This window comes from Streptomyces durhamensis (assembly GCF_000725475.1).
Lineage (GTDB): Bacteria > Actinomycetota > Actinomycetes > Streptomycetales > Streptomycetaceae > Streptomyces > Streptomyces filipinensis.
Genome location: NZ_JNXR01000012.1, coordinates 1 through 56,585 on the forward strand (window position 1 = coordinate 1; position 56,585 = coordinate 56,585).

General features: G+C 72.9%; 53 protein-coding genes and 1 riboswitch (1 of these 54 running past the window's edge). Of the genes, 31 read left to right on the forward strand and 22 right to left on the reverse strand.

The window, feature by feature from the left end; genetic code table 11:
- Nucleotides 1–189 precede the first annotated feature (189 nt).
- Complete coding sequence (locus IO33_RS0117680) at nt 190–603, forward strand: VOC family protein (RefSeq protein WP_031165855.1); 414 nt, start codon at nt 190–192, stop codon at nt 601–603.
- Nucleotides 604–685: 82 nt separating this feature from the next.
- Here IO33_RS0117680 and IO33_RS0117685 read toward each other — a convergent pair whose 3' ends face one another.
- From IO33_RS0117685 to IO33_RS0117695, 3 genes are all read right to left on the reverse strand, one after another.
- Complete coding sequence (locus tag IO33_RS0117685; protein WP_209438872.1) at nt 686–2,158, reverse strand: hypothetical protein; 1,473 nt, start codon at nt 2,156–2,158, stop codon at nt 686–688.
- Nucleotides 2,159–2,398: 240 nt separating this feature from the next.
- On the reverse strand, nt 2,399–3,526 hold the full coding sequence (locus IO33_RS0117690; protein ID WP_031165860.1) for an alpha/beta hydrolase: 1,128 nt from the start codon (nt 3,524–3,526) through the stop codon (nt 2,399–2,401).
- Nucleotides 3,527–3,725: 199 nt separating this feature from the next.
- On the reverse strand, nt 3,726–4,388 hold the full coding sequence (locus tag IO33_RS0117695) for a class II aldolase/adducin family protein (RefSeq protein WP_051926834.1): 663 nt from the start codon (nt 4,386–4,388) through the stop codon (nt 3,726–3,728).
- 191 nt (nt 4,389–4,579) lie between these two features.
- Between IO33_RS0117695 and IO33_RS0117700 the strand changes: the two genes are divergently transcribed.
- The 10 genes from IO33_RS0117700 (at nt 4,580) to cobI (ending at nt 18,300) form a co-directional block, all read left to right on the forward strand.
- Nucleotides 4,580–5,335 (forward strand): lysozyme, encoded by a 756-nt coding sequence (locus IO33_RS0117700; protein WP_031165865.1) that lies wholly within the window; start codon nt 4,580–4,582, stop codon nt 5,333–5,335.
- 143 nt (nt 5,336–5,478) lie between these two features.
- Nucleotides 5,479–6,729, forward strand: coding sequence for an inorganic phosphate transporter (locus IO33_RS0117705; RefSeq protein ID WP_031165868.1), 1,251 nt, complete (start codon nt 5,479–5,481; stop codon nt 6,727–6,729).
- 32 nt (nt 6,730–6,761) lie between these two features.
- Nucleotides 6,762–6,989, forward strand: coding sequence for a hypothetical protein (locus IO33_RS0117710; protein ID WP_031165871.1), 228 nt, complete (start codon nt 6,762–6,764; stop codon nt 6,987–6,989).
- Between the two features lie 233 nt (nt 6,990–7,222).
- Nucleotides 7,223–7,366, forward strand: a riboswitch (cobalamin riboswitch).
- A gap of 101 nt (nt 7,367–7,467) precedes the next feature.
- A complete protein-coding gene (locus tag IO33_RS0117715) occupies nt 7,468–8,421 on the forward strand; it encodes a cobalamin biosynthesis protein (RefSeq protein WP_031165873.1) in 954 nt (317 codons plus the stop codon).
- On the forward strand, nt 8,418–9,950 hold the full coding sequence (locus tag IO33_RS0117720) for a cobyric acid synthase (protein WP_031165875.1): 1,533 nt from the start codon (nt 8,418–8,420) through the stop codon (nt 9,948–9,950). The genes IO33_RS0117715 and IO33_RS0117720 overlap by 4 nt, the downstream gene beginning before the upstream one ends.
- Nucleotides 9,947–13,600 (forward strand): cobaltochelatase subunit CobN, encoded by a 3,654-nt coding sequence (gene cobN, locus IO33_RS0117725; protein ID WP_031165877.1) that lies wholly within the window; start codon nt 9,947–9,949, stop codon nt 13,598–13,600. Before IO33_RS0117720 ends, cobN begins: the two co-directional genes overlap by 4 nt.
- A complete protein-coding gene (locus tag IO33_RS0117730; RefSeq protein ID WP_031165879.1) occupies nt 13,597–15,591 on the forward strand; it encodes a putative cobaltochelatase in 1,995 nt (664 codons plus the stop codon). The genes cobN and IO33_RS0117730 overlap by 4 nt, the downstream gene beginning before the upstream one ends.
- Entirely contained in the window at nt 15,591–16,199 is a 609-nt protein-coding gene (gene cobO / locus IO33_RS0117735; RefSeq protein WP_031165881.1) for a cob(I)yrinic acid a,c-diamide adenosyltransferase, read from the forward strand. Before IO33_RS0117730 ends, cobO begins: the two co-directional genes overlap by 1 nt.
- Nucleotides 16,193–17,554: a cobyrinic acid a,c-diamide synthase CobB gene (locus IO33_RS0117740; protein ID WP_031165883.1), complete on the forward strand. Its 1,362-nt coding sequence runs from the start codon at nt 16,193–16,195 to the stop codon at nt 17,552–17,554. The genes cobO and IO33_RS0117740 overlap by 7 nt, the downstream gene beginning before the upstream one ends.
- A complete protein-coding gene (gene cobI / locus IO33_RS0117745) occupies nt 17,551–18,300 on the forward strand; it encodes a precorrin-2 C(20)-methyltransferase (protein ID WP_031165886.1) in 750 nt (249 codons plus the stop codon). Before IO33_RS0117740 ends, cobI begins: the two co-directional genes overlap by 4 nt.
- A 23-nt stretch (nt 18,301–18,323) precedes the next feature.
- Here the strand turns inward: cobI and IO33_RS0117750 are convergent, their stop codons facing one another.
- A complete protein-coding gene (locus tag IO33_RS0117750) occupies nt 18,324–19,058 on the reverse strand; it encodes a ZIP family metal transporter (RefSeq protein ID WP_031165888.1) in 735 nt (244 codons plus the stop codon).
- A 219-nt stretch (nt 19,059–19,277) separates the two neighbouring features.
- Here IO33_RS0117750 and cobM point away from each other — a divergent pair, with 219 nt between their 5' ends.
- The 6 genes from cobM to cobC are packed head-to-tail and all read left to right on the forward strand — an operon-like array spanning nt 19,278 to nt 25,667.
- The gene (gene cobM, locus IO33_RS0117755; RefSeq protein ID WP_031165891.1) at nt 19,278–20,096 is read left to right on the forward strand and encodes a precorrin-4 C(11)-methyltransferase; all 819 of its coding nucleotides are present in this window, start codon (nt 19,278–19,280) and stop codon (nt 20,094–20,096) included.
- Complete coding sequence (locus tag IO33_RS0117760; RefSeq protein WP_031165894.1) at nt 20,093–21,418, forward strand: bifunctional cobalt-precorrin-7 (C(5))-methyltransferase/cobalt-precorrin-6B (C(15))-methyltransferase; 1,326 nt, start codon at nt 20,093–20,095, stop codon at nt 21,416–21,418. The genes cobM and IO33_RS0117760 overlap by 4 nt, the downstream gene beginning before the upstream one ends.
- Complete coding sequence (gene cobJ / locus IO33_RS0117765) at nt 21,415–23,106, forward strand: precorrin-3B C(17)-methyltransferase (protein WP_031165896.1); 1,692 nt, start codon at nt 21,415–21,417, stop codon at nt 23,104–23,106. Before IO33_RS0117760 ends, cobJ begins: the two co-directional genes overlap by 4 nt.
- Before the next feature lie 5 nt (nt 23,107–23,111).
- Nucleotides 23,112–23,699 carry a precorrin-8X methylmutase gene (locus IO33_RS0117770; RefSeq protein WP_031165899.1) on the forward strand — a complete coding sequence of 196 codons (588 nt, stop codon included), beginning with the start codon at nt 23,112–23,114 and terminating at the stop codon, nt 23,697–23,699.
- Entirely contained in the window at nt 23,696–24,613 is a 918-nt protein-coding gene (locus IO33_RS0117775; RefSeq protein WP_031165901.1) for a sirohydrochlorin chelatase, read from the forward strand. The genes IO33_RS0117770 and IO33_RS0117775 overlap by 4 nt, the downstream gene beginning before the upstream one ends.
- On the forward strand, nt 24,603–25,667 hold the full coding sequence (cobC, locus tag IO33_RS0117780; RefSeq protein WP_031165903.1) for an Rv2231c family histidinol phosphate aminotransferase CobC: 1,065 nt from the start codon (nt 24,603–24,605) through the stop codon (nt 25,665–25,667). The genes IO33_RS0117775 and cobC overlap by 11 nt, the downstream gene beginning before the upstream one ends.
- 238 nt (nt 25,668–25,905) lie before the next feature.
- On the opposite strand, the gene IO33_RS0117785 is transcribed toward cobC, so the two are convergent.
- From IO33_RS0117785 to IO33_RS0117805, 5 genes are all read right to left on the reverse strand, one after another.
- Entirely contained in the window at nt 25,906–26,850 is a 945-nt protein-coding gene (locus IO33_RS0117785; RefSeq protein WP_031165905.1) for an SCO1860 family LAETG-anchored protein, read from the reverse strand.
- A gap of 143 nt (nt 26,851–26,993) precedes the next feature.
- Complete coding sequence (locus IO33_RS0117790; RefSeq protein WP_031165907.1) at nt 26,994–28,085, reverse strand: amidohydrolase family protein; 1,092 nt, start codon at nt 28,083–28,085, stop codon at nt 26,994–26,996.
- Nucleotides 28,086–28,102: 17 nt separating this feature from the next.
- Nucleotides 28,103–28,897, reverse strand: a complete 795-nt coding sequence (locus IO33_RS0117795) for an amino acid ABC transporter ATP-binding protein (protein WP_031165909.1) — start codon at nt 28,895–28,897, stop codon at nt 28,103–28,105.
- On the reverse strand, nt 28,894–29,727 hold the full coding sequence (locus IO33_RS0117800; RefSeq protein ID WP_031165911.1) for an amino acid ABC transporter permease: 834 nt from the start codon (nt 29,725–29,727) through the stop codon (nt 28,894–28,896). Before IO33_RS0117800 ends, IO33_RS0117795 begins: the two co-directional genes overlap by 4 nt.
- A 4-nt stretch (nt 29,728–29,731) precedes the next feature.
- On the reverse strand, nt 29,732–30,589 hold the full coding sequence (locus IO33_RS0117805) for a transporter substrate-binding domain-containing protein (protein WP_031165913.1): 858 nt from the start codon (nt 30,587–30,589) through the stop codon (nt 29,732–29,734).
- A 139-nt stretch (nt 30,590–30,728) separates the two neighbouring features.
- On the opposite strand from IO33_RS0117805, the gene IO33_RS0117810 reads away from it, so the two are divergent.
- From IO33_RS0117810 to thpD, 6 genes are all read left to right on the forward strand, one after another.
- On the forward strand, nt 30,729–31,778 hold the full coding sequence (locus tag IO33_RS0117810) for a pyridoxal-phosphate-dependent aminotransferase family protein (protein ID WP_037685623.1): 1,050 nt from the start codon (nt 30,729–30,731) through the stop codon (nt 31,776–31,778).
- Between the two features lie 162 nt (nt 31,779–31,940).
- On the forward strand, nt 31,941–32,498 hold the full coding sequence (locus tag IO33_RS0117815; protein WP_031165917.1) for a DinB family protein: 558 nt from the start codon (nt 31,941–31,943) through the stop codon (nt 32,496–32,498).
- A gap of 255 nt (nt 32,499–32,753) precedes the next feature.
- Nucleotides 32,754–33,272, forward strand: a complete 519-nt coding sequence (gene ectA, locus IO33_RS0117820; RefSeq protein WP_031165920.1) for a diaminobutyrate acetyltransferase — start codon at nt 32,754–32,756, stop codon at nt 33,270–33,272.
- A gap of 13 nt (nt 33,273–33,285) precedes the next feature.
- Nucleotides 33,286–34,557 carry a diaminobutyrate--2-oxoglutarate transaminase gene (gene ectB / locus IO33_RS0117825; RefSeq protein ID WP_031165922.1) on the forward strand — a complete coding sequence of 424 codons (1,272 nt, stop codon included), beginning with the start codon at nt 33,286–33,288 and terminating at the stop codon, nt 34,555–34,557.
- Nucleotides 34,558–34,590: 33 nt separating this feature from the next.
- Nucleotides 34,591–34,995 carry an ectoine synthase gene (locus tag IO33_RS0117830; RefSeq protein WP_031165925.1) on the forward strand — a complete coding sequence of 135 codons (405 nt, stop codon included), beginning with the start codon at nt 34,591–34,593 and terminating at the stop codon, nt 34,993–34,995.
- A 6-nt stretch (nt 34,996–35,001) separates the two neighbouring features.
- Nucleotides 35,002–35,895 carry an ectoine hydroxylase gene (thpD, locus tag IO33_RS0117835; protein WP_031165926.1) on the forward strand — a complete coding sequence of 298 codons (894 nt, stop codon included), beginning with the start codon at nt 35,002–35,004 and terminating at the stop codon, nt 35,893–35,895.
- Nucleotides 35,896–35,968: 73 nt separating this feature from the next.
- On the opposite strand, the gene IO33_RS0117840 is transcribed toward thpD, so the two are convergent.
- The 4 genes from IO33_RS0117840 to IO33_RS0117855 form a co-directional block, all read right to left on the reverse strand.
- Nucleotides 35,969–37,030 (reverse strand): aminotransferase class V-fold PLP-dependent enzyme, encoded by a 1,062-nt coding sequence (locus IO33_RS0117840; RefSeq protein ID WP_031165927.1) that lies wholly within the window; start codon nt 37,028–37,030, stop codon nt 35,969–35,971.
- Nucleotides 37,031–37,125: 95 nt separating this feature from the next.
- On the reverse strand, nt 37,126–37,854 hold the full coding sequence (locus tag IO33_RS0117845) for a DsbA family oxidoreductase (RefSeq protein WP_031165928.1): 729 nt from the start codon (nt 37,852–37,854) through the stop codon (nt 37,126–37,128).
- A 74-nt stretch (nt 37,855–37,928) separates the two neighbouring features.
- The gene (locus IO33_RS0117850; protein WP_031165931.1) at nt 37,929–38,435 is read right to left on the reverse strand and encodes a GNAT family N-acetyltransferase; all 507 of its coding nucleotides are present in this window, start codon (nt 38,433–38,435) and stop codon (nt 37,929–37,931) included.
- Nucleotides 38,432–39,436, reverse strand: a complete 1,005-nt coding sequence (locus tag IO33_RS0117855) for a GlxA family transcriptional regulator (RefSeq protein ID WP_078963741.1) — start codon at nt 39,434–39,436, stop codon at nt 38,432–38,434. The genes IO33_RS0117850 and IO33_RS0117855 overlap by 4 nt, the downstream gene beginning before the upstream one ends.
- Before the next feature lie 70 nt (nt 39,437–39,506).
- On the opposite strand from IO33_RS0117855, the gene IO33_RS0117860 reads away from it, so the two are divergent.
- Nucleotides 39,507–40,892 (forward strand): MFS transporter, encoded by a 1,386-nt coding sequence (locus IO33_RS0117860; RefSeq protein WP_031165937.1) that lies wholly within the window; start codon nt 39,507–39,509, stop codon nt 40,890–40,892.
- On the opposite strand, the gene IO33_RS0117865 is transcribed toward IO33_RS0117860, so the two are convergent.
- The gene (locus tag IO33_RS0117865) at nt 40,852–41,460 is read right to left on the reverse strand and encodes a DUF1349 domain-containing protein (RefSeq protein ID WP_031165939.1); all 609 of its coding nucleotides are present in this window, start codon (nt 41,458–41,460) and stop codon (nt 40,852–40,854) included. The genes IO33_RS0117860 and IO33_RS0117865 overlap by 41 nt on opposite strands.
- 25 nt (nt 41,461–41,485) lie before the next feature.
- Nucleotides 41,486–43,015, reverse strand: a complete 1,530-nt coding sequence (locus tag IO33_RS0117870; RefSeq protein ID WP_031165942.1) for an aldehyde dehydrogenase (NADP(+)) — start codon at nt 43,013–43,015, stop codon at nt 41,486–41,488.
- A 142-nt stretch (nt 43,016–43,157) separates the two neighbouring features.
- On the opposite strand from IO33_RS0117870, the gene IO33_RS0117875 reads away from it, so the two are divergent.
- The 6 genes from IO33_RS0117875 to IO33_RS0117900 all read left to right on the forward strand — a co-directional run bounded on the left by IO33_RS0117875 (nt 43,158) and on the right by IO33_RS0117900 (nt 48,922).
- Nucleotides 43,158–43,928, forward strand: a complete 771-nt coding sequence (locus tag IO33_RS0117875; RefSeq protein WP_031165944.1) for an IclR family transcriptional regulator — start codon at nt 43,158–43,160, stop codon at nt 43,926–43,928.
- Between the two features lie 50 nt (nt 43,929–43,978).
- The gene (locus IO33_RS0117880) at nt 43,979–44,449 is read left to right on the forward strand and encodes a GNAT family N-acetyltransferase (protein ID WP_031165946.1); all 471 of its coding nucleotides are present in this window, start codon (nt 43,979–43,981) and stop codon (nt 44,447–44,449) included.
- 77 nt (nt 44,450–44,526) lie between these two features.
- Nucleotides 44,527–45,471 carry a hypothetical protein gene (locus tag IO33_RS0117885; protein WP_031165949.1) on the forward strand — a complete coding sequence of 315 codons (945 nt, stop codon included), beginning with the start codon at nt 44,527–44,529 and terminating at the stop codon, nt 45,469–45,471.
- The gene (locus IO33_RS0117890) at nt 45,468–46,757 is read left to right on the forward strand and encodes a sensor histidine kinase (RefSeq protein ID WP_051926836.1); all 1,290 of its coding nucleotides are present in this window, start codon (nt 45,468–45,470) and stop codon (nt 46,755–46,757) included. Before IO33_RS0117885 ends, IO33_RS0117890 begins: the two co-directional genes overlap by 4 nt.
- Nucleotides 46,754–47,413: a response regulator transcription factor gene (locus tag IO33_RS0117895; protein ID WP_031165953.1), complete on the forward strand. Its 660-nt coding sequence runs from the start codon at nt 46,754–46,756 to the stop codon at nt 47,411–47,413. The genes IO33_RS0117890 and IO33_RS0117895 overlap by 4 nt, the downstream gene beginning before the upstream one ends.
- 54 nt (nt 47,414–47,467) lie before the next feature.
- On the forward strand, nt 47,468–48,922 hold the full coding sequence (locus IO33_RS0117900) for a peptidoglycan D,D-transpeptidase FtsI family protein (RefSeq protein ID WP_031165955.1): 1,455 nt from the start codon (nt 47,468–47,470) through the stop codon (nt 48,920–48,922).
- Nucleotides 48,923–48,929: 7 nt separating this feature from the next.
- Here IO33_RS0117900 and IO33_RS0117905 read toward each other — a convergent pair whose 3' ends face one another.
- Together IO33_RS0117905 and IO33_RS0117910 are read right to left on the reverse strand one after the other, a co-directional pair.
- Nucleotides 48,930–50,327, reverse strand: coding sequence for an NCS2 family permease (locus IO33_RS0117905; RefSeq protein WP_031165958.1), 1,398 nt, complete (start codon nt 50,325–50,327; stop codon nt 48,930–48,932).
- A gap of 306 nt (nt 50,328–50,633) precedes the next feature.
- Nucleotides 50,634–51,431 carry an HAD family acid phosphatase gene (locus IO33_RS0117910; RefSeq protein WP_031165960.1) on the reverse strand — a complete coding sequence of 266 codons (798 nt, stop codon included), beginning with the start codon at nt 51,429–51,431 and terminating at the stop codon, nt 50,634–50,636.
- 156 nt (nt 51,432–51,587) lie between these two features.
- On the opposite strand from IO33_RS0117910, the gene IO33_RS0117915 reads away from it, so the two are divergent.
- Entirely contained in the window at nt 51,588–52,070 is a 483-nt protein-coding gene (locus tag IO33_RS0117915; protein ID WP_031165962.1) for a hypothetical protein, read from the forward strand.
- A 79-nt stretch (nt 52,071–52,149) separates the two neighbouring features.
- Here the strand turns inward: IO33_RS0117915 and araD are convergent, their stop codons facing one another.
- The 5 genes from araD to IO33_RS0117945 form a co-directional block, all read right to left on the reverse strand.
- Complete coding sequence (araD, locus tag IO33_RS0117925; protein WP_031165964.1) at nt 52,150–53,871, reverse strand: L-arabinonate dehydratase; 1,722 nt, start codon at nt 53,869–53,871, stop codon at nt 52,150–52,152.
- A complete protein-coding gene (locus IO33_RS0117930; protein ID WP_031165967.1) occupies nt 53,859–54,770 on the reverse strand; it encodes a dihydrodipicolinate synthase family protein in 912 nt (303 codons plus the stop codon). The genes araD and IO33_RS0117930 overlap by 13 nt, the downstream gene beginning before the upstream one ends.
- Nucleotides 54,767–55,423 (reverse strand): GntR family transcriptional regulator, encoded by a 657-nt coding sequence (locus IO33_RS0117935; RefSeq protein ID WP_031165970.1) that lies wholly within the window; start codon nt 55,421–55,423, stop codon nt 54,767–54,769. The genes IO33_RS0117930 and IO33_RS0117935 overlap by 4 nt, the downstream gene beginning before the upstream one ends.
- A 132-nt stretch (nt 55,424–55,555) precedes the next feature.
- Complete coding sequence (locus IO33_RS0117940) at nt 55,556–56,317, reverse strand: MBL fold metallo-hydrolase (RefSeq protein ID WP_031165973.1); 762 nt, start codon at nt 56,315–56,317, stop codon at nt 55,556–55,558.
- Nucleotides 56,318–56,416: 99 nt separating this feature from the next.
- Nucleotides 56,417–56,585 carry the 3' portion of a hypothetical protein gene (locus tag IO33_RS0117945; protein WP_031165975.1) on the reverse strand. Its footprint extends 101 nt past the window's final position, so 169 of the gene's 270 nt are visible here — the last part of the coding sequence; its start codon lies off the right edge, out of view; its stop codon occupies nt 56,417–56,419.

Consider the following 56,585-nt stretch of genomic DNA (forward strand, 5'->3'; position numbering starts at 1 on the left):
GGGCGGGAAGTCGCCCGTTCGAGTGGCGGTCCGGCGGGGCCGCGGGCCCGGTGGTTCGGCGCCGCGGACAGGAACCCCGGGAGACCCGCGCAGGTGGGGCAGCGCGTCACGTTCCGCTGAGGCGTTGTCAGTGGCGGCTGCGAGACTGGACGAGGCGCCACGGAACCGACGCACGAAGGAGTGATCGGCATGGCAGGTACGGGCGGCGGACGGCCGAGCCTCTACCCCACGGTGCTGTACGCGGACGCCAAAGCCGCGATACGGCAGCTCACGGAGGCCCTCGGCTTCACCGAGCTGTCGGTGTACGAGACGGAGGACGGCAAGGTGATGCACGCCGAGCTGGTCCAGGGCAACGGCGCGGTGATGATCGGTTCCAAGGGGCGGGGCGGCCTGTTCGACACGGCGATGAAGGACGCGGGACCCGCGGGGGTGTACGTCGTCGTGGACGACGTGGACGCCCACCACCAGCGGGCCCTGGAGCACGGCGTGGAGATCCTGATGCCCCCGACGGACCAGGACTACGGCTCGCGGGACTACATGGCCCGTGACACCGAGGGCAACATCTGGAGCTTCGGTACGTACGCCCCGGAGCTAGGCGTCTGACCTACGGCCGGCTCACCCTTCGGGACCCGCTCGCCCTCCCGACCCGCTCGCTCCTGGCGGACCCGCTCGCCCCCGAGCCGGCTCACCCCCCGGTGTGCACCTGGAAGGCGGCCCGGCGCACGGCCTTGGCGAGGGCCGGATCGGGGTGCGCGGCGGCGAGCGCGACCAGCACCTGCACGGTGCGCGGATGACCGACGGCGCGGACCTCGTCGAGCAGCTGGGGAACCGTGGGCTGCACCGCGGACTCCAGATGCCGGACCAGCATCGGCGCCTCACCGTGGTCGGCGACGGCCGCGGCGGTGTCCACCCACAGCCAGGTCGCCTCCTCACGGGTCAGGACCTCGTGGGCGTCCTCCGGGTCGGCCCCGTCGTGCTCGGCGAGCCACAGCAGGGCGTAGGGCCGGACGGCGGGCTCGTCCACGACGCCGCGTACGTCGGGCTCGGCGGGGGCACCGACGACGCGCAGCGCCTCGAAGGCCAGGCCGCGCAGCAGGGCGTCCTCGCCGTGCGCGGCGTGGATCAGCTCGGTGACGGCGCTGCCGACGGGGCGGGCGGCGAGCCAGGCGCGGTACTCGGCACGGGCGGCGTTGGGGCGGAGCTGGGCGCAGCCGCGGAGCATGTCCTCGGCGGACTGCTCGATGTTGCCGGCCGGGCTCTGCGCGGCCACGCAGATCTGCTCCAGCTTGACCCACACCGCCCAGTTGCCCAGCGGGGTGAGGGTGGCCTGGCCGTCGCCGTAGGTCAGCGCGCCCACGGCCGCGAGGGCCCGCAGCGCCCAGTCGAGCAGCGGGGCGAGCGGGGTGTCGGCGGCCGGGGCGGGGTCCGCCGGGCTCGGGGACGTCGCCGGCTGTCCCGATCCGGACGCGGCCGGGTGTCCGGCGCCGGGCCCGGGGCCGGTGGGCAGCTCGGTGCCGGGCCCGTAGGGGACCTCGCAGCGTTCGGTGCGCAGTTCGGTGACCCGCTGCTGGAGCAGGTCGAGCAGCTGCTCGACCGGGACGGGGCCGGCGGACAGCTGGAGGAAGGAGAGCACCTGGGGCATGGCCGAGACGACCTCGGCGACGGCGGCCGGCTCGTGCTCCTCGGGTTCCGGGGAGGCGAGCGACCACGCGTCGAAGAGGGCGACCCAGCCGCGCAGCACGGCGCTGTCGTCACGGTCCCAGGCGCGCAGCCGCCAGCCGGGGCGCGCGCTGTCGCCGTGCACCTCGACGAGTCCGGCGAGTCGTGCGGTGTCCCAGTCGGCGCGGACCTGGGCGGCGCTCAGTCCCAGGTCGGCGCCGGCGCGTTCGGCGGTGGCGGCGGAGAGGGTGGCCTTGCCGTCGGTGGCGGCACCGTCGCTGCCGGGGCCGAGTGCGGCGTCGGCCCAGCGGGCCACACGCACCGGCCCGGCCAGCCCGATGCGTGCCATTCTCGCCAGTTCGGCGGGGGCGGGCGTGCCCTCCGGCGGCCGGGGTGCGGGGCGGCGCGGACGCCGCTGGTTCACAGCTCTGGGGGCGGCGGCCAGGGGTCGCGGTCGGACGAGTCGGAGCCTGGAGTCGCGCGGGATACGGGACGTCACGGGTGCAGTCTTCCGGTTGACGGTCCGAAAACCCAAACGGAATGTCACCGCGGGCGACGGGGCTGGCCAAGGCACGGGGGGCCGGGCGGGGCGAGAAGGGGGGATCAAGCCAGTTGTACGGCCTTAAACGGAATGTTCCGCACCGGCCCGGCCGGCGGCCGCGGGCCCTCCTCGCCCGCGGCCGGGAGGCACCCCACCGGAGGGGTTCGCGGGTCTCACGTCAGAGGCGTTTCGCGGGCCTCACATCAGAGGCGTCAGGAAGCGGCGCAGCCGCTCCTCGTACTCCTTGGGGTCGGCGTTCCACATCGCCGCGTGCGGCGCCTGCGCCACGGGGTGCAGAGCGACCAGATCGGCGCGGTGGCGGGCGAGCCGGCGGGAGAACTCCCAGGGGGCCACCCGGTCGTCGGGGCCGTGGAAGATCAGGGTCGGTACGGCGAGCCGGTCGGGGTCGGTGATCTCGGCGACCCGGTCGGCGTGCAGGCCGGCCCGGCCCTGTGCGGCCCGCACGGCGAGCGGCAGCAGCGCCTGCGGGGTGTGGCGGGCCTGGGCGAGGGCGCGCAGCGTGGCCTCCCAGCTGAGCACCGGCGAGTCCAGGACCAGTCCGGCGATGCGCTCGCGCACCGGGGAGTGCTCGGCGGCGCGCAGGGCCATGGTGGCGCCGGTGGACCAGCCGAGCAGGACGACCCGTCGGGCGCCGTAGCGCACCGCGTAGCGGATCGCCGCGTCCAGGTCCCGCCACTCGGTCTCGCCGAGGTGGTTCAGTCCGTCCGGCGGACGCGGGGCGCCGAGGTCGCCCCGGTAGGCGAGGGCGAGGACCGGGAGCCGGCGGCCGTGCAGGAAGCCCATCAGGTTCATGGCCTGTTCGCGGGTGGTGCCCAGGCCGTGCACAGCGATCACCCAGGTGTCCCGGTGGCCGGGCACGAACCAGGCGGGCAGCTCGCCGAGTTCGCCGGGCACGTCGATGTCGGCGTGGTCGAGGCCGAGGGCGGCGGACGGATTGCCGACGTACAGGTTGGGGGTGAGCCACACCGCGTCGCCGGGGGCGAAGGTGCCGTGGGTGACGCGTTCCAGGCGGCGTACGACGGTGTCGGCGGTGTGCCGGGCCGCCCCCAGGACGGGGCCGAGGACCGCGTGGGAGCCGTCGCCGGCGAGGCCGTAGGTACCGGGGCGCAGCGCGGCCAGGTCGCGGGTGAGCATGATCTGGCCGGCGGCGGTGCCGTGCACGGTGAGCCGGGGCTCGGTGGGCAGCGGACGGCCCGCGGGCGCCTTCAGCGCGGCGTCGCTGGCGAGCCGGCCGACGGCCACGGAGGCCATGCCGGCGGCCAGGACCGCGGTGACCGCGGTGGCGGTCGCTTTGACGGGGCGCACGCGTCCAGTGTCGTGGGGGTTGCGGTCACCGGCCAGCCGAAAGGCGGGGCCGGGTGAGGAGCGTGGGGGTGCGGGCGGGTCCGGCACCGCCGGCCGGGTTCGCCGCGGCGGAGCACCGCGGCGGGCGGGACGCGCCGGACCGAGCAGGCGGGCGAGACGATCGGCGAAGCGTGGGAGCGAGGGGCTGGGCGGCAAGGGGTCACCTCCGTTGGCCGTACCCCTTCAAGCGTTCCCCGGCCTCGGCCAGTTGTGCCTCGGTCAGCAGGGTCGGTGTCAGACCCGGCACACCGGACGCCGTCAGCCACAGGCGGCACATCCACTCCAGCTGGGCGGTGCGGTCGTAGGCCTGGTCGAGGCCGGCGCCGTAGGTGACCGTGCCGTGGTTCTGCAGCAGGCAGCCGGAGCGCCCGGCCAGGGCGCGGAGCATGTTCTCGGCCAGCTCGTCGGTGCCGTAGGTGGCGTAGGGCGCGACGCGGACGGGGCCGCCGAGGGCGGCGGCCATGTAGTGGACCAGCGGCAGCTCGGGCACGAGCGTGGAGACCGCCGTCGCGTGCACGGCGTGGGTGTGGACGATCGCGCGGGCGTCGGTGGTGCGGTAGACGGCGAGGTGCAGGGGTAGCTCGCTGGTCGGCACCAGGGTGCCGAGCACCTGGCGTCCGGTGAGGTCGACACCGGTGATGTCCTGCGGGGTGAGCCGGTCGTACGGCACCCCCGACGGGGTGACCAGCACGAGGTCGCCGACGCGCGCCGAGACGTTCCCCGAGGTGCCGACCACCAGTCCGTCGGCTACGGTCCGCCGCGCCGTCGCGACCAGTTCCGCCCAGACACGTTCCTGTTCCGCGTTCCGCCCCTGTTCAGCCATGCCGTGATCCTGCCAGCCGTGGCCGTCGGAAAAGGGGCGGGCTCTCACGTCCGGCCGGAAGCGCGCACCCCCGAACGGGTGGAAATCGGGTGGAATCGCCGCACATGAGGCGCGGATTCGATGATCGCCGGGCCTTGAATGGTCTGCCTTGTCCGCCGGACGACCCCTCGTCCGCCGACCCGGGGAGACACATGGCCCGTGAACGCACCCGCCTCCGTCGCCGCGCCGGTGTCCTCGTGGCGGCCACGGCGGCGCTCGCCCTCGCGGGCGCCACGCCCGCGGCGGCCGGCCCTGCGGCACTGACCGCGGCCAAGCCGCACGGACACGACGTCTCCTCCCACCAGAAACACGTCGACTGGCCGGCCACCCGGTCCAAGGGCGCACGGTTCGTCTACGTCAAGGCGACGGAGTCCACGGACTACCGCAATCCCTACTTCTCCCAGCAGTACAACGGCGCCCGCAAGGCCGGCCTGGTCCGGGGCGCGTACCACTTCGCCCGGCCGGACACGTCCTCGGGGGCCAGGCAGGCCGCGTACTTCGTGCGGCACGGCGGCGGCTGGCGGGCGGACGGCTGGACGCTGCCGCCCGCGCTCGACATCGAGTACAACCCGTACGACAAGAAGCACAAGTGCTACGGGGTCGGCAAGAAGCGGATGGTCCGCTGGATCCGGTCGTTCAGCGACGAGGTCAGGCGGAGGACCGGCCGCCGCCCGGTGATCTACACGACCGCCCAGTGGTGGAAGCTCTGCACCGGCAACAGCCGCGCGTTCTCCTCCAGCAACCCCCTGTGGATCGCCCGGCACGGCGCCGAGCGGCCGGGGAAGCTGCCGGGTGGATGGCGGTACTGGACGATCTGGCAGTACGGCGGCGAGGGCCGGCTGCCGGGTGACCAGAATCTCTTCAACGGGCCCACGAGCCGGCTGCGGACCCTCGCGCGGGGCCGGTAGCCAAGGGGCACCTGGGCCGTGAGGACCAAGCGGAACGTCATTCACCCTGTCCAGACACCGCCACGCCCGCCTCAGTTCATCTTCCGTTCACCCAGGTTGCCTACGTTCGTCCAGCCAATGACCTCGAACGATTGCCTGGGTAAATGGAAAGCTTCTCGCTGATCCTCGCGATTGTGGTGGTAACCGCACTCGCGTTTGATTTCACGAACGGTTTCCACGACACCGCGAACGCGATGGCCACCACCATCTCCACAGGCGCCCTGAAGCCGAAGATCGCGGTAACCATGTCCGCCGCCCTCAACCTGGTCGGCGCCTTCCTCTCCGTGGAGGTCGCGAACACGATCTCCAAGGGTCTCGTCGACGAGACCGGCATCCGTCCCGAGGTCATCTTCGCCGCCCTGGTCGGCGCGATCCTCTGGAACCTCGTGACCTGGCTGATGGGCCTGCCCTCCAGCTCCTCGCACGCCCTGATGGGCGGCCTGGTCGGCGCCACCGTCGCCTCCGCCGGCTTCGGTGCCGTGCACGGCGACGTGCTGGTCACCAAGGTGCTGCTCCCGGCCGTCGCCGCGCCGCTCGTGGCGGGCCTCGCGTCGATGCTGGCCACCCGCTTCTCCTACGGCATCGGCGGCAAGGCCGAGGGCGAGGCCACCCGCAAGGGCTACCGCGCCGGCCAGATCGCCTCCGCCGGCCTGGTCTCCCTCGCCCACGGCACCAACGACGCCCAGAAGACGATGGGCATCATCACCCTCGCGCTGATCGCGGGCGGCGCCATCGCCCCCGGCTCCAACCCTCCCACCTGGGTCATCCTCTCCGCCGGCCTGGCGATCGCGCTCGGCACCTACATCGGCGGCTGGCGCATCATCCGCACCATGGGCACGGGCCTGACCGAGCTGGAGCCGCGCCAGGGCTTCGCCGCCCAGACCAGCGCCGCGACCGCCATCCTGGCCTCCTCCCACCTGGGCTTCTCCCTCTCCACCACGCACGTCGTCTCCGGCTCGGTGATGGGCGCGGGCCTCGGCCGCAAGGGCGGGGTGGTCCGCTGGTCCACCGCGACCCGTATGGCCGTCGCCTGGGTGCTCACCCTCCCGGCCGCCGCGCTGGTCGGCGCGGGCGCCGAGTCCGTCACGGACCTCGGTGACTGGGGCACCGCCGTGGTCGCCGTCTTCCTGGTCGCCTCCAGCGCCGCGATCTGGAAGATCTCCCGCCGCGAGGTCGTCGACCACACCAACGTCGTCACCGGCACCGAGGAGCCGGCCGGCGTGGTGACCACCGCCATCGCCGCGGTGACCCCGCCCCCGGCGGGCACGATCACCGAGGACCTGACGGCGACGATCGCCTCCCCGGCGGCCGCCGAGCCCGCGACCCCGGCCGTCCCGCCGGCCGCCACCGTCTGACCCCCGGTCACCCCGGTTACGAAGGAAGCATCATGAAGATCGACTGGGCGGCCATCGGTTCCGTCTTCGGCGTCAGCCTCGTGTTCACGGTGGGCCTGGTGGCCCTGTTCACCCTCGGCGTGAGCGGCCTGGCCCGGCGCGAGAAGGCCGCGGCCCAGGGCGGCTCCGCCGGCCTCGCCGTCACCGGCGCCTACGTCTGCTTCGCCGCCTGCGCGGCGGCGGTGGCGTACGGCATCTACCTGATCGTGGCCAAGCCCTGACGAGCGCCTCGCCGGAAGGGCCCTGAAGCGGAAGTGCCCTGAGACGCCGTCGACCGGCCGCGGCACAGACGTGGCCCGTCGCGTCCGCGCGGCGGGTCCCTGCCGGCACCCCCGCGCCCCTTCGGGCGCCCAGGCTCCCCTCTGCCCCGAGGGGAGCCTTTTCGCGCGCCCCCAGGCCACGCGATGTGGGGATCGGCACACTCTCCCCGTGCAGGTCAACGGCAAGTTGACGGCCGTTCCGGGCGCGTGGTGGACTGCCCGGGCCATGTACGGCGGCAGCAGAGGAAGCCGGTGCGAATCCGGCGCGGTCCCGCCACTGTCACCGGGGAATGAACCCCCCGGGAGCCAGGAACTCTCGCCGCCGCATCACGTCGAACCAGGGCGCGGACACCCTGAGTGAGGACATATATCGCCATGCTCGGCTGCCGATCGAGGACACGTACCAGGCCCGCTCCTGTACCCACGGCCGGCTGAGCCGATGGGTGCCGATCGCTCCTACGCGTACGGCGCCGCCGCCGGGCTTCTCGGTGACCTGCTCCTCGGCGATCCCCGCCGCGGGCATCCGGTCGCCGCGTTCGGGCGGGTGGCGGCTGCCGTGGACCGCGCGTTGTGGCACGACCACCGCGGCTGGGGCGCCGTGCACACCGCCGTGTGCGCCGGCGGCGCCGTCGCCCTCGGCACGGTGGCCGCACGCGTCGTACGCCCCTCCCCCACCGCCTCCCTCGCCCTGACCGCCGCCGCCACCTGGGCGGTCGTCGGTGGTACCTCGCTCGCCCGCGAGGCCCGCGCGATCGGGCGTGCCCTGGAGCGCGGGGACGTCGAGGCGGCGCGGGCGCGGCTGCCCCATCTGTGCGGCCGGGACCCGCAGGCGCTGGACGCCGGCGGGATGGCCCGGGCCGTGGTCGAGTCGGTCGCCGAGAACACCTCCGACGCCGTCGTGGGCGCGCTGGTGTGGGGTGCCGTGGCCGGGGTGCCGGGACTGCTCGGGTTCCGGGCGGTCAACACCCTGGACGCGATGGTGGGGCACAAGTCCCCCCGGTACCGGCGCTACGGCTGGGCCTCCGCCCGGCTCGACGACCTGGCCGGCTGGCCCGGGGCCCGGCTGACCGCCGTACTCGCCGCCGCGGCCGGCCCCGACCCCCGCGGCGCCCTGCGCGCCTGGCAGGCCGACGCCCGCAGGCACCCGAGCCCCAACGCCGGTCCCGTCGAAGCCTCCTTCGCCGGCGCCCTCGGCGTACGCCTGGGCGGAACGCTCTCCTACGGCGGCCGGGTCGAGCACCGGCCCGTGCTCAACGGGGACACCGGCCGGGCGGTCGGGGTCACCGACATCGACCGGGCCGTACGGCTCTCCCGCCGCGTCGGCCTGCTCGCGCTCGGCACCACGGTCGCCGCGCGCCTCCTCGTCAAGCGTGTGAAGGGACGTGACAAGTGAACGGGGGTCTCCTCGTCGCCGGCACCACCTCCGACGCCGGCAAGAGCGTCGTGACGGCCGGGATCTGCCGGTGGCTGGTGCGCCAGGGTGTGAAGGTCGCGCCGTTCAAGGCGCAGAACATGTCGCTCAACTCCTTCGTCACCCGGGAGGGCGCGGAGATCGGACGGGCGCAGGCCATGCAGGCCCAGGCGTGCCGCATCGAGCCGAGCGCGCTGATGAACCCGGTGCTGCTGAAGCCGGGCGGCGAACAGAGCAGCCAGGTGGTGCTGCTGGGCAAGCCGGTGGGCGAGCTGAGCGCACGCGGCTACCACGGCGGGCGCCAGCAGAAGCTCCTCGGCACGGTCCTGGACTGCCTGGCCGAGTTGCGGGGCACGTATGACGCGGTGATCTGTGAGGGCGCCGGCAGCCCGGCCGAGATCAATCTGCGCCGGACCGACATCGTGAACATGGGGATCGCGCGGGGTGCGCGGCTGCCCGTGCTGGTGGTGGGGGACATCGACCGCGGGGGCGTCTTCGCGTCGTTCTTCGGGACCGTCGCCCTGCTCTCGCCCGAGGACCAGGAACTGGTCGCCGGCTTCCTGGTGAACAAGTTCCGGGGCGATGTCTCCCTGCTGGAGCCGGGCCTGGAGATGCTGCACGGCCTCACCGGGCGGCGCGCCTACGGCGTGCTGCCGTTCCGGCACGGGCTCGGCATCGACGAGGAGGACGGGCTGCGCGTCTCGCTGCGCGGTACGGTCCGCGAGTCCGCCGTGACCCCGCCCGTGGGTGAGGACGTGCTGCGCGTCGCCGTGTGCGCGATCCCGCTGATGTCCAACTTCACGGACGTGGACGCGCTGGCCGCCGAACCGGGTGTCGTGGTGCGGTTCGTGGACCGGCCGGAGGAACTGGCGGACGCGGACCTGGTCGTCGTCCCGGGCACCCGCGGGACCGTACGGGCGCTCGCGTGGCTGCGCGAGCGGGGCCTTGCGGACGCGTTGGTCCGAAGGGCCGCCCAGCACAGGCCGATCCTCGGTGTCTGCGGCGGCTTCCAGATCCTCGGCGAGCACATCGAGGACGAGGTCGAGTCGCGGGCCGGCGCGGTCGACGGGCTCGGCGTGCTGCCCGTGCGGGTGCGGTTCGCCCGCGAGAAGACCCTCACCCGGCCGTCCGGAGAAGCCCTCGGCGAGCGGGTCGAGGGGTACGAGATCCACCACGGGGTCGCCGAAGTGGCGGGCGGCGACGGGTTCATCTCCGATGACGAAGGACACAGCCTGGACGGCTGCCGGGTCGGCCAGACCTGGGGCACCCACTGGCACGGTTCGCTGGAGTCGGACGGCTTCCGGCGGGCCTTCCTGCGCGAGGTGGCCGCCGCCGCGGGCCGCCGCTTCGTGCCCGCGCCGGACACCTCCTTCGCCGCGCTGCGCGAGGAGCAGCTCGACCGGCTCGGCGACCTGATCGAACAGCACGCGGACACGGACGCGCTGTGGCGGCTCATCGAGTCCGGCGCGCCGCAAGGACTGCCTTTCATTCCACCGGGAGCGCCCGCATGAGCACAGTGTTGTTGTTGTCGACCGCCGACACGGATCTGCTGGCGGCCCGGGCCTCCGGTGCGGACTACCGCATCGGCAACCCGACCCGGGTGGACGTCCAGCAGGAACTGCCGGGGCTGCTCGACGGCGCGGACCTCGCCGTCGTACGGCTGCTGGGCGGCAAGCGCGCCTGGGAGGAGGGGCTGGCGGCGCTGAAGGCGTCCGGGGTCCCGGCCGTGCTGCTGGGCGGCGAGGCCGTGCCGGACGCGGAGCTGATGGCCGAGTCGTCGGTGCCGGCCGGTGTGGTCGCGGAGGCGCTGACGTACCTGGTCGAGGGCGGCCCCGCGAACCTGCTGGAGCTCTCCCGGTTCCTGTCGGACACCGTGCTGCTGACCGGCGAGGGCTTCGAGGAGCCGCGGAAGATGCCGGAGTACGGCGTCCACGGCGACCGCCCGCTCGTCGACGGCCGCCCGACCGTGGGCGTGCTCTTCTACCGGGCGCACGAACTGAGCGGCAACACCGCCTTCGTGGACACCCTGTGCGACGCGATCGAGGCGGAGGGCGCCAACGCCCTGCCGGTGTACTGCGGTTCGCTGCGCGGCGCGGACGCCGGCCTGTACGAGCTGCTGGCGAAGGCCGACGCGCTGGTCGCCACCGTGCTCGCGGCCGGCGGCACCCACGCCTCGCAGGCTTCGGCGGGCGGCGACGAGGAGTCCTGGGACATCGGCGCGCTGGCCGACCTGGACATCCCCGTCCTGCAGGGGCTGTGCCTCACCTCCTCGCGGGCCGCGTGGGCGGAGTCGGACGCCGCCCTGTCCCCCATGGACGCGGCGATGCAGGTCGCGATCCCGGAGTTCGACGGCCGGCTGATCACGGTGCCGTTCTCCTTCAAGGAGCAGGGCCCGGACGAGGTCCCGGTGTACGTCGCCGACCCGGAGCGGGCCGCGCGGGTGGCCGGGATCGCCCTGCGCCACGCCCGGCTGAAGCACATGCCGAACGCGGAGAAGCGGATCGCGCTGGTCTTCACCGCGTACCCGACCAAGCACTCCCGGGTCGGCAACGCGGTCGGTCTGGACACGCCCGCGTCGGCGGTGCGCGTCCTGGACGCCCTCAGGGACGCCGGCTACGGCCTCACCGAGTACCCCGACAACGGTGACGAGCTGATCCACCGGCTGATCGAGGCCGGCGGCCACGACGTGGAGTGGCTGACCGAGGAGCAGCTGGCGGCGGCGCCCGCGCGCGTCCCGCTGGCCGACTACCGGGCGTGGTTCGAGAAGCTCGACCCGGAGCTGCGGGACGCGATGACGCAGGCGTGGGGCGAGCCGCCGGGCAGCCTGTACACCGACGGCGAGGACATCGTGCTCGCCTCCCTGCGGTTCGGGAACGTCGTCGTGATGATCCAGCCGCCGCGCGGCTTCGGTGAGAACCCGATCGCGATCTACCACGACCCGGACATGCCGCCCTCCCACCACTACATGGCGGCCTACCGGTGGCTGGAGAACTCCTTCGGCGCGGACGCGCTCGTGCACATGGGCAAGCACGGCACGATGGAGTGGCTGCCGGGCAAGGGGCTCGGGCTGAGCGCCGGCTGCGCCCCGGACGCGGTGCTCGGCGACCTGCCGCTGATCTACCCGTTCATCGTCAACGACCCCGGTGAGGGCACCCAGGCCAAGCGGCGCGGGCACGCCGCGGTGGTCGACCACCTGGTGCCGCCGATGGCCCGCGCCGACACCTACGGCGACCTGGCCAAGCTGGAGCAGCTGCTGGACGAGTACGCGCTCGTCTCCGACCTGGACCCGGCGAAGGCCCCGGCCGTGCGCGCCCAGATCTGGACCCTGGTCAAGGCCGCCGAGCTGCACCACGACCTGCATGTGGACCAGCAGCCGGACGACGACGCGTTCGACGAGTTCGTCATGCACATCGACGGCTACCTGTGCGAGATCAAGGACGTGCAGATCCGTGACGGCCTGCACATCCTGGGTGGCGGACCGGTCGGCGAGCCGCGCGTGAACCTGGTGCTGGCCGTGCTGCGGGCGTCCCAGGTGTGGGGCGGGCAGGCCAACGCGCTGCCGGGGCTGCGCGCCTCGCTCGCGGCCCACTTCGGGCTGGACGAGAAGGAGCTGCTGGCCGAGCCAGGGGCGCCGGTGAAGGTGCCGGTGGAGCTGACGGACCTGGTGGAGGGTCCGGCGCGCACCGCGTCGGACGCGATCGACCTGCTGGAGCAGCTGTGCCGGGGGGTCGCGCAGGGCATGGAGGCCCGGGCGTGGGACCGAGCGGTCGTCCCGGCCGTCCTGCGCGGTGTTCTCGGCACCGAACTCCCCGACGGCAGGGCCGTGTTGGAGTTCGCCTGCGACGAGGTCGTACCGCGGCTCGCGCGGACCACCGACGAGATCGGGCACATCCTGCGGGCCCTGGACGGCGGTTACGTCCCGGCGGGCCCGTCCGGTTCGCCGACCCGGGGTCTGGTGAACGTCCTGCCGACCGGCCGGAACTTCTACTCCGTCGACCCCAAGGCCATTCCGTCCCGGCTGAGCTGGGAGGTCGGGCAGTCGCTGGCCGACTCCCTCGTGCAGAGGTATCTGCAGGACACCGGCGCGTACCCGCAGTCCGTCGGCCTCACGGTCTGGGGCACGTCCGCGATGCGCACCCAGGGCGACGACATCGCGGAGATCCTGGCGCTGCTCGGCTGCCGTCCGGTGTGGGACGACGCCTCGCGCCGGGTCACCGGCTTCGAGGTGGTCCCGCTGCAGGAGCTGGGCCGGCCGCGCATCGACGTCACGGTCCGCATCTCCGGGTTCTTCCGGGACGCGTTCCCGCACGTGGTCGGCTTGATCGACGACGCGGTGCGGGCCGTGGCCGAGCTGGACGAGCCGGCGGAGTCCAACTACGTGCGGGCGCACGCCGACGAGGACACGGCCGAGCACGGTGACCGGCGGCGCGCGACGGCCCGCATCTTCGGCTCGAAGCCGGGCGCGTACGGCGCCGGTCTGCTGCCGCTGATCGACGCCCGCAACTGGCGCTCCGACGCGGACCTGGCCGAGGTGTACGCCGTCTGGGGCGGCTACGCGTACGGGCGGGGGCTCGACGGGCGGGCGGCGCGCGGCGACATGGAGACCGCGTTCAAGCGGATCGCGGTGGCGGCGAAGAACGTCGACACCCGCGAGCACGACCTGGTCGACGCCGACGACTACTTCCAGTACCACGGTGGCATGGTCGCCATGGTCCGGCATCTGACCGGCGCCAACCCCGAGGCGTACGTGGGCGACTCGGCCGTACCCGACCAGGTGAGGACGCGCACGCTCGGCGAGGAGACGCACCGGGTCTTCCGGGCCCGCGTGGTCAACCCGCGCTGGATGGCGGCCATGCGCCGGCACGGCTACAAGGGCGCCTTCGAGATGGCGGCGACCGTGGACTACCTGTTCGGCTACGACGCCACGGCGGGCGTGGTGGACGACTGGATGTACGAGAAACTCAGCGCGGAGTACGTCTTCGACCCGCAGAACCGGGACTTCATGAAGAAGTCCAACCCGTGGGCGCTGCGCGGCATCACCGAGCGGCTGCTGGAGGCGGCCGACCGGGGCCTGTGGGCGGAGCCGGACGCGGACACGCTGGAGCGGCTGCGCGCCACCTACCTGGAACTGGAAGGCGACTTGGAGGGCGACGACCAGTGAGCACCCCCTTCCCCTTCACGGCCGTTGTCGGCCAGGACGACCTGCGGCTCGCGCTGCTGCTGAACGCCGTGTCCCCGGCGGTCGGCGGGGTGCTGGTGCGCGGCGAGAAGGGCACGGCCAAGTCGACGGCCGTACGGGCCCTTTCGGCGCTGCTGCCGGAGGTCGCCGTCGTGCCCGGGTGCCGGTTCTCCTGTGATCCGGCGGCACCGGACCCGTCGTGCCCCGACGGGCCGCACGAGCCGGGGCCGGGCGCCGGAAGGCCGGCGCGGATGGTCGAGCTGCCGGTCGGCGCCTCCGAGGACCGGCTGGTGGGTGCCCTGGACATCGAGCGGGCGCTCGCCGAGGGCGTGAAGGCGTTCGAGCCGGGCCTGCTGGCCGACGCACACCGGGGCATCCTGTACGTGGACGAGGTCAATCTCCTCCACGACCACCTGGTCGACCTGCTGCTGGACGCGGCGGCCATGGGTGCCTCGTACGTGGAGCGCGAGGGCGTCTCGGTACGGCACGCGGCCCGCTTCCTGCTCGTCGGCACCATGAACCCGGAAGAGGGCGAGCTGCGCCCGCAGCTGCTGGACCGGTTCGGGCTGACCGTGGAGGTCGCGGCGTCGCGGGAGCCGGACCAGCGGGTGGAGGTCGTGCGGCGCCGGCTGGCGTACGACGACGATCCGGCCGGCTTCGCCGCGCGGTGGGCCGAGGAGGAGGCCGCCGTACGGCAACGGATCGTGGCGGCACGGGAGTTGCTGCCGCAGGTGCGGCTGGGCGACGGCGCGCTGCGGCAGATCGCGGCCACCTGCGCGGCCTTCGAGGTGGACGGCATGCGCGCCGACATCGTGATGGCGCGTACGGCGACCGCGCTGGCCGCGTGGGCCGGGCGGACCGATGTGCTCGCCGAGGACGTGCGGCAGGCCGCGCTGCTCGCGCTGCCGCACCGCAGGCGCCGCAACCCGTTCGACGCGCCGGGCCTGGACGAGGACAAGCTGGACGAGACGCTGGAGCAGTTCTCCGGGGACGACGGGAGCGGCGAGGACGATCCCGGTCCGGACGGTCCCGGTGGCGGCGGCGGTCAGCCGCAGCCCGACCCCGGTCCGCAGGGGGGCGCCGACACCGCCGCGCGCCCGGAGGCCGGCGAGGGCGGGGAACCGCAGCCGTCCGGCGCGCGGGAGCAGTCGGCCGTACGGGCCGCCGAGCCGTTCCGGACCAGGGTGCTGAGCGTGCCCGGGATCGGTGAGGGGGCGGCCGGGCGGCGGTCGCGGGCGCGGACCGAGCACGGTCGCACGACCGGGGCCCGACGGCCGCGGGGCGCGCTGACCAAGCTGCACCTGGCCGCGACGGTGCAGGCGGCGGCCCCGCACCAGCGGGCGCGCGGCCGGTCCGGGCCGGGGCTGGTGATCCGCCGGGACGATCTGCGGCAGGCTGCCCGGGAGGGCCGCGAGGGCAACCTCGTGCTGTTCGTCGTGGACGCCTCCGGTTCGATGGCGGCGCGGCAGCGGATGACCGCGGTGAAGGGCGCCGTGCTGTCGCTGCTCCTGGATGCGTACCAGCGGCGGGACAAGGTGGGGCTGGTGACGTTCCGGGGGTCCGGCGCGGAGGTGGCGCTGCCGCCGACCTCGTCCGTGGACGCCGCAGCCGTACGGCTGGAGGCGCTGCCGACGGGGGGCCGTACGCCGCTGGCGGCCGGGCTGCTCAGGGCGCACGAGGTGCTGCGCGTGGAGCGGCTGCGCGATCCCGCGCGGCGGGCGCTGGTCGTGCTGGTGACGGACGGGCGGGCCACCGGGGGCCCGGAGCCGGTCGCGCTGGCCGGGCGTGCGGCGCGGCTGTTCGCGGCCGAGCAGGTCGCCTCGGTGGTCGTGGACTGCGAGTCGGGGCCGGTGCGGCTCGGGCTCGCCGGGCAGCTCGCGGGTGAGCTGGGCGGTACGGCGGTGACGCTCGACGAGTTGCGGGCGGACTCGATCGCCGGGCTGGTGAAGGACGTACAGAGGAGGGCCGCGTAATGCCGCAGGGACAGCCGAGTGTCGTGCCGGACGACGGTCTGACGACCCGGCAGCGCCGGAACCGGCCGCTGGTCGTGGTGCACACGGGCGTCGGCAAGGGCAAGTCCACCGCCGCGTTCGGGCTCGCGCTGCGCGCCTGGAACCAGGGGTGGCCGATCGGGGTGTTCCAGTTCGTCAAGTCGGCGAAGTGGAAGGTCGGCGAGGAGAACGCCCTGCGGGTGCTCGGCGCCTCCGGCGAGGGCGGGACCGTCGACTGGCACAAGATGGGCGAGGGCTGGTCGTGGGTCCAGCGGGACATCCAGGGTGACAACGCGACCAACGAGGAGAAGGCCCGGGAGGGCTGGGAGCAGGTCAAGCGGGACCTGGCCGCCGAGACGTACCGGCTGTACGTGCTGGACGAGTTCGCCTACCCGATGCACTGGGGATGGGTGGACACGGACGAGGTCGTGGACGTGCTGCGGAACCGTCCCGGTACCCAGCATGTGGTGATCACCGGACGCAACGCCCCCGAGAAGCTGGTGGACTTCGCCGACCTCGTGACCGACATGTCCAAGGTCAAGCACCCCATGGACGCGGGCCAGAAGGGCCAGAAGGGCATCGAGTGGTGACATCGTCGGTGCCCCGGCTGGTCATCGCCGCGCCCTCCTCGGGCAGCGGCAAGACCACCGTCGCCACGGGGCTGATGGCCGCGTTCGCCGCGCGGGGGCTCGCCGTGTCCCCGCACAAGGTCGGGCCGGACTACATCGACCCCGGGTACCACGCGCTCGCGACCGGGCGGGTGGGGCGCAACCTGGACGCGTACCTGTGCGGTCCTGAGCTGGTCGCTCCGCTGTTCCTGCACGGGGCGCGGGGGTGCGACATCGCCGTCGTCGAGGGCGTGATGGGGCTGTACGACGGGGCGGCGGGCGAGGGCGAACTGGCGTCCACCGCTCATGTCGCCAAGCTGCTGCGGGCGCCGGTGGTGCTGGTGGTCGACGCGTCGTCGCAGTCGCGGTCGGTGGCGGCGCTGGTGCACGGGTTCGCCTCCTGGGATCCCCAGGTGCGGGTCGGGGGCGTCATCCTGAACAAGGTGGGGTCCGAGCGGCACGAGTCGCTGCTGCGGGAGGCGCTGGACGCCTCCGGGGTGCCGGTGCTGGGGGTGCTGCGGCGGGCCGCCCAGGTGGACACGCCCTCCCGGCACCTGGGGCTGGTGCCGGTCGCCGAGCGGCGCTCCGCCGCGGTCGACGCCGTCGGGGCGATGGCCGCGCAGGTGGCTCAGGGGTGCGACCTCGGCGCGCTGGAAGCCCTCGCCCGCAGTGCGGGCGCCCTCCCGGGGGACTCCGCCCCCTGGACCCCTCCGGCACCCTCGGCCGGGAAGCGCGCGCCCGTGGTCGCCGTCGCCGGTGGGTCCGCCTTCACCTTCTCCTACGCCGAACACACCGAACTGCTCACCGCCGCCGGTGCCGAGGTGGTCACCTTCGATCCGCTGCGCGACGAGCAACTGCCCGAAGGGACGGCCGGCTTGGTCGTCGGCGGCGGGTTCCCCGAGGTCTATGCCGGTGAGCTGTCCGCCAACGAACGCCTCCGCAAGGCGGTCGCCGGGCTGGCCCTGAGCGGCGCCCCGGTGGCGGCCGAATGCGCCGGGCTGCTCTACCTCTGCCGGGAGCTGGACGGGCGGCCGATGTGCGGGGTGCTCGACGCCACCGCCCGCATGACGGAACGGCTGACCCTGGGCTACCGGGATGCGGTGGCCGTCGGAGACAGTTCGCTGGCCGCCGCCGGGACCCGGATGCGCGGGCACGAGTTCCATCGCACCGTCGTCGAGCCCGGCGCCGGTGCGGCTCCCGCCTGGGGTGTGCGGACCCCTGCCCGGCGGGTCGAAGGTTTCGTACAGCAGGGCGTGCACGCGAGTTATCTGCACACGCACTGGGCCTCCGAGCCCGGTGTGGCCCGTCGGTTCGTGGAGAGGTGCCGGACGTCATGAGCAGCAGGCTGGTCGGGGTCGGGGTCGGACCCGGTGATCCGGAGCTGGTGACCGTCAAGGGGGTCAACGCGCTGCGGGCCGCCGATGTCGTCGTCGTACCGGTGATGGCCGCACCTGATGGAAGGGACGCGGGCGAGCAGGGGCGGGCCGAGGCGACGGTGCTGCACTACGTGCCCGCCGCGAAGGTCGTCCGGGTGGTGTTCGCGCTGAACGAGCGGACCGACCGGGCGCGCCGGGAGGCCACCTGGGACGCGGCGGGCGAGCGGGTCGCCGAGCTCCTTCGGGCGCACGGGTCCGTCGCCTTCGCCACCATCGGTGACCCGAACGTGTACTCCACGTTCACGTACCTCGCGCAGACGATCGTGGAGCTGGTGCCGGGCGTGGCCGTGGAGACCGTGCCCGGGATCACGGCCATGCAGGATCTGGCGGCGCGCTCCGGTGCCGTGCTGACCGAGGGCACCGAGCCGCTGACCCTGGTACCGGTCACCGCCGGGTCCGCCGTGCTCAAGGAGGCGCTGGCCGGGCCGGGGACGGTCGTCGCGTACAAGTTCGGGCGGCAGGCCGCCGAGGTCGCCGAGGCGCTGCGGGAGACCGGGCGGCTCGGGGACGCCGTGTGGGGGTCGGCGCTGGGGCTGCCGGAGGAGTCGGTGCGGCCGGCCGGTGAGCTGGACGGGACGCCGTTGCCGTATCTGTCGACGCTGATCGCGCCGCCGCGGCGGGACGGCGGACGGGGCGGGAAGCTGTGAGCACCCGTCGTACCGCCGCGCGGTCAGCCGCCGGAGAGGCCGACCACCAGCCAGATGAAGGCCGCGCCGGCCACCGTGCACAGCAGGGTGGAGCGCGCCGGGTGCTCGTGGTGGGCCTCGGGCAGGATCTCGGCGGCGGCCAGGTACAGCAGGACGCCGCCGAAGAGGCCCAGATAGCCGCCGAGCACCGCTTCGGGGATGTGGAAGAAGACCGTCGACACGGCGCCCAGCAGGGGTGCGCAGGCGTCGGCCACCAGCATCGCGATCGCGCGGCGGCGGGCGTTGCCGTACAGGCTCGTGATGGTGAAGGTGTTGAAGCCGTCGGCGAAGTCGTGCGCGATCACGGCGAGCGCGACGGCCGTGCCCATGCCGCTGCCCACCTGGAAGGCGGCGCCGATCGCCACGCCGTCCATGGCGCTGTGCCCCACCATCGCGCCGGCCGCCGTCAGGCCCACCTCGGGCGCCCGGTGGTTGTGTCCCTCGGCGCCGCCGTGCGCGGCCTGCCGGGCGGCCAGTGTGCGCTCCACCAGATGGGCCAGCAGGAATCCGGCCACGAACAGCAGCAGGGCGGCGGGCACGCCGAAGACCTCGCGGTGCGCCGCGTGCAGCGCCTCCGGCAGCAGGTCCAGGCCGACCACGCCCAGCATCAGACCGCCGGCCAGTCCGAGGACGAGATGCCGACGGTCGGTCACGCGCTGTGCCGTCCAGCCGCCGGCCAGCGTCATCAGGAACGCGCCGAGCGCGACGAAGACCGCCATAGGGCCTTGCTATCCGATGGAGGTGCCTTCGCGCACATCCGGCACCGATCGCACCACCGCAGACCCTGACATTTCACCGATTCCGACTTGAGTTTTCAGCCACTGCGGCCACCGCAGTCACAGCGGTTTTCCGCAGTCCCCGCAGTCCCCGCAGTCCCGCAGTCCCGCAGTCCCGCAGTCCCCGCAGTCTCCGCAGTTCCCGTACGAGAGGACCCTCCCATGGCCGATGCCCCCACCGGCAAGGTGACGTTCGTCGGTGCCGGCCCCGGCGCCGCCGATCTGCTGACGTTCCGTGCCGCGCGCGCGATCGCACAGGCGGACGTGGTGATCTGGGCGGCGAGCCTGGTCCAGGCCGAGGTCCTGGAGCACGCGCGCACGGACGCGGAGGTCCTGGACTCGGCGGCCATGTCCCTGGAGGACGTCGTCGCCGTCTACCGGCGCGCCCACGCGGAGGGCCTGCGGGTGGCCCGGATCCACTCCGGCGACCCGGCGCTGTGGGGCGGCACGCAGGAGCAGCTGGACCGGTGCGCGCAGATCGGGATCGCCACGGAGGTCGTACCGGGCGTCTCGTCGTTCTCCGCCGTCGCCGCGCTCGCGCAGCGTGAGCTGACCATCCCCGAGGTCGCCCAGTCCGTCGTCCTCACCCGGCTGGGCGGCGGCAAGACGCCGATGCCGCCCGGCGAGGAGGTACGCGAGTTCGCCCGGCACGGCACGACCATGGCGGTCTTCCTGTCGGCGGCGCGCAGCGGACAGCTGGTGCGCGAGCTGCTGGAGGGCGGCTATCCGACCGACACCCCGGTGCTCGTCGCCTACCAGGCGACCTGGCCGGAGGAGCTGATCGTGCGCTGCACGGTCGGCACGCTGGAGGAGACGGTCAAGGAGCACAAGCTCTGGAAGCACACGCTGTTCCTGGTCGGACCGGCGCTGGACGCGCACGGCACCCGCTCGCACCTGTACCACCCGGGGCACTTCCACGGGTACCGGAAGGCCGACCCGGAGGCCCGGCGGGCGCTGCGCGAGCAGAGGACGAACAGTTGATCACGGTCGTCGGCACGGGGACCGGCGCCCCGGTCGACGAGGACGTCCTCGCGGGCGCCGCGCTGGTGGTCGGCGGGCGCCGCCACCTGGACGCGGTACGGCTGCCCGACACCGCCGAGCGGGTCGTGCTGGGGCCGCTGGCACCGGCGCTGGACGTCGTGGAGCGGTATCTGGAGAAGGGGAGCCGGGTCGTCGTGCTGGCCTCCGGCGACCCGGGGTTCTTCGGGATCGTGCGGGTGCTGGCCGAGCGGTTCGGGCCGCGGCGGCTGGATGTGCGGCCCGGGGTCTCGTCGGTCGCCGCCGCCTTCGCACGGGCGGGGCTGCCGTGGGACGACGCCGTGGTGGTCAGCGCGCACGGCCGGGAGCTTCGTACGGCGGTCAACGTGTGCCGGGCGCGGCCGAAGGTGGCGGTGCTGACGGGACCGGGCGCGGGGCCGGCGGAACTGGGGGCGGCGCTGCTGCACGACCCGCGGGTGCCGGGGGGCGCGGCCGCCGTGCCGGTGGCCGCGCCCGCGCCGGGCTCCCCCCGGACGGAGATCGCCTCGGCGCCCGTATCCGGCGGGCGGGTGCTCGTCGTCGCCTCCGCCCTCGGCTCCGCGGACGAACGGGTCGAGCGGGTCACGCCCGCCGAGGCCGCCGCCCGGGACTGGGGCCCGGACGTCAGCGTGGTGCTGTGCCTCGACGAGACACGCGCGCTCGGCGGGGTGCGTACGGTCGCCGGGGCGCCGGCCGGGCCCGCCGGATGGGCCCTGGACGAGGGCGAGTTCACCCACCGCGACTCGATGATCACCAAGTTCGAGGTGCGGGCGCTCGCCCTGGCGCGGCTCGGGCCCCGGCTCGGCGATCTGGTCTGGGACGTCGGCGCGGGTTCCGGCTCCGTGGCCGTGGAGTGCGCGCGGCTCGGTGCCGCCGTCACCGCCGTCGAGAAGGCTTCGGACGGTGTGGCGCGGATCCGCGCCAACGCCGCCGCGCACGGCGTCGACGTGCGGGTCGTGCACGGGACGGCACCCACCGCGCTGTCCGGCCTGGACGACCCCGACGCCGTGTTCGTCGGCGGCGGCGGGCGTGAGCTGCCCGGCATCGTCGCCGCGTGCGCCCGCCGCGCCCGGCGGACGGTCGTGGTGGCCATGGCCGCGCTGGACCGCGTGCCGGCCGCCCGGGAGGCGCTCACCGATGCCGGGTTCACCTGCGACGGGGTGCTGCTGCAGTCCTCGCGCCTGGCGCCGCTGCCCGGGGACGTGACCCGGCTCGCGGCGACCAATCCCGTGTTTCTGCTGTGGGGCGTCAGACCCCCGGCGACTAGCGAAGGAGTTACCGAGTGATCGGCCTGATTTCCGCCACCGCGGCGGGGGCGGCGGCGCGGGACCGGCTGGCCGCGGCCTGGCCGGACCGCACGCGGGTGTACGAGGGTCCCGTCGGGGAGGCGGTACGGGCCGCGTTCGCGCAGTGCGAGCAGCTGGTGTGCTTCCTGGCGACGGGCGCGGTGGTACGGCTGCTCGCGCCGCTGCTCGGCGACAAGGCGGCCGACCCGGGTGTGGTGTGCGTGGACGAGGGCGCCCGGTTCGCGGTGTCGCTGGTCGGCGGCCACGGCGGCGGTGCCAACGAACTCGCCCGTGCGATCGGCGAGGTGCTGGGGGCGGAGCCGGTGGTGACGACCGCGACGGACTCCGTCGGACTGGCGGGCCTGGACACGCTCGGGCTGCCGTACGAGGGATCGGTCGCCCTGGTCTCCCGGGCCCTGCTGGACGGTGAGGCGGTCGCGCTGGAGGCGGAGGTGCCGTGGCCGCTGCCGCCGCTGCCGACCTCGGCGCAGGGGCCGTACACGATCCGGCTCACCGACCGGGACGTCCGGGCCGGGGAGCGCGAGGTGCTGCTCAGGCCGCCGTCCCTGGTGGTGGGGGTCGGCGCGTCCCGGGGCGCGCCGGCCGAGGAGGTGCTCGCACTGGTCGAGGCGGCGCTGGCGCAGGCCGGCCTCTCGGTGCGGTCCGTGGCCGAACTCGCCACGGTGGACGCCAAGGCGGAGGAGCCGGGCCTGCTGGCCGCCGCCGAACGGCTCGGGGTGCCCCTGGTGACCTACTCCGCCGAGGAGCTGGCTGCGGTGGAGGTGCCCAACCCGTCGGACGCGCCGCTCGCGGCCGTCGGCACGCCGTCGGTGGCGGAGGCCGCCGCGCTGGTGCGCGGGGGTGAACTGCTGGTCCCGAAGCGGAAGTCCGAGCGCGCCGACGGACAGCCCGCGATGGCGACCTGCGCGGTCGTACGACGCCCGGGGCGCGGCCGGCTCGCCGTGGTGGGGCTCGGACCGGGCGCCCGGGACCTGCTCACCCCGCGCGCGGCGGCCGAGCTGCGCCGGGCGTCGGTGCTGGTCGGGCTGGACCAGTACGTGGACCAGATCCGGGACCTGCTGCGGCCGGGGACCCGGGTGCTGGAGTCGGGGCTCGGCGCCGAGGAGGAGCGGGCCCGTACGGCGGTCGCGGAGGCCCGCAAGGGACATGCCGTGGCGCTGATCGGCAGCGGGGACGCGGGCGTGTACGCCATGGCGTCCCCGGCGCTCGCCGAGGCGTCGGACGACATCGAGGTGGCCGGAGTGCCCGGGGTGACGGCCGCGCTGGCCGCCGGGGCGGTCCTGGGCGCGCCGCTGGGCCACGACCACGTGTCCATCAGCCTGTCCGACCTGCACACGCCGTGGGAGGTCATCGAGCGGCGGGTGCGGGCCGCGGCCGAGGCGGACATCGTCGTGACCTTCTACAACCCGCGTTCCCGGGGCCGCGACTGGCAGCTGCCCAAGGCGCTCGCGATCCTCGCCGGGCACCGGGAGCCGGCGACACCGGTGGGTGTCGTACGGAACGCCTCGCGGCCGGACGAGTCGAGCCGGGTGACCACGCTCGCCGCACTCGACCCGGCGACGGTCGACATGATGACGGTCGTGACCGTCGGCAACACCGCGACCCGGATCATCGCGGGCCGCATGGTGACCCCGCGCGGCTACCGCTGGCAGGAGGAGCCGAAGTGAACCCTGTGGCCCGTGTGGTCCATCCCATCGAGGAGGAGTCCTACCGGCGGCTGCGCGCCCGCCTGGACACCTCGCACTTCCCGCCGCTGACCCGGGCGGTGGTGGAGCGGGTCATCCACTCCGCCGCCGACCTGGAGTACGCGACCGACCTCGTCACGGCCGAGGACGACCTGGTGAAGGCGCACGCGGCGCTGCACGCCGGGGCACCGGTCGTCGTGGACGTGGAGATGGTCGGGGCCGGCATCACGCGCCGTGAGACCGTGTGCCGGCTGGGGGACGCCACGGCCGGCCCCGGACGGACCCGTTCGGCGCACGGCATCCGGCTCGCCTACGAACAGGTGGGGCCCGGTGCCCTCTGGGTGATCGGCAACGCCCCGACCGCGCTGGAGGAGCTGCTGACCCTGGATGCCTCCCCCGCGCTCGTCATCGGCCTGCCCGTCGGTTTCGTCGGAGCGGTCGAGTCCAAGGCCGCGTTGCGCGAGAGCGGGCTGCCCGCCGTGAGCAACGTGTCCGAGAAGGGCGGCTCGGCGGTCGCCTCCGCCGCGCTCAACGCCCTGCTGTACCACCCCGTTTCATCTGAGGAGATCTCGTGACCACCCCGCCCGCCCTGCTCATCGCCGGACACGGCACCCGAGACGACGCCGGAGCCGATGCGTTCCGCGACTTCGTCCGGGAGCTGGGCCGCCGCCACCCCGGGCTGCCCGTCGCGGGCGGCTTCATCGAGCTGTCCCCGCCGCCGCTGGGCGAGGCCGTCACCGAGCTGGTCGAGCAGGGCGTACGCAGGTTCGCCGCCGTGCCGCTGATGCTGGTGTCCGCCGGGCACGCCAAGGGCGACATCCCGGCCGCGCTGGCCCGCGAGAAGGAACGCCACCCGGGCATCGCGTACACCTACGGCCGCCCGCTCGGTCCGCACCCGGCCCTGCTGAGCGTGCTGGAGCGGCGGCTGGACGAGGTGCTGGGCGACACGGACCGCGCGGAGGTGACCGTGCTGCTGGTCGGGCGTGGCTCGACCGACCCCGATGCCAACGCCGAGGTGTTCAAGGCGGCCCGGCTGCTGTGGGAGGGCCGCGGGTACGCGGGGGTCGAGACGGCGTTCGTGTCGCTGGCGGCGCCGGACGTGCCGAGCGGCCTGGACCGGTGCACCCGGCTGGGGGCGCGGCGGATCGTCGTCCTCCCCTACTTCCTCTTCACCGGCATCCTGCCGGACCGGGTGCGCCGGCAGACCGAGGAGTGGGCGGCCGCGAACCCCGGGGCCGACGTACGCTCGGCGGACGTCATCGGGCCCGAGCCGGAGCTGCTGGACCTGGTGATGGAGCGGTACGAGGAGGCCGTCAAGGGCGATCTGCGCATGAACTGCGACTCGTGCGTGTACCGGATCGCGCTGCCGGGCTTCGAGGACAAGGTGGGGCTGCCGCAGCAGCCGCACTTCCACCCGGACGACGACGACCACCACCACGGGCACGGGCATCACCCGCACGGCGGGCACGCGCACAGCCATGCGCACTGACGACACCGGCGGGTCCGGGCACGATCTGCGGCACCACGGGGACGCCGAAGTGCGCGACGACGGGGCCGCGTTGGCCGACCTCGCGGTCAACGTCCGGGCGGACACGCCCCCGCCGTGGCTGCGGGAGGAGATCGCCGCCTCGCTGTCGTCGCTCGCCGCGTATCCGGACGGGCGGGCGGCGCGGGCGGCGGTGGCGGCGCGGCACGGGCTGCCGGTGGAACGGGTGCTGCTGACGGCCGGTGCGGCGGAGGCGTTCGTGCTGCTGGCGCGGGCGCTGAAGATCCGGCGCCCGGTCGTGGTGCATCCGCAGTTCACCGAGCCGGAGGCGGCGCTGCGGGACGCGGGTCACACCGTGGACCGGGTGCTGCTGCGGGAGGAGGACGGGTTCCGGCTGGATCCGGCGGCGGTGCCGGAGGAGGCCGACCTGGTCGTGATCGGGAATCCGACCAACCCCACCTCCGTACTGCATCCCGCGGACGCTGTCGTCCGGCTCGCCCGGCCCGGGCGGGTGCTGGTGGTCGACGAGGCGTTCATGGACGCGGTGCCGGGCGAGCGGGAGGCGCTGGCCGGGCGGACGGACGTGCCGGGTCTCGTGGTGCTGCGGAGCCTGACCAAGACCTGGGGGCTGGCCGGGCTGCGGATCGGGTACGTGCTGGCACCATCGGAGATCATCGCCGAGCTGGAGCGGGCCCAGCCGTTGTGGCCCGTGTCCACGCCGGCCCTCGCCGCGGCGCGGGCGTGTGTGGCGCCCCGGGCCCTGGCCGAGGCGGGGCATGCGGCGCATCGCATCGCGGCGGACCGGGCCCACCTGGTGGCGGGGCTGTCCGGGTTCGCCTCGCGGGGCGTGCGGGTGGTGGACCCCGCTCAGGGGCCCTTCGTGCTGGTCCGTATGCCCCGAGCCGTGGCCGTACGGCGTCGGCTGCGCGACCTCGGCTATGCGGTGCGACGGGGCGACACGTTTCCCGGGCTCGGTGCGGAGTGGGTGCGTGTGGCTGTGCGGGACCGGGCCACGGTGAACGGATTCCTGGAGGCGCTGTCGGCTGCCCTGCCGTGACAGCCTCACGAGGGAGGCACACGACGAGTTGCCGGGCGGCCGTCGCGGCGGCCGGCGTCTCGCGGGTGAGGCGGAGTCCGTGCCCCGTGGGGTGGTTCAGCCGGAGCACCCCGCGTCGCGGCACCACATGGCGGTTCAGGCGGCGGGTGAACTCCGGCCCGGCGACGGGGGCCCGGCGTGACGGCCGAGCGGGGGCGGCGGGGGGACCGGCGCCGCCGCACCGCCGCTCTCCGGGGCGTCAGCCCCTGCGGCGGCGGGCCACCGTCACCGCTCCCCCGCCGACCAGCACCAGCGCCAGCGCGCCGCCGGCGAGGTACGGGGTGGCGGAGCTGCCGCCGGTCTGCGCGAGGCCGGACTTCGCCACGCCTCCCTGGGGCTTCACGTCGGAGGCGGTGTCGGCCTTCGCGGGGGCGCCCTGCGGCTTGGCGCCCGCGGCCGGGTCGTGACTCGGCACCGGGTGCGGGGCCGTCGGGGACTCGCAGGTCGCCCTGGCCAGCGTGACCGTGCCCTCGACGTCGGCCACGTTGAGCTTCAAGGGGTTGACGGAGACCTTGAGTTCGAGGGCGGTGGCGGCGGCCGTACGGGTCGTGGTGCGCCGCTGGGCGAGGTCGAGGCGGACCTCTCCGACACCGGGCACCTTCACCTCGGTCGAACCGCCGGCGGTGAGCGTGACACGCTTGCCGAGGACGGTGACGGCGCCCAGGACGTTCGCCGAGGCGGCCGGCGCCCGGCCGGCCTCACAGGTCGCCTTGGCGGTGACCGTGCCCACCTCGATCAGGGACAGCAGGGGCAGGCCGGGGACGTGCAGCCGGGCGTCGACGAGCCGGACCGAGCCCTCGGCGCGCCGCGCGGTCACGGTGGCCCTCGCCGAGGCGACGTCGGCGCCGAGGACCGTGAACGGCCTGCCGCCGGCCACGCCGTCGAGCCGCGCCGACAGCGCGGTCCGGTCGGCGCTCCGCGGCGCCTGGACCTCGTTGAGGGAGACCGCGAGCGGGACGTCGACGGTCTTGTCGAGCAGGGACACGTCGAGCCCGGTGCGCAGGACGACGGCGGAGGCGCGACCGCGGTCGGCGGTCGCGTGCGCGGGGCCCGCGCCCAGGACCGCGGGCCCCGCGGCGAGGGCGGTGACCGTCGCGACGGCGGCGAGACGGCGTGCGGGCATGCGGAAGTCGTTGCTGTTCAAGGTGGTGGGACCCCCAGAGGAAACAGGCTTGGGACCCGTCAACCTTGTACGTCCTGTGGGTGAACGGTCAGCGATCCAGGGCCACTTCACCCGAACGTGGATATGCCGTACTCCCCTTCGAATCACCGGGCACGGGCGTTCCCTTACTGCACGATCCGGCCGTTCAGCACCACCCGGCGCGGTGCCGCGAGCACCCGTACGTCCGCCCGCGGATCGCCCGCGTACACCACCAGGTCGGCCGGCGCGCCCTCCTCCAGTCCGGGGCGGCCGAGCCAGGCGCGGGCGCCCCAGCTGGTCGCGGACAGCGCCTCGACCGGCGGGATGCCCGCGGTGACCAGCTCGGCGACCTCCTCCGCGACCAGGCCGTGGGCCAGCGAGCCGCCCGCGTCGGTGCCGACGTACACCGGGATCCCGGCGTCGTAGGCGCCGCGAACGGTGTCGTAGCGCCGCTCGTGCAGCCGCCGCATGTGGGCGGACCAGCGGGGGAACCGGGTGTCGCCGCCGGCCGCGAGCCGCGGGAAGGTGGCGATGTTGACGAGGGTCGGGACGATCGCGACACCGCGCTCGGCGAACAGCGGGATCAGGTCCTCGGTCAGGCCGGTCGCGTGCTCGATGCAGTCGATGCCCGCCTCGACCAGGTCGCGCAGGGAGCTCTCGGCGAAGCAGTGCGCGGTGACGCGGGCACCGAGCCGGTGGGCCTCGGCGATGGCCGCCCGGGCCGCCTCACGCGGCCAGCAGGGAGCGAGGTCGCCGAGGTCGCGGTCGATCCAGTCGCCGACCAGCTTGACCCAGCCGTCGCCGCGCCGGGCCTCCTGGGCGACGTACGCGACGAGGTCGTCGGGCTCGATCTCCCAGGCGTAGTTGCGGATGTAGCGGCGGGTGCGGGCGATGTGCCGGCCGGCCCGGATGATCTTCGGCAGGTCCTCACGGTCGTCGATCCAGCGGGTGTCGGAGGGCGAGCCTGCGTCCCGGATCAGCAGGGTGCCCGTCTCGCGGTCGGTGAGCGCCTGCTTCTCGGCGGTGTCCGCGTCGACCGGGCCCTCGGCGCCGAGGCCGACATGGCAGTGCGCGTCGACCAGGCCGGGCAGCGCCCAGCCCTCGACGGTCCGCACGTCGCGGGCGCCGGCGGGGCGGTCGTACGACACCCGGCCGCCGACCACCCACAGCTCGTCGCGGACGTCCTCGGGGCCCACGAGGACCCGCCCCTTCACGTGCAGCACGGCGCCATCGCTCATGCACGCACCCTAACGACCTAGGGCCGGTCCTTCCCCACCTGGTCGGAGGTCTCCTCCTCGACCTGGGCCATCGCCGGGTCGAGGAGCCGGGAGAGGAAGTGGCGGGTGCGCTCGTGCTGCGGGTCGCCGATGACCTGGTCGGGGCTGCCGTCCTCGACGATCAGGCCGCCGTCCATGAAGACGACCCGGTCGGCGACCTCGCGGGCGAAGGTCATCTCGTGGGTGACGACCATCATCGTCATGCCCTCGGTGGCGAGCATGCGCATGACGGCGAGGACATCACCGACCAGCTCGGGGTCGAGTGCCGAGGTCGGCTCGTCGAAGAGCATGACCTCCGGGCCCATCGCCAGCGCCCGGGCGATGGCCACGCGCTGCTGCTGGCCGCCGGAGAGGGAGGCCGGGTAGGCGTCGGCCTTCTCGGCCAGGCCCACCCGGGCGAGGTTCTCGGCGGCGATCCGCGCGGCGGTCTCCCTGTCCCGCTTCAGAACCCTGCGCTGCGGCAGCGTGAGGTTCTCGGTGACGCTCAGGTGCGGGAAGAGGTTGAACTGCTGGAAGACCATGCCGATCCGGCGGCGTACGGCGTCGATGTCGACGTCCGGGTCGGTGAGTTCGGTGCCGCCGACGAAGACCTGGCCCCCGGTCGGCTCCTCCAGCAGGTTCACACAGCGCAGCAGCGTGGACTTGCCGGAGCCGGAGGGGCCGATGACGCAGACGACCTCGCCCTGGCCGATCTCCAGGTCGATGCCGCGCAGGACGTGGTTGTCGCCGAAGGACTTGTGCAGGTCCTGGACGCGGATCTCGGGGCGGGTCACCGGATCTCCCTGAGGGCCTTGGACTCCATACGGCGCACGACGAGGCTGAGCGGGATCGTGATCAGCAGGTAGCACAGGCCCGCCACCAGGATCGGGGTGGAGTTGGCGGTCGTGCTGGCCAGGTCGTTGCCGAACTTGGACAGTTCGCGCTGCTCCAGGGTGACACCGAGGAACAGCACCAGCGAGGAGTCCTTGAAGAGCAGGACGAGTTCGTTGGTCAGCGGCGGCAGGATGATCCGGAAGGCCTGCGGCAGGATGATGGAGACCATGGCCCGCGCGGGCGAGAAGCCGAGCGAACGGGCCGCCTCCATCTGCCCCTTGGGCACGGCCTGGATGCCCGCGCGGATCGTCTCGGCCATGTAGGCGGCGGAGACCAGTCCGAGCGCGACGGCGACCTTGCCGTAGATGCCGCCCGGGTACTGGACGCTCGGGAAGGCCAGGGGCACACCGGTGCCGACGAAGATGAAGATCAGCAGTGCGGGCAGGCCGCGGAAGATCTCGATGTAGACACCGGCGAGCCAGCGGTACGGCCCCACGGACGACAGGCGCATCAGGGCGATGACCATGCCGAGGACCAGGCCCACGACGAACCCGGAGAGCGTGTACAGCACGGTGTTCTTCAGGGCCACCGTGATGATGTCCGGGAACAGCCGCTCGGCGATCTCGGGCTGCGCGAACTGGTTCTGCAGCCGGCCCCAGTCCGCGGTGACCGCGAACGCGATCACCGCGGCGACGAAGAGGGCGTACTGCGCCCCGCGGGAGAGCCGGCGCTTCTGGCGGAGTGTCAGTCCGGACTTCCTGGGCTGGATACGTGTGTCCGTGTCGGCCATGGGGTCAGGAGGCGGACGGGGCCGGGGAGGCGACGGAGGCGTTGTACGGGCCGATCCACTTCTCGTAGATCTTCTTGTACGTGCCGTCGGCCTTGGCGTCCTTCAGGGCCTTGTTGACGGCGTCGAGCAGGGCCTTGTTGCCCTTCTTGACCGTGAAGCCGTACTGCTCGCCCGTCTTGAGGTTGTCGACGACCTTGAAGGCGTCCGCGTTGGCCTTGTCCTTCAGCCAGCCCTGGACCACCGGGTAGTCGATGACGACGGCCTGGACCTGGCCGGTGCGCAGGCCGTTGAGGACCGCGTCGGAGGAGGCGAAGGAGACCGGGTCGAAGCCCTTGCTCCGGGCGTAGTCCTCGCCGGTGGTCTGCGCCTGGGCACCCAGCTTCTTGCCCTTGGCCTTCACGTCGGCGAGGGAGGTGATGCCGGCGCTCTTGTTCACGAGCACGGCCTGGGTGGCCTCGAAGTACGGGTCGGAGAAGTCGACGTTCTTCTTGCGCTCGGCGGTGATCGTCATGCCGGCGGCGGCGAGGTCGCACTGGCCGGAGTTCAGGAAGGCGCCGGTCTTGAAGTTCTCGAAGGGGGTGTCGAGGATCTGCTGCTTGACGCCGAGGTTCTTGGCGACGAGGTCGATGAGGGAGACGTCGAAGCCCTGCACCTTGCCGTTGATCTCCGACTGGAACGGCGGGTACGGCAGGTGGGTGCAGGTGGTCAGCTGGCCGGCCTTGACGACGTGGACCCCCTTGACGGTGGCGCCGCCGTTCCCCCCGCCGGACGACGAGGAGCAGCCGGCCACGACGAGGACCAGCCCGGCGGTCGCGGTGGTGGCGGCCAGGAGGCGGGTCCGGCGACCGAGGAGCGTTTTCATGGGGGATCTCCCTGTGGGGGAACTGAGGGTTCCGATTATAAGGAAGAGTTTGAGTCTCTCAAATCAAACCGATGGTTTCTCAGCCGCTGGACCTAAGATCAAGGGAGTCCCGACGTCCGCGAACGAAGAGAGCACCGCCGTGAGCCACCCCTTCCTCGATCTGCCCCCGCTGAGTGCCGAGCGCTTCGCCGCCATCGAGGACGCCGTCGCCCGGCTGCTGGACACCCGGCAGGACGTGCTGATCACGCAGGGGGAGGCACTGCTGCCGCTGGAGGGCGCGATCCGCGCGGCGGCCGGCCCGGGCACGGTGGCGCTGAACGTGATCACCGGGCCGTACGGGCAGACGTTCGGGAATTGGCTCCGCGACTGCGGCGCGACGGTGTACGACCTCCGCGTCCCCTTCCACACGGCCGTCACCGCCGAGCAGGTCCGGGAGGCGTTCGCCGCGCACCCGGAGATCGACTTCGTCTCGCTGGTGCACGCGGAGGCGGCGACCGGCAACACCAACCCGGTCGCGGAGATCGGCGAGGTGGTGCGCGAGCAGGGGGCGCTGTTCTACCTGGACGCGGTCGCCTCCGTGGGCGCGGAGCCGGTGCTGCCGGACGCATGGGGCGTGGACCTGTGTGTGATCGGCGCACAGAAGGCGATGGGCGGTCCGGCGGGCGTGTCGGCGATCTCGGTGAGCGAGCGGGCCTGGGCGCGGATGGCGGCGAACCCGAACGCGCCGCGCCGCTCCTATCTGTCCCTGCTGGACTGGAAGGACCGCTGGACCGACGCCGGCCGCACGGTGCTGCCGCACGCCCCGGCCCAGCTGGAGATGCTGGCGCTTCAGGCGTGCCTGGAGCGGATCGAGTCCGCGGGACTGGACGCGGTGATGGCCCGGCACCGCAGCGCCGCGCTGGCCGCGCGGGCCGGTGCGGTCCGCTTGGGCGGGGGTCTTGAGCCGTATGTGCACGAGGAGAAGGACGCGGCGCCGGTGGCCACGACGCTGCGGGTGCCGTCGGACGTGGTGGCGTCGGAGGTGGTGGCCCGGGCGCTGGCGAGTGATCCCACGCTGCCGCTGGCCGCGGGGGGAGGCGCGTTGGCCAAGGAGATGATCCGGGTCAACCACTACGGGGCGGACGCTTCCCCTCAGACCGTGGAGCGGTGCCTGGCGGCGCTCGGAGCGGCACTCCCGGTGCGGGACTAGACGCGGGACCGGACACAGGACTGGGCGCGGGACCGGACGCCGGGGGCTCTTCGCCCGCCGGGCCCCCGTTTCCCGCCCGGCCACCCGACTCGGCGGCCGGAAGAATGCCGTCCCGCCTCGCTCGCCGGCGCGGATGTCCGTGGCCCGTGCCACCCTTCCCTCATGACGACGCCATCGACGCCCCGGAGCCCCGGCACACCCGAAGCGCCCCTCACCCTCCCGGACGGGCGGCCCGTCCCCCCGATGACCGGATCCGAGCGCGCCATGCTGGAGGGCTGGCTGGACTTCCACCGGGGCACACTGGAGCTGAAGTGCCGGGGGCTGGACGACCGGCAGGCGCGGCTCACGCCGGCGGAGCCGTCGTCGCTGACACTGCTCGGGCTCGTCCAGCACCTCGCCGAGGTCGAACGGAACTGGTTCCAGCGGGTGCTGGGCGGACTGGACGTGCCGCCGGTGTTCGAGGAGGCGACCGGGTACGCCCTCGATCCGCAGCGGGGGCTGCGGGACGCACTGGCCGTGTGGCGGCAGGAGATCGCGCGCGGCCGGGAACTGCTCGCCGGACGGGCCCTGGAGGAAACCGGCCGGATCGTCGACGAGCCGATGGCCGGTGCCGAGGTGAGCGTGCGCTGGGTGCTGATCCATCTCATCGAGGAGTACGCCCGGCACAACGGACATGCCGACATTCTGCGTGAACGAATCGACGGCAACACCGGGGCCTGAATTCAATTTAGCTTCACAATTCCCGCCTATTCTCCAGGTGACAGCTTCCCGTCCTCTTCTGCCCGCTTTTTGCAAGGCTAAACAGCGAAGTTTCCTGGCGGTTTTCTGGCGGTTTACGCACTGTGACATACTCCACAGCGCGATACCTTTGTCCTGATTTGACGTGGGTTAATTCGGGCATTTCGCCAAGGCTCCTGTGTGGCACAGCGAAGACGGCCGTGCATTTCCTAATTCGCCTCGCTAAATTCGTGCCGCATGACTGCCGCACCCGCAGACCTACTCATCGACCGACCGGCGATGACCGACGGAGCCGCGCTCTGGCGTCTCGCCAAGGACTCGAAAACCCTCGACCTGAACTCCTCGTACAGCTATCTGCTGTGGTGCCGGGACTTCGCCGGCACCTCGGCGGTGGCGCGTGGTGCGGACGGGGAGCCGGTCGGTTTCGTCACCGGCTACATGCGGCCTGAGCACCCCCGCACCCTGCTCGTCTGGCAGGTGGCCGTCGACTCCGCGTACCGGGGTCACGGCATCGCCGCCCGGCTGCTGGACGGGCTGACCGCACGGCTCGCCACCGAGCGCGGCATCACCGGCGTGGAGACGACCATCACCCCGGGCAACACCGCGTCCGAACGGCTGTTCACCTCGTTCGCCGCCCGGCACGGCGCACACCTGGAGCGTGAGGTGCTGTTCGCCGCCGAGCTGTTCCCGGACGGCCCGCACGACCCCGAAGTGCTCTACCGCATCGGCCCGCTGACCGACTTCACCGCCCACTGAGGAGCGATTCACCGTGACCATCACCCAGCCCGACCTCAGCGTCTTCGAGACCCTCGAGTCCGAGGTGCGCAGCTACTGCCGCGGCTGGCCCACCGTCTTCGACCGCGCGCAGGGCAGCCGGATGTACGACGAGGACGGTCATGCGTACCTCGACTTCTTCGCCGGTGCCGGGTCACTCAACTACGGCCACAACAATCCCGTACTGAAACGGGCGTTGATCGACTATCTGTCCCGGGACGGGGTGACCCACGGCCTGGACATGTCGACCACGGCCAAGCGGTCCTTCCTGCAGACCTTCCAGGATCTGGTGCTGCGCCCGCGGGACCTGCCGTACAAGGTGATGTTCCCGGGGCCGACGGGCACCAACGCCGTCGAGTCGGCGCTGAAGCTGGCCCGGAAGGTGAAGGGGCGCGAGGCGATCGTGTCGTTCACCAACGCCTTCCACGGGATGTCCCTGGGCTCGCTCGCCGTCACCGGGAACGCCTTCAAGCGGGCCGGCGCCGGAATCCCGCTGGTGCACGGCACGCCGATGCCGTTCGACAACTACTTCGACGGCACGGTCCCGGACTTCCTGTGGTTCGAGCGGCTGCTGGAGGACCAGGGGTCCGGCCTCAACAAGCCCGCCGCCGTGATCGTGGAGACCGTGCAGGGCGAGGGCGGCATCAACGTCGCCCGGCCCGAATGGCTGCGCGCGCTCAAGGAGTTGTGCGAGCGGCAGGACATGCTGCTGATCGTCGACGACATCCAGATGGGCTGCGGCCGTACCGGCGCCTTCTTCTCCTTCGAGGAGGCGGGCATCACCCCGGACATCGTCACGGTCTCCAAGTCCATCAGCGGCTACGGGCTGCCGATGTCGCTGTGCCTTTTCAAGCCCGAGCTGGACGTCTGGGAGCCCGGCGAGCACAACGGCACCTTCCGTGGCAACAACCCCGCGTTCGTCACGGCGACGGCCGCGCTGGAGACGTACTGGACCGACGGCTCGGCCATGGAGAAGCAGACCCGCTCCCGTGGCGAGCAGGTCGAGCAGGCGCTGATCTCCATCACCGAGGAGAACCTCGCCGACGTCAGCGAGTACCGCGGGCGCGGGCTGGTGTGGGGCCTGGAGTTCCGTGAGAAGGAGCGGGCCTCGCGGATCGCCCGGCGCGCCTTCGAGCTGGGACTGCTGATCGAGACGTCCGGCCCGGAGGGCGAGGTCGTCAAGCTGCTGCCCGCGCTCACCATCACCCCCGACGAGCTGGACGAGGGCCTGAGCGTCCTCGCCCGCGCCGTCCGGGAAACCGTCTGAACCGTATTGCCGACCAGGAGGAAGAGCACCACCGTGATCGTCCGATCGTTCAAGGACATCGAGAACACCGACCGGCACGTCAAGGCGAAGTCCGGCACCTGGGAGAGCAAGCGGATCGTCCTCGCCAAGGAGCGGGTCGGCTTCTCCCTGCACGAGACCGTCCTGTACGCCGGGACCGAGACGTCGATGTGGTACGCCAACCACATCGAGGCCGTCGTCTGCACCCGGGGCGAGGCCGAACTCACCGACCACGAGGCCGGGAAGACGTACACGATCACGCCCGGCACCATGTACCTCCTCGACGGGCACGAGCGGCACACGCTGCGCGTCAAGGAGGACTTCCACTGCATCTGTGTGTTCAACCCGCCGGTGACCGGACGGGAGGACCACGACGAGAACGGCGTCTACCCGCTGCTCACCGAGCCCGAGGAGGTGTGAGAAACCATGACCACTGCCCCCGTGAAGGATCTCTACCCGACCCGCGGCACCACCGAGGTGACCGTGCCGCGCCAGGACCCGGTCGTCTGGGGCTCCCCGGACACACCGGGCCCGATCCCGGCGGCCGACCTGCACGCGTACGAGCGTGACGGCTTCCTCGCCGTCGACCAGCTGATCACCCCGGACGAGGTCGAGGTCTACCGGCGTGAGCTGGACCGGCTGGTCACCGACCCGGCGATCCGCGCCGACGAGCGCTCCATCGTGGAGCCGAAGTCGAAGGAGATCCGCTCGGTCTTCGAGGTGCACCGGATCAGCGAGCTGTTCGCGAACCTGGTGCGCGATCCGCGGGTCGTCGGCCGCGCCCGGCAGATCCTCGGCTCGGACGTGTACGTCCACCAGTCCCGGATCAACGTCAAGCCCGGCTTCGGCGCGAGCGGCTTCTACTGGCACTCGGACTTCGAGACCTGGCACGCCGAGGACGGCCTGCCGAACATGCGCACCGTGTCAGTCTCGATCGCGCTGACCGAGAACCACGACACCAACGGCGGCCTGATGATCATGCCGGGCTCGCACCGGACGTTCCTGGGGTGCGCCGGGGCCACGCCCGAGGACAACTACAAGAAGTCCCTGCAGATGCAGGACGCGGGCACCCCGTCCGACGAGGCGCTGACCGCGCTGGCGGGCGAGCACGGCATCCGGCTGTTCACCGGCAGGGCCGGCTCGGCGACCTGGTTCGACTGCAACTGCATGCACGGCTCCGGCGACAACATCACGCCGTTCCCGCGCAGCAACGTCTTCATCGTGTTCAACAGCGTGGAGAACACCGCCGTGGAGCCCTTCGCGGCACCGGTGCGCAGGCCTGAGTTCATCGGCGCGCGCGACTTCACCCCGGTGTCATGACCTGGGTGAAGTGACCCCCGAGCACCGGGCCGGGGCCTCCTCGTGTGGGACGGGAGGTCCCGGCCCGGTCATGTCAGCCGGCGAGCACGTCCAGCAGCCGGTCCACGTCGGCCGGCGTGTTGTACAGGTGGAACGAGGCCCGCAGACTGCCCGCACGGTCGGACACCTCGATACCGGCCCGGCTCAACTCCGGCTGGCGAGAGCCCAGTCCGGGGACGGAGACGATCGCCGAGGCGGGGGCGGGCAGGGGCTCGTGGCCGAGCGAGGCGAGCCCGGTACGGAACCGCTCGGCCAGTGCCAGGTCGTGCGCCTGCACGGCGGCCACGCCCAGCTCCTCGATCAGGGCGAGCGAGTGGCGCACCCCGGTGTGGGTGAACAGCGCGGGGCTCACGTCGAACCGGCGCGCGGAGTGGGCGAGTTCGGTCACCGGGCCGTAGCAGCTGTTCCACGGCTCCTCGGCCGCGACCCAGCCCGCCAGCAGCGGGGACAGCCCGCCGAAGTCCTCGGGGACGACGAGGAAGGCCACCCCGTGCGGGCCGAGCAGCCACTTGAAGGTCGTCGTCACGGTGAAGTCGTCGGCGCCGGCCTCCATCGGCAGCCAGCCGGCCGCCTGCGAGTAGTCGACATAGGTGCGCGCACCGTGCGCACGGGCGGCCTCGCGCAGGGCGGGCAGGTCGGCGACCCGGCCGTCGGCGGACTGGGCGGCGCTGACCGCGACCAGGGCGGTGTCCGGGCGGACCGACTCGGCGAGCCGCTCCAGCGGGACCGCCCGCATCTTGAGGTCCCCGCGCACATGGAACGGGTTCAGCACGGAGGTGAAGTCGTCCTCGGCGGTGAGCACTTCGGCGCCCGCGGGCAGCGCGGCGGCGATCAGTCCGCTCTGGGCGGCGACGGACGGACCGGACGCGACCCGGGTCACCGGCACGCCGGCCAGCCGGGCGAACGTGGCCCGGGCGACCTCGACGTCGTCGAAGAGCGGATCCAGCGGCCGGCCCTCGGCCCGGATCGCCACCGCCTCGTGCAGTGCGGCTACCGTACGGGCCGGGAGCAGGCCGCTGCTCGCGGTGTTCAGGTAGGTGTTCCTGGGGGTGAACTCGGCGCGGACGAGGCTGTCGAACGACTCCGTGGTCTCCATGGGTCCACTCTGCGGCCCCGTGAAGTCCCCGTCCATTGCGCATTTTTACGTGGATCCCCTTAGGAGCTGTTATAGGTCCGCCCTGACCTGCGGTTTCAGCCCTGCTGCGGTACCGCGCACCCGTCCGGACCGCAGGCCGCCCCGTCCCCTTGGTCCCCCTGCCCGACCAGCTTCAGCGGGGAACGTTCCCCCCAGGCCTGGGTCAGCGCCTGGGTGAAGACCTCGGCGGGCTGGGCTCCGGAGACGCCGTACGCGCGGTCCAGGACGAAGAACGGCACGCCGGTCGCGCCGAGCTCGGCGGCCTCCCGCTCGTCGGCGCGGACCTCGTCGGCGTAGGCCTGCGGGTCGCCGAGCACCCGGCGGACGGCCTCGGCGTCCAGTCCCGCCTCCACGGCCAGCTCCACCAGGCGTTCGTCACCCTCGGTGAAGACGGAGCGTTCCTCGGCGAAGTTCGCCCGGTACAGGATCTGGATCAGCGCGTCCTGCCGGCCCTGCTCCTTGGCGAAGTGCAGCAGCCGGTGCATGTCGAAGGTGTTGCCGTGGTCCCGGTCCCGGGTGCGGTAGTCCAGGCCCTCGGCGGCGGCCTGGGCGCCCAGGTTGTCCTCGCCGGCCTGGGCCTGTGCCTCGCTCATGCCGTACTTCCTGGTGAGCATGGTGATCACCGGCTGCACGTCGCCCTTGGCGCGGCCCGGGTCCAGCTCGAAGGAGCGGTGCACCACCTCGACGTCGTCACGGTGCGGGAAGGCTGCCAGCGCCTTCTCGAAGCGGGCCTTGCCCACGTAGCACCAGGGGCAGGCGATGTCGCTCCAGATCTCGACGCGCATGCTTCGGCTCTCTCCAGGTCGTACGACTGCGGGGGCTCTCCCCGCCTAGTACGTGAACGTTCAAGCAGGCCGTTTCATTCCCGCGGTGGCACGGCGAGGCGCAGGAAGAGGTGGTGGTCCCCCTCGGCGGGTGGGTTGTCGGGGTCCGGGACCCAGCCCTGGCGGGCGTAGAAGGCCTGGGCGCGGGCGTTGTCCACGTGCACGTCGAGGACGGCCGTGCGCCGGGTGTCGGCACGCCACTGCTCCACGCAGGCCGCGTGCAGGGCGGTGCCGATTCCGGCGCGCCAGTGGTCGGGGTCGACGTGGAACTGGAAGAGCTTGACCGCGTCGGCGGGTGCGCCGTCCGGGGTGCGGAAGGAGGCGATGCCGACGATCCGGCCGTGCTCGACGGCGCACAGCACATGGCCGTCGGGGCGCTCGATGGAGCCGCGCCAGGCCTCGGCCCAGTCCACGTCGCCCTGCGGGAGCCCGTCCGGGTAGTACGTCGAGCGGGCCCGGACGTGCAGATCGGCGATGACTTCGGTTTCGGCGGGCAGGGCGGTGCGGATCACCAGGGCGCCGGTCATGCGTTCACTGATCATGCAACGGAGGACGTGACGACACCGGGACCGGTTCCCTCGCGGTCCGCGGGCCGCACGGGCGCGTGCCGGCTGAACTGGGCGCGGTAGGTGCTCGGAGTGAGGCCGGTGCGGCGGACCAGGTGGGCGCGCAGCGAGTCGGCGGTGCCCAGGCCGCAGGCCGCGGCCACCTGGTCCATGGGCAGGGTGGTGGTCTCCAGCAGTTCCCTGGCCCGCTCGATGCGCTGGTGCAGCAGCCACTGGAGCGGGCTGACCCCGCTCTCCGCGTGGAAGCGCCGGGTGAGGGTGCGTACCGAGACCCCGGCGTGCCGTGCCAGGTCGGTGAGGGTGAGCGGCTTGTCGAGGTTGCGCATGGCCCAGCCGCGGGTGTCGGCGCAGACGGTGCCCCGCTCGGGCGGCAGCGGGGTGTGGGTGAACTGGGTCTGGCCGCCGGGGCGGACCGGGGCGACCAGGGCGAGGCGGGCCACCTCGTTGGCGACGGCGGCGCCGTAGTCGGTGCGGATGAGGTGCAGGCACAGGTCGATGCCGGCGGCGTAGCCGGAGGAGGTGAGGAACTGGCCGTCCTGGGCGTAGAGGACGTCGCCCTGGACCTCCACGCCGGGGTGCCGGCGGCGCAGTTCGTCGGCGTGCGCCCAGTAGGTGGTGGCCTTGCGGCCGTCCAGCAGACCGGCCTCGGCGAGCGAGAAGGCGCCGGTGCACAGGGCGGCGATGCGTACCCCCGCCTCGGCGGACTCCCGCAGTGCCCGCAGCACCCGCGGATCCGGCGAGAACGGCTTGCCGGTGCCCGCCACGATCACCGTGTCCGCCTTCCGCAGCGCCTCCAGCCCGTGCGGGACGTGCAGGTCGAGGCTGCCGGTGGTGGGCACCGGGCCGGGGTCGGGCGCGCAGATCACCACCTCGTAGCCGGGCCGCCCGTCGACCTCGACCTTGTCGAACAGCAGCTCGGGGATGGCGAGGTTGAACATCGACACGGGCGGGGACGCGACGACCGCGACGCGCAGCATGGCCAGAACCTCCGGGTGCGTGGCATTCAGGCCACTACTGTAGGCCGCACGAGATCAGCAGCATGGAGGCATGCCGACAGACCAGCCCCGCACCGAACCCCAACTCGCCGTACTGACAGGCGAGTTGCCCAAAGGTCCCGCACCCGCCCGCACCCTCGCGGCCGCCATGCTCGGCTCCGCGCTCATCACCCTCGACGCCACCGTGGTGACCGTGGCCCTCCCGGCGATCGGTTCGTCCCTCGGCGGCGGGATGGCCGGGCTGCAGTGGGTGGTGGACGCCTACACCCTGGCCCTCGCCGCCCTGATGCTGTCCACGGGCGCCTTCTCCGACCGGGCCGGGGCGAGCCGGGCGTACGCCCTCGGCGTCACCGTCTTCACCCTCGCCTCGGCGGCCTGCGGGCTGGCACCGAACCTCCCCGCGCTGATCGGGGCACGGGCGGTGCAGGGCCTGGCGGCGGCCGCGGTGCTGCCCGCGTCGCTGGCGCTGGTACGACAGGCCTACGCCGATCGGGCACGGCGGGCCCGCGCGGTGGCCACCTGGGCGGTCGGCGGCTCGACGGCGCTGGCGCTCGGCCCGGTCGCGGGCGGGGCGCTGACCACGGCCTGGGGCTGGCGGGGGATCTTCTTCGTCAACCTGCCGCTCGGCGTCGCGGCTCTGGTCCTGCTGCTGCGCGCGCCCCGTTCGGAGCGCAGGCCCGCCCCCCTGGACCTGCCAGGCCAGGTGATGGCCGTACTCGCCCTGACGGCGGTGACGTTCGCGGTCATCGAGGGCGGTACGACGGGCCTCGTGGCCTTCGCCGTCGCGGTCGCCGCCGTCGCCCTGTTCGTCCGGATCGAGTCCCGCCAGGCGCATCCGGTGGTGCCGCCCGGGCTGTTCCGCGACCGGGCGGTGCGGGTGGCGGTCGCCGCGGGCTCCGCGTGCAGCGTCGCGTTCTACGGGATGATCTTCCTCTTCTCGCTCTTCTTCCAGCAGGTGCAGCAACGCTCCGCGCTCTGCGCCGGCCTGCTGTTCCTGCCGATGACCGGGCTGATCGCGGTGACGAACATGGCCTCCGGAAAGCTGGCGGGACGCTACGGGCCCCGCCTGCCGCTGCTGCTGGGCCAGGCGCTCGCGGTCCTGGGCCTGCTGGCGCTGTTCACCATCGACGCCCACACGCCCACGGTCGCGGTGGCCGTCCTCCTCGTCCCGACGGGCCTCGGGGTCGCGCTGGCCGTCCCGACCCTGACCGTCGTCATGCTGGACGCCGTGCCGGCCGAGCGGGCGGGCCTCGCGGCCGGTGTGCTCAACTCGGCACGGCAGGTGTCCGGCGGGCTGGGGATCGCGGTGTTCGGAGCGCTGACCTCCGGGGGGTTCGCCACGGGGCTGCGGCCGAGCCTGGCCGTGGCGGCGGCCCTGCTCTCCGTGACCTTCCTGCTCAGCTGCCGTCTCGCAGGTCGGCCGGCCAGGAGGTCCTGAACGCGAGGTGGTCGTAGGTGACCACGCACCCCTCCCCCATCGGCGACTGGGCCATGAAGCCGACCAGCGCGGCGCCCGTCTCCTTCTCGTCGCCCAGCGTGAACAGCCGCACGAAGGTCCACCGCTCGCCGTCCCGGGAGGCGTGGAAGGCGAAGGTCCGCCCGGTCCTGCTGACCCGCAGCCACACCGAACTCCCCTCCACCGTGAAGGAGTTGGCGTCGTCGGAGTGTCCCCGGGTGACCACCGTGCAGACGGTGGGCAGGTCCGGGGAGTACTCCAGGCACAGCTTGGCCCAGGCCCGCTCGCCGACGTGGACGTAGAGGACGCCCGCGTCGAAGGCGGCCCGGAACCCCACGGTGACCCGTGCGATCAACTGGAAGTCACCCTCGGGCGCGCCCAGCAGCCGGGGTGCGTCCGAGGCGGGGTCGAGCGCCTCCCCGGTGGGCGTGACGAACCGGTCCTGCCGGGGCCCGGCCCATCCGGTCAGCACGCCGTCCTCGTGGGTCCAGTGCCCGTCGGGTCCGTATGTGCGGAGCGGGAAAGGGAGTTCGGGAAGTTCCACGTCCATCACCCAAGTGTCGCAGGGCTGTGATCTACCGCTCCAGAACCCCGTTGAACCGCCGGGGAAGTCCCAGTGGATTCCCGTCGCGAAGCTCCTTCGGCAACAGCGCCGACGGCGCGTTCTGATAGGCCACCGGCCGCAGCCACCGCTCGATGGCCGTACCGCCCACGGAGGTGGACGTGGAGGTCGTCGCGGGGTAGGGCCCTCCGTGCTGCTGGGCCGGAGCCACGGCGACACCGGTGGGCCACGCGTTCACCACCACGCGCCCCGCCAACGGGGTCAGCTCGGCGAGCAGTTCCGGGCCCCGGCCTTCGCCGGCCGCCTCCTGCGAGGACAGCTGGACCGTCGCCGTGAGATTGCCAGGCAACCGCGACAGCACAGCGGCGGCCTCCCCCTCGGAGGAATAGCGCGCCACCACGGTGACCGGCCCGAAGCACTCCTCCAGCAGCAGGTCGTAAGCCCCCTCCTCGGCCAGCCGCTGCGCCGGCACCGTGAGGAACCCGGCGCTGACCCTGTGCTCGCCGCCGGCGCCCGGCGTGACCGGCGACTCCACACCCTCCAGCGCGGCCCGCTCGCGCACCCCGGCGACGAAGTTGTCCCGCATGCGGTGGTCGAGCAGCACCCCCGCGGCGGTGTCGCCGACGGCCTCGGTCAGGGCCTTCACAAGCTGGTCGCCCCCGGCCCCGGACGGCACCAGCACCAGACCGGGCTTCACACAGAACTGCCCGACGCCGAGCGTCATGGACCCGGCCAGCCCGACGCCGATCGCCTCCCCGCGCTCGGCGGCGGCGGCCTCGGTCACCAGGACCGGGTTCAAGGACCCCAGCTCACCGTGGAACGGAATCGGCACCGGACGGGCGGCCGCCGCGTCGAACAGGGCCCGACCGCCCCGGACCGACCCGGTGAAGCCGGCCGCGGCGACCAGGGGGTGCCTGATCAGCTCGACGCCCGCCTCGAAGCCGTGCACGAGGCCGACGACGCCCTCGGGGACGCCGTGCTCGGCGGCGGCCCGGCGCAGCACCTCGGCGACCAGCTCGGACAGGGCCGGATGGTCGGGGTGCGCCTTGACGACGACCGGGCAGCCCGCGGCCAGCGCGCTCGCGGTGTCGCCGCCCGCGACGGAGAAGGCGAAGGGGAAGTTGGAGGCGGAGTAGACGGCGACGACACCGAGCGGGACCTTGTAGCGGCGCAGGTCCGGGATGGGCGGGGTGGCGGTGTCGTCCGGGTGGTTGATGACGACGTCGAGAAAGGCGCCCTCGTCGACGATGTCGGCGAAGGCCCGCAACTGGTAGCTGGTGCGGGCGAGTTCGCCGGTCAGCCGGACCGGGCCGAGGGCGGTCTCGGCGTCGGCGGTCGCGATCAGGCCCTCGCCCGCCGCGTCCAGGCCCGCCGCGGCCGAACGCAGGAAGGCGGCGCGCACCGTACGGTCGGCGAGGGCGCCGCGCGCGGCGTGGGCCGCCCTGACCGCCTCGTCCACCTCGTGGGCCGTGGCCTCCGCCGCAACCTGTTCACGCTGCTTCCCGGTGCGCGGGTCGACACTCCAGACTGGTGCTGCTGCCACCGCGGGTCCCTCCAGTAAGGCCGCAATATCCAAGGGCGTACCAGGGTCAACCATCAGCGGCGTTCGATATACTGAACACCGTCTCTGATGATGAATATGCTGCTCGGAGACTATTTCCCGGCGATTGAAGGGGTCAAGGGCGATGTCGGCTGGCGAGACAGGCGGGGCCCAGGTCAAGTCCGCGGTGCGGACCGTCGAATTGCTCGAGTACTTCGCCGGCCGGCCCGGCATGCACTCCCTCGCGGCCGTCCAGGAGGCGGTCGGGTACCCCAAGTCCAGCCTGTACATGCTGCTGCGCACGCTCGTGGAGCTGGGCTGGGTGGAGACGGACGCGACGGGCACGCGGTACGGCATCGGGGTGCGGGCGCTGCTCGTCGGCACGTCGTACATCGACGGCGACGAGGTGGTGGCCGCCGCCCGGCCGACCCTGGACCGGCTGTCCGACGACACCACCGAGACCATCCACCTGGCCCGGCTCGACGGCACCAACGTCGTCTACCTGGCCACCCGCCAGTCCCAGCACTACCTGCGGCCCTTCACCCGCGTCGGGCGCCGGCTGCCCGCCCACTCCACCTCCCTCGGCAAGGCGATCCTCGCCACGTACACCGACGAGCAGGTGCGCAAGCTGCTGCCGGAGACCCTGCCCGCGCTCACCGAGCACACCCTCACCGACCGGGAGAAGCTCATCGAGGAGCTGCACCAGGTCCGTGAGCAGGGCTTCGCGGTCGACCGCGAGGAGAACACCCTGGGCCTGCGCTGCTTCGGCGTGGCGATCCCCTACCGCACCCCGGCCCGGGACGCGATCAGCTGCTCGGTGCCGGTGGCCCGGCTGACTCCCGCCCACGAACAGATGATCAAGGACGCGCTGTTCGACGCGCGCGACCGGCTGACCCTGGCGACGCGCAGGCTCTGAACGTGACCGGTCGCGGGCCCGGCGCCCGGGCCGTCGTAGGCTCGGGCCCCATGGAGATCGCGCTGCGGACCGTCGAGGACGGTGACCTGCCGCTGTTCTACCGGCACATGACCGACCCGGAGGCCGTCCGGATGGCCGCGTTCGGCCCGGAGGACCCGTACGACCGGGAGGCCTTCGCGGCCTACTGGCGACGGGTGCGCAACTGCTCCCACGTGCTGCGCACGGTCCTGGCCGACGGCGAGGTGGCCGGTAACGCGGCCGTCTACGGCATGGCCGGCGAGCGTGAGGTGACGTACTGGATCGACCGTGCCTACTGGGGCCGGGGCGTGGCGACGGCCGCGCTGCGGCAGCTGCTCGCCCTGGTCGCCGAACGGCCGCTGTACGCGCGGGCGGCGGCCGACAACGCCGCGTCGCTGCGGGTGCTGGGCAAGTGCGGCTTCCGCGAGACGGCCCGGGCCCGCGGGTACGCGAACGGCCGGGGGCAGGAGATCGACGAGGTCGTGCTCATCCTGGAGGGCTGAAGCCCTCCCCCGTGCGGCGGAGACGGATCATCGGGCCGCAGGAGGCGAACCGGGCGCGCGGCCGGGAACGTCGAGGCATGACGCTTTCCCCTGCCACTGTCCCCGCCCGTACGCCGGTGCTGCGCCGATCGCTCCGGTTCGCCGCGATCGGCGCCTGCCTGCCGTACCTGTCCCTGAAGGTCGCCTGGATCGCCGGGAGTCACCTCGGCATCCCGGACGGCAGTCCGCTGCTGCGGCACCGGCTCACCCTGGCGCTCGCCAACGGCCTCACCGTACTGATGGACGCGTCCGTCGTCGTGCTGGCGCTGCTGCTGACCCGGCCCTGGGGCCGGCGGGTGCCCGCCTGGCTGCTGGCGGTGCCGATGTGGCTGGCCGTGGGACTGCTCGCGCCCATCATGGTGGGATTCCCGCTGCAGCTCGCCGTGCACGGCGGCCACGGCGGAGGCGGCGGCACGGCGGACCGGCCCTTCCTCGCCGACTGGGTCTTCGGGGTGGTGTACGGCGGCTTCATCGTGCAGGGGCTGGCGCTGGGCGCGCTGTTCGCCGGGTACGCCCGCGAGCGCTGGGGACATCTGTGGCGGGGGCGGGTGCGGGAGTTGCCGGCCGCAGGTGCGGCGCGGGCACAGCGGCTGACGGTCGTGACGGCGGCGCTCGTGGCGCTGGTGCCGGGCGCGGTGCGGCTGCTGCGGGCCTTCGGCGTCGCGGCACCGGACGGGAGTGGCGACCGGTCCCTGCAGTGCGCCTACCTCCTCTTCCTCGCCGCGGCCGTCACCGGTGCCTGGCAGCTCGCCCTGCGCCGGGGCGGCACGCTGCCGGTGGCCGTGCCGCTCGCGCTGGCCTGGACCGGTTCCGGGGCCGTGGCCTGCTGGGGCGGCTGGATGTCGCTGGCCGCGTGGGTGACGGGCGACAGGCCCACACCGCCGACCGTCCTGACCTACGCTGGGCAGGTGATCACCGGCTTCCTCGTGGCGAGCGTCATCGCCCGCTTCCTCACGGACCGGCCCGGCAAGGCCTCGCGGTGACCAGGGCGTTGGGGCTGCTCTTCGGCGGGCGGGCGCGGCGCCGCTGGATCCATCTGATCCTGGGCGGCGCGCTCGCCATGCCGTACGTCCTCGTCGGCTCCCTGATCGTCGGGCCGCTCACCGGCGTGGACGACGTGTTCCGTTCCCTTCCGCTGCAACTGGGGTCGTTCGCCGTCGGGTTGCCGATCGCCTCGGTCACCTCGCTGTTCCCGCTGACCCGGCCGCTGGAGTCGGCCACCGTGCGGGCCCTGTGCGGGGTCGACGCGGACGCCCTGGCCGCCGGCCCGGCCCGCACCGCGGCCGAACGGGCGCGCACGGCGGCCTGGTTCACGCTGCACCTCGGACTCGGCGGGATCATCTCCGGGATGTCGCTGGCCCTGCCGCCGTTCGCGGTGGTGCTGATCGCGCTGCCCGCGTTCGCCGGCCTGCGCGACACCCGGCTGGGCCTGCCCGAAGCCCTCGACCACGGCTGGGTGTTGGCCCTGTCCCCGGTCGCGGGCCTGGCCGCACTGTGCGCGCTCGCCGCGTGCGCGGCCGGCTGCGGCGCCCTGCTGGCCCGCTGGGCACCCGCGCTGCTCGGGCCCACCCCGCGGGACCGGCTGGCCGCCGCCGAGGCCCGCGCCGCCGACCTCGCCGTGCGCAACCGGCTCGCCCGCGAGCTGCACGACTCCGTCGGCCACGCCCTGAGCGCCGTCACCCTCCAGGCGGGCGCGGCCCGCCGGCTCCTCGACACCGACCCGGAGTTCGTCCGCGAGGCACTCGCCGCCATCGAGGAGACCACCCGGCGCACCGTCGGGGAACTCGACGCCGTGCTCGGCGTGTTGCGGGACGGGGACGCGCCGGGCACCGCGCCCGCGCCGACCCTCGCGAGCGACCTGGACGGGCTGCTGCGCCGGACCAGGGCCGGCGGGCAGGCCGTGACCGCCACCGTCGGCCTCGACCCCGCCGCGCTGCCGGCGCTGGTCTCCCGGGAGGCGTACCGGATCGTGCAGGAGGGCCTGAGCAACGCCCTGAAACACGCCGGCGCACCGGTCGCCGTGCACATCTCCGCCCCCGGCGGCCATCTGGAGATCACCGTCGAGAACCCCCTGGGCGCGGCCACGGCTCCCCGCCCGGGCGGCGGGCACGGTCTGCGGGGCATCGCCGACCGGGTGCGGCTGCTGGGCGGCACGGCGCAGGCGGGGCCCTCGGCAGACATCTGGCGCCTGTCCGTACGGCTGCCGCTGACCACGCCCGCCACGGCGGCCGACGAGCCGCCGCGACCGCTTCCGGAAGGAACCGCATGACCCAGTCCCCGATCCGGATCGTCCTCGCCGACGACGAGCGCATGGTACGCACCGCCCTGCGCGCCATCCTCTCCGCCGAGCCGGGCCTGGAGGTGGCCGGCGAGGCGACCACCGGCGCCGAGGCCGTGTCGGTGGTCCGGGAACTGCGGCCGGACGTCGTGCTCATGGACGTCCGGATGCCCGAGGTCGACGGCATCCGGGCCACCGAGCAGATCGTCGGCTCCATGACACAGCCGCCCCGGATCGTCGTCGTGACCACCTTCGAGAACGACGCGTACGTGTACGACGCCCTGCGCGCCGGTGCCTCCGGTTTCCTGCTGAAGCGGTCCGACGCGGACGCCCTGGTGCAGGCGGTACGGCTGGTCGCGCGCACCGACACCCTGCTGTTCCCGTCGGCCCTGCGGTCCCTCGCGGCCCAGCACGCGCGCAGCCCCGCTCCGGCCGCGCCCTGGGTGAGCAGGCTCACCGGACGCGAGCGCGATGTGCTGCGGCACATGTCCGACGGGCTGACCAACGCCGAGATCGCCCGGCGGCTGGACGTGGGCCCCGCCACCGTGAAGTCGCACGTCGCGGCGGTCCTCGCGAAGACCGGCGCCCGCGACCGCACCCAGGCGGTGATCGCCGCGTACGAGGCCGGTTTCCTGAGCGGACGATGAGAAATCGGGGCGTACGGGAACGATCGGCCCCGTCCCGATCGTCTTCGAAGCGGGATGAACAAGACGATCAGGCGAGCGTCCGTCTTCGCTCTGCTGCTCGTGCTCGCTCTGCTGGTCAGGGCGACCTGGGTGCAGTTCTACGACGGCAAGGCCCTCGCGGACGACAACGACAACCGGCGGAACGCAATCCAGACGTACTCGCGGCCGCTCGGGAACATCATCGTGGCCGGGAACGCGATCACCGGCTCGGCGCGGACGAAAGGCGGCGACCTCGCGTACAAGCGGACGTACACGGACGGCAGGCTCTACGCCGCCGTGACGGGCTACGCCTCGCAGGCCTTTGCCCCCACCCAGCTGGAGGGCATCTACAAGGACCTGCTGAACGGCACGGACAACCAGTTGAAGACCGTGCTGGACACGCTGACCGGCGAGCGCTCCGACCCGGGCGACGTGCTCACCACGATCGACCCGGCCGTGCAGAAGGCGGCGTACCGCGCGCTCGGCGGCAACAAGGGCGCGGCCGTCGCGATCGACCCGAAGACCGGCAGGATCCTCGCGGCGGTGTCCACACCGTCGTACGACCCGTCCTCGCTCACCGACGCCAACACGGCCGGGGTGGCCTGGAAGACGCTGAACGCGGACAAGGACAAGCCGCTCACCAACCGGGCGCTGCGCCAGCCGCTGCCGCCGGGCTCGACGTTCAAGCTGGTGGTGGCGGCGGCCGCGCTGGAGGACGGGCTGTACAAGAACGTGGACGACCCGACCGACAGCCCGGACCCCTACACCCCGCCGGGCACGACGCACGTCCTGGTGAACGAGAACAAGTCGGCGCCGTGCAGGAACGCCTCCATCCGCGTCGCCCTGCAGTACTCCTGCAACAACGTCTTCGGTCATATGGCCGTCCAGCTCGGCCAGGACAAGGTGAAGGCCATGGCCGAGAAGTTCGGCTTCAACGACGACAAGCTCGACGTGCCGGTGCGGGCCTACGCCAGCGTGTACCCCTCCGGCATGGACAAGGCGCAGACCGCGCTGTCCGGGATCGGCCAGTTCGACGTCACCGCGACCCCGCTGCAGATGGCCATGGTGTCCGCGGCCATAGCCAACGGCGGCAAGCTGGTCTCGCCGCACATGGTGTCGCAGATCACCGACAGCGGCGGCGGGGTCCTGCGGAACTACGACGACGGCGCGGACAGCCGGCAGATCGTGAGCTCCGCCACCGCCGGCCAGCTCCAGTCGGCGATGGAGACGGTGGTCAAGGAGGGGACGGGCACGAACGCGCTGATCGACGGCGCCACCGTCGGCGGCAAGACCGGCACCGCCCAGCACGGCGAGAACAACAGCAAGACGCCGTACGCCTGGTTCACGTCGTTCGGCAAGTCCGACGGCGGCGGCAAGGAGGTGGCCGTCGCGGTGATGGTGGAGCAGTCGGACGCGGCACGGTCGGAGGTCAGCGGCAACGGGCTGGCGGCGCCGGTGGCCAAGGCGATGATGCAGGCGGCGCTGAAGTGAGCAGCCGTCACTTCACCCCGAGGAGCTGCTCCACCGGGTCGATCGCGAAGTACACCACGAACAGCGCCGACACGCCCCACAGCAGCCAGTTGACCTCCTTCGCCTTGCCCAGCACCGTCTTGACGACGACGTAGGACAGGAAACCCGCCCCGATCCCGTCGGTGATGGAGTAGGTGAACGGCATCGCGACGATGGTGAGGAACGCCGGGACGGCGATCTCGTACCGGTCCCAGTCGATGTGCTTGACGTGGGTCATCATCAGGAAGCCCACCGCGATCAGCGCGGGCGCCGCCGCCTGGAGCGGGACGATGGTGAGCAGCGGGGCGAGGAAGAGGGCGAGCCCGAACAGGCCGCCGGTGACCAGGTTGGCGAGGCCGGTGCGGGCGCCCTCGCCGACACCGGCCGCGGACTCGATGTAGGCGGTGTTGGAGGAGGCGGAGCCGAGACCGCCGACGGCCGCGGCGGCGCCGTCGATGAACAGCACGCGGCCGATGCCGGGCACCTGCCCCTTCTCGTCGAGCAGCCCGGCCTCCGCGCTGATGCCGACGATGGTGCCCATGGCGTCGAAGAAGTCGGACAGGACCAGGGTGAAGACCAGCAGGACGGCGGTGAGGACCCCGGCCCTGGCGAAGCCGCCGAACAGGCTGAAGTGACCGATCAGCCCGAAGTCCGGGGCGGCGACGATCCTGTCGGGCACCTTGGGCGTGGTCAGGCCCCAGTTCCCGACGTCGGCCACGGCGTTGACGACGATCGCGACGACGGTCATCGTCACGATGCTGATGAGGATCGCGCCCTTCACCTTCCGGGCGAGCAGCGCGATGGTCAGCAGCACGCCGAGACAGAAGACGAGCACGGGCCAGCCGGTCAGCCGGCCGACCGCACCGAGCTGGACCGGCACGGTGGTGTGGGCGGCATCCGGGATACGGCTGACGAACCCGGCGTCGACGAAGCCGATGAACGCGATGAACAGGCCGATGCCGACGCCGATGGCCTGCTTCAGCTGCTGCGGGATCGCGTTCATGATGGCTTCCCGCAGCCCGGTGAGGACCAGGAGGCAGATGACGAGGCCTTCCAGGACCACCAGGCCCATCGCGTCGGCCCAGCTCATCAGGGGCGCCAGCTGGAAGGCGACGACGGCGTTGAGGCCGAGGCCGGCGGCGATGGCGAGCGGGAGGTTGCCGCCGAGGCCCATGGTGACCGTCATCACGCAGGCCACCAGCGCGGTGGCGGTGACGAGTTGGCCGGTGTCGAGGGAGTGACCGAACCTGTCCTTGGCGCTGCCCAGGATGATCGGATTCAGGACGAGGATGTAGGCCATGGTGAAGAACGTGGCGAAGCCGCCGCGTATCTCGCGCCCGACCGTGGAGCCCCGCTCGGAGATCCTGAAGTACCGGTCCACTGACATGGTCCCACTCCTCGTCACCTGGTGATCCGTGTGCGGATGATGGCTGGATTGTTCCCTCGGCACAGCCGGTTCAGGTTTTCTCCGTGTTACGGAATCCGGTTCGGCGCACCGCACGACGTTCGAAGCTCCGTACGAATCGCTGGTACGGTCCTCGATCTCGTTTCCCTGCCCCGGCACTTTCGGCCGCCCAGGCCGCGGCCATCGGCGAGAAGAGCCCCGCGCTGCACGCCGGCCCCCGCCACGGCACGGTGCTGCCGGTGGCGGGGGCCGAGTACGAGCGGCTGCCGGCCGCCTGCCCGGAAGGGCTCAGCTGACGAAGTACGTCGGGTTCGGCAGCTTGTACGTGCGGTCGGCGTAGCCGCCGTCGAGGTCCGAGTACTGGTCGCCGAAGTTGGCGATGACCTCGTAGCCGAGGTCGTCCTCGATGTGCTCACGGGTGCCGGACTTGTACTGCACGGTCGTGCAGTTCCAGGCGCCCGGGGTGGCGCAGTCGCTCAGGTAGGCCGGCGGGTTGGCCTTGTCCTTGAGGAACATGTGGTCGGTGTCGAGGTTCACATCGGCGCCGATCTTCTTCAGGTTGGCGACCGCGGCGGTGCGCTGCGCCTCGCTGAGACCGGAGTTGTAGAAGACCTCCACGCCCTTGGACTGCGCGTACCGGACCAGCTCCGGGCTGCCGAAGACCGCCGGACGGTCGGCGCGGTTCACGTAGTCGTTCCACGTGGTGGGGTTGTACGTGTAGTTGTAGCGCTTCTCGTAGTCCAGGCTGAGCAGCAGCGTGTCGTCGATGTCGAAGACGACGGCCGGCTTCTCGCCGTAACGGTGCGCCTTGCGGGCCGCCTTGTCGATGTAGCGCTTCGCGTCGGCGTCGAGCTGCGCCAGGTCCTTGGCGTAGGGGCTGTCCGGCGACGCCTGGTAGACGCCGTTGCTGTCGGCGGTGGTGCCGTAGTAGGTGTCGATGTCCTTCACCAACTGCCCGATGTTGTAGGGCTCGTGGGTGGAGTTCGCCGTCGACTGACCGGCGGTGGCCGCGCCCGCGCCGTAGAGCGCGACGCCGGCGAGAGCACAGGCGGCACCGGCGGCGACGACTCTGTGGGACTTCCGCATGGATTCTCCGGATCTGGTGGATGAGAGTGATGTACCAGGTCAGAGATTGTCTACGCGCATAACACCCGTGCTGCGAGGGCTGTTACCCGATCGATACGCTTTTCTCGCCGCAGGGCGCCGCGCACTCGGCGGCCGGCATCGGAGAGGATCCCGGGCATGAGATTCGTCGACGTCCACTGGCAGGACCACGGGTTCTTTCTCGACCCCCGCGCCTACCTGGCCGAACTGCCCCGTCTGCGGGGTGTTCTCCCGCCGGGCGCCTGGGCGTTCGCCTCGGATCCGGGGCACTACGACATCCCCGGCGCGGTCCGCTGTGTGAAGGACCTGGAGCTGGCCGGGATCCGTCCCGCGACCGACAAGAGCGGGCGGCTGGTGCTGGAGTTCGCGCCGAACCGGTTCAAGCACGAGGTGGGGCTGCGCATCAGCTACTCGGGCGTGCGGCACTTCTCCGTCGAGTACCACCACGCGATCGACTGGATGCGGGTCGACACCGTGCTGCTCGACGAGATCCTGCCGGCCGGCGAACGCGACGAGGACGGTGCCGAGGGCGGCGGCTGTGTGCACGAGATCGCGCTCACCGACGCCTCGATCACCGTCCGCTGCCAGGACCTCCGGGCCGAGTGGGGCCACACCGGCTGAGTCCGTTCATCGTCGCGCGATCGCTGTTCGAGATCTCGGCCATGGAGGGCTGCGGGTCGAGGGTGATGCCGGGGGTGATTCAGCCCGCGTAGGGGTCCGGGACCTGACCCGGCCGGGCCAGGAACTCGAAGTCGCAGCCGGTGTCGGCCTGGGTGATGTGCCCGTTGTAGAGGACGCCGTAGCCGCGCTCGTACCGCGCGGGCGGCGGGGTCCACGCGACCCGCCTGCGCTCCAGCTCCTCCGCGTCCACGTGGAGACGCAGGCTGCGGTTCCCGACGTCCAGGGTGATGAGGTCCCCGGTGCGCACGAGCGCCAGCGGGCCGCCGACGTACGACTCCGGGGCCACGTGCAGCACACAGGTGCCGTAACTCGTGCCGCTCATCCGGGCGTCGGAGATCCGGACCATGTCCCGTACGCCCTGCTTGAGCAGGTGGTCCGGGATGGGGAGCATGCCGTACTCGGGCATGCCGGGGCCGCCCTTGGGTCCGGCGCCCCGCAGCACCAGCACGCTGTCGGCCGTGATGCCGAGGGCCGGGTCGTCGATGGTGCGCTGCATGGTCCTGTAGTCGTCGAAGACCACGGCCGGGCCGGTGTGTTCCAGCAGGCGGGGCTCGGCGGCGATGTGCTTGATGACCGCACCGTCCGGGCACAGGTTGCCGCGCAGGACCGCGACGCCGCCCTCGCTCGCGACCGGGTTGTCGCGGGGGCGGATGACGTCGTCGTCGTGCACCCGGGCGCCGCTGAGCTGCTCGCGCAGGGTGTCGTGCGAGACCGTCGGCCGGTCCAGGTGGAGCAGGTCGGTGATCCGGGACAGGAAGCCGGGCAGGCCGCCCGCGAAGTGGAAGTCCTCCATCAGGTACTTCCGGCCGCCGGGGCGGACGTCGGCGAGGACGGGCACGGTCCGGGCGATGCGGTCGAAGTCGTCCAGGGTGAGCCGCACGCCGGCGCGGCCCGCCATGGCGATCAGATGGATCACGGCGTTGGTGGAGCCGCCGAGGCCGAGCACGGTGGTGACGGCGTCCTCGAAGGCCTCGCGGGTGAGGATCCGCGAGAGCCTCCGGTCGTCGCGCACCAGTTCCACGGCTGTCATCCCGGCCTTGGCGGCCATCCGGTCGTGCCCGGAGTCGACGGCGGGAATGCTCGACGCGCCCGGCACGGTCACGCCCAGCGCCTCGGCGGCGGCGGTCAGCGTGGACGCCGTACCCATGGTCATGCAGTGTCCCGGGGAGCGTGCGAGCCCGCTCTCCAGCTCGGCCATCTCGCAGTCGCCGATGAGACCGGCCCGCTTGTGGTCCCAGTACTTCCACATGTCCGTGCCGGATCCGAGCACCTCGCCCCGCCAGTGCCCCGGCAGCATCGGCCCGGCGGGTACGAAGACGGCCGGCAGATCGGCGCTGGCCGCACCCATCAGCAGCGCGGGCGTGGACTTGTCGCACCCGCCCATCAGCACGGCGCCGTCGACCGGATAGGACCGCAGCAGTTCCTCGGTCTCCATCGCCAGCAGGTTCCGGTAGAGCATCGGCGTCGGCTTCTGGAAGGTCTCGCTCAGTGTCGAGACCGGGAACTCCAGCGGGAACCCGCCGGCCTGCCACACCCCCCGCTTCACCGCCTGGGCGCGGTCCCGCAGGTGCGCATGGCACGGGTTGATGTCGGACCAGGTGTTGAGCACGGCGATCACGGGCTTGCCCAGATGCTCCTCGGGGAGATACCCGAGCTGCCGGGTCCGCGCGCGATGGCTGAACGCCCGCAGCCCCTCGCTCCCGAACCACCGGTGGCTTCTCAGCTCCTTCACAGGGACCACCCGGCGGCGATGGCGGCGACCTCGGCGCGCTCGTCCTCGGGCAGGGGCCTGCTCGGCGGGCGGACGTCGCGGCGGCACAGGCCGAGCGCGGCGAGGGCCTCCTTGACGACGGTGACGTTGTCGGCGGAGCCGTGGGCGGCGCGCAGTTCCTCGAAGCGGCGGATCTGCTCCCAGATCTTCATGGCGGCCGGGTGGTCGCCCGACCGAAGCGCTTCGATCATGTTCAGCGAAACGGCGGGGGCGACGTTCACGAGCCCGGAGGTGAAGCCGGTGGCACCCGCCGAGAAGTAGGAGGGCGCGTACGGCTCGGCGAGACCGGCGACCCAGACGAAACGGTCGAGGCCCGCGTCACGCGCGAAGCCCGCGAACCGGGCGGCGTCCGGCACGGCGTACTTCACGCCGATGACGTTCGGGCAGTGGTCGGCCAGTTCGGCGAGCCGGGCGCCGGGCAGCCGGTCGTTGCGGATGTAGGGCACCACGCCCAGCTCGGGCACGGACTCGGCGATGGCGCGGTGGTAGTCGACCCAGCCGGCCGCCGAGACGTAGGGGTGGACGGGCTGGTGCACCATCACCATCCCGGCGCCGAGGTCACGGGCGTGCCGGGCGGCGACGACGGCGGTGGGCAGGTCGTGCCCTACGCCGACGAGGACCACCGCACGCCCGCCGGCCTCCGCCACGGTCGACTCGGCGACCAGACGGCGCTCTTCGGGGGTGAGGGCGTAGAACTCGCCGGTGTTCCCGTTGGGGGTGAGGGTGCGGATCCCGCCGTCGGGCAGGCGACGCAGCAGGGCCCGGTGGGTGTCCTGGTCGACGGAGCCGTCCTCGGCGAAGGGGGTCACCGGGATGGCCACCACGTCGGCCAGGGCCGCCCGTTGGGTCTCGAACGTCACGCTGCTCATCGTTGACCTTCCGCTGGGCCGGGCCCGGGGAAGGCCCGCCCTACGAACGACGCGATGTGGGCGTGCAGGGCGCGCGCGGCACCGTCCGCGTCGCCGTCCAGCGCGAGCCGCAGGATCTCCCGGTGCTCGGCGGCCTCCCGTTCCCAGGACGGGTCGGCCGCCCAGGCCACGGCCGAGACGAGGGCGGCCTGGTCGCGGATCTCGTCCAGCATCCGGCCGAGCAGCGGATTGCCGCACGGCAGGTAGAGGGCGCGGTGGAACTCCCGGTTCGCCAGGGAGCGTTCGGCGGTGTCGGTGGCGTCGTCGGCCCGGGTCAGCGCCTCGCGCGCGGCGTCGAACAAGGCGCCTCGCCCGACGGCCCTGCTCAGCGCCTCCGGCTCCAGCAGCAGCCGCACGTCGTAGACCTCGCGCGCCATGTCCGCGTCCACCATGCGCACCGTGACGCCCTTGTACTGGCTCATCACGACGAGACCGGTCCCGGCGAGCGTCTTCAGCGCCTCCCGCACCGGAGTCTTCGACACCCCGAACTGCGCGGCCAGCTCCGTCTCGACCAGGGCCTGCCCGGGCGTCAACCGTCCGGTCAGGATGCGGTGCTTGATCGCGTCCAGTACGTACTGCGTGCGGGACGGGATCGGGGTGGGCACAGACGTCATGCGGCCCTCTCGGATCTCACGTATCGCGTCTCATATATGACGTACGAAGTACGACGCGATGAAGGTAGGAGGGGGCCCGTGTTTCGTCAATGCTTCTGACAAAAGACGGCCGGGGCCGGCGCCCGGGGCTTCTCAGAGGGTGTGGACGTCGCCCTCGACGGCGGTCCGGGTGGGCCGGCCGGAGAACGAGGCGGCCCGGGCGGTGGCCGCCTCACGGGTGAGCGTGGGTCCGACGTGGGTGACGAGCAGTTCCCGCACCCGCGCCGCGTGGGCGATCCGCCCCGCGTCCTCGGGCGTCAGATGCACCTGCTGCCGGTGTTCGCCTTCGTGATGCGCGTCGATGTCCGCCTCGCACAGGAACAGGTCCGCGCGGGCGGCGAGTTCGGTGAGCGCGGCACACGGCCCGCTGTCCCCGGAGTACGCGAGCACGCTCCCCTGGCACTCGGCGCGCAGCCCGTAGGCCTCGGTGTCGTGGGCGACGGCGCGGGCGGTGAGGCGCAGGTTCCAGTGCCGTACGTCATGGCCGTCGTACAGGGCCCGGAAGTCGAAGACGCCCTTCAGGAAGTCGACGTCCGGCCGCCCGAAGAAGCCCGCGAGCCGCCGGGCGCAGTCCTGCGGGGCGTAGAGCGGGATGGGCGCGGGCGGAGTCACCCCGCCGAACGCGAAGGCGTAGGCGGCCGCGAGCAGATCGGCGCTGTGGTCGGCGTGCAGATGGGAGATCCAGATCGCCGTGAGCCGCGCGGGATCCGTGTGCCGCTGCAACGCGGCGAACGTACCGGGACCCGCGTCCACCCACACCGAGGCACCCCCTCCGGACAGCAGGTACCCGGAGCAGGGCCGGTCGGGTCCGGGGTGCGGAGAGGCGGTGCCGAGGACGGTGAGGGTGGGCGGCATGGAAGGGAGCGTACGACGCCTCGCACCACGCTCCCGCGCGTTTCACCCACTGGAACCGGAATGACGCGTCCGGGGCCGGCCCGGGACGCACGCTCCCGGTCAGGTCTCCATCACGACGTCGCAGTCGGGGCAGACCAGGGACGCGTACTCGGCCGGGTACCACGGGCCCCCGGTACGCTCGGCAGACGTGCCGCGGGCCGTCTCCATGGCGAAGGTGTCCTTGCCGCAGAGTGTCCGCGGGCCGGCCGCCTCGGCCTGGCCCGGGGCG

Coding starts and splice junctions, on each gene's coding strand:
- IO33_RS0117695 (WP_051926834.1), bottom strand. CDS start 4,388: ATGGCTGAACAGGGGCGGAACGCGGAACAGGAACGTGTCTGGGCGGAA.
- IO33_RS0117885 (WP_031165949.1), top strand. CDS start 44,527: ATGACGCTTTCCCCTGCCACTGTCCCCGCCCGTACGCCGGTGCTGCGC.
- IO33_RS0117880 (WP_031165946.1), top strand. CDS start 43,979: ATGGAGATCGCGCTGCGGACCGTCGAGGACGGTGACCTGCCGCTGTTC.
- IO33_RS0117875 (WP_031165944.1), top strand. CDS start 43,158: ATGTCGGCTGGCGAGACAGGCGGGGCCCAGGTCAAGTCCGCGGTGCGG.
- IO33_RS0117750 (WP_031165888.1), bottom strand. CDS start 19,058: ATGGCGGTCTTCGTCGCGCTCGGCGCGTTCCTGATGACGCTGGCCGGC.
- IO33_RS0117905 (WP_031165958.1), bottom strand. CDS start 50,327: ATGTCAGTGGACCGGTACTTCAGGATCTCCGAGCGGGGCTCCACGGTC.
- IO33_RS0117940 (WP_031165973.1), bottom strand. CDS start 56,317: ATGCCGCCCACCCTCACCGTCCTCGGCACCGCCTCTCCGCACCCCGGA.
- cobO (WP_031165881.1), top strand. CDS start 15,591: ATGCCGCAGGGACAGCCGAGTGTCGTGCCGGACGACGGTCTGACGACC.
- cobM (WP_031165891.1), top strand. CDS start 19,278: ATGGCCGATGCCCCCACCGGCAAGGTGACGTTCGTCGGTGCCGGCCCC.
- IO33_RS0117800 (WP_031165911.1), bottom strand. CDS start 29,727: ATGGCCGACACGGACACACGTATCCAGCCCAGGAAGTCCGGACTGACA.
- IO33_RS0117790 (WP_031165907.1), bottom strand. CDS start 28,085: ATGAGCGATGGCGCCGTGCTGCACGTGAAGGGGCGGGTCCTCGTGGGC.
- IO33_RS0117930 (WP_031165967.1), bottom strand. CDS start 54,770: ATGAGCAGCGTGACGTTCGAGACCCAACGGGCGGCCCTGGCCGACGTG.
- IO33_RS0117700 (WP_031165865.1), top strand. CDS start 4,580: ATGGCCCGTGAACGCACCCGCCTCCGTCGCCGCGCCGGTGTCCTCGTG.
- IO33_RS0117855 (WP_078963741.1), bottom strand. CDS start 39,436: ATGCTGCGCGTCGCGGTCGTCGCGTCCCCGCCCGTGTCGATGTTCAAC.
- IO33_RS0117805 (WP_031165913.1), bottom strand. CDS start 30,589: ATGAAAACGCTCCTCGGTCGCCGGACCCGCCTCCTGGCCGCCACCACC.
- ectA (WP_031165920.1), top strand. CDS start 32,754: ATGACTGCCGCACCCGCAGACCTACTCATCGACCGACCGGCGATGACC.
- IO33_RS0117705 (WP_031165868.1), top strand. CDS start 5,479: ATGGAAAGCTTCTCGCTGATCCTCGCGATTGTGGTGGTAACCGCACTC.
- IO33_RS0117860 (WP_031165937.1), top strand. CDS start 39,507: ATGCCGACAGACCAGCCCCGCACCGAACCCCAACTCGCCGTACTGACA.
- IO33_RS0117840 (WP_031165927.1), bottom strand. CDS start 37,030: ATGGAGACCACGGAGTCGTTCGACAGCCTCGTCCGCGCCGAGTTCACC.
- IO33_RS0117680 (WP_031165855.1), top strand. CDS start 190: ATGGCAGGTACGGGCGGCGGACGGCCGAGCCTCTACCCCACGGTGCTG.
- IO33_RS0117895 (WP_031165953.1), top strand. CDS start 46,754: ATGACCCAGTCCCCGATCCGGATCGTCCTCGCCGACGACGAGCGCATG.
- IO33_RS0117935 (WP_031165970.1), bottom strand. CDS start 55,423: ATGACGTCTGTGCCCACCCCGATCCCGTCCCGCACGCAGTACGTACTG.
- cobI (WP_031165886.1), top strand. CDS start 17,551: ATGAGCAGCAGGCTGGTCGGGGTCGGGGTCGGACCCGGTGATCCGGAG.
- cobC (WP_031165903.1), top strand. CDS start 24,603: ATGCGCACTGACGACACCGGCGGGTCCGGGCACGATCTGCGGCACCAC.
- IO33_RS0117710 (WP_031165871.1), top strand. CDS start 6,762: ATGAAGATCGACTGGGCGGCCATCGGTTCCGTCTTCGGCGTCAGCCTC.
- IO33_RS0117845 (WP_031165928.1), bottom strand. CDS start 37,854: ATGCGCGTCGAGATCTGGAGCGACATCGCCTGCCCCTGGTGCTACGTG.
- IO33_RS0117850 (WP_031165931.1), bottom strand. CDS start 38,435: ATGATCAGTGAACGCATGACCGGCGCCCTGGTGATCCGCACCGCCCTG.
- IO33_RS0117900 (WP_031165955.1), top strand. CDS start 47,468: ATGAACAAGACGATCAGGCGAGCGTCCGTCTTCGCTCTGCTGCTCGTG.
- IO33_RS0117910 (WP_031165960.1), bottom strand. CDS start 51,431: ATGCGGAAGTCCCACAGAGTCGTCGCCGCCGGTGCCGCCTGTGCTCTC.
- IO33_RS0117815 (WP_031165917.1), top strand. CDS start 31,941: ATGACGACGCCATCGACGCCCCGGAGCCCCGGCACACCCGAAGCGCCC.
- cobN (WP_031165877.1), top strand. CDS start 9,947: ATGAGCACAGTGTTGTTGTTGTCGACCGCCGACACGGATCTGCTGGCG.
- IO33_RS0117865 (WP_031165939.1), bottom strand. CDS start 41,460: ATGGACGTGGAACTTCCCGAACTCCCTTTCCCGCTCCGCACATACGGA.
- IO33_RS0117715 (WP_031165873.1), top strand. CDS start 7,468: ATGGGTGCCGATCGCTCCTACGCGTACGGCGCCGCCGCCGGGCTTCTC.
- thpD (WP_031165926.1), top strand. CDS start 35,002: ATGACCACTGCCCCCGTGAAGGATCTCTACCCGACCCGCGGCACCACC.
- IO33_RS0117915 (WP_031165962.1), top strand. CDS start 51,588: ATGAGATTCGTCGACGTCCACTGGCAGGACCACGGGTTCTTTCTCGAC.